Below are 56,897 nucleotides of genomic sequence, written 5' to 3'. Positions count from 1 at the left end.
GCCTGGGCGAAGTCCCGCGACTGGCAATAGGACAAAGCGGCATGGGCGCCGCATTTCTCACCCTTGGCGAGGCACTGGTCGACGCCGTAGCCGTCGGCCTGGTTGGAAACGATGAAAACGCGGCTGTCGGCCGATGCCGCCGAGGCGGCAAGGACGAATACGCAGGCCAAAAGCGCGGAAATGGATCGCATGCTGCACCGGGTAAGAAGGGGGTCGCCGTCATACGGTAAACTCAAAGTGTAAAGAATGATTAACCATCGCGGCGGGCGGCGCGGTTTCGTCGGCCAAATGGGCTTTTCTGAGGCACTTGACGCAATCCCCCAAGCTGCCGCATGGTATTCCGCATGAACGGTTTCCTCGCCATTTGCGGCATTTGCCGCGAAATTATGAGCTAGCGATTCGCTGGCTGAGGCCGTCTTTTCTCACACGAGATCATTGGACGCCCGGCCGCAACGGGTAGGTTGTCCATGGAATTGCGCCTCTACGATACCTTGACCAAGGAAAAGCGCGCCTTTGTGCCGCTCGATCCGGCCAATGTGCGGATGTATGTCTGCGGGCCGACGGTCTATGACTTCGCCCATATCGGCAACGCGCGTCCGGTGATCGTGTTCGACGTGCTGTTCCGGCTGCTGCGGCATGTCTATGGCGAGGGTCACGTTACTTACGTTCGCAACATCACCGACGTCGACGACAAGATCAACGATCGCGCCGCGCGGGATTTTCCCGGCCTGCCGCTGAACGAGGCGATCCGCAAGGTCACCGAGAAGACCGCCAATCAGTTCCATGCCGACGTCGCGGCGCTGGGTTGCCTGCCGCCGACCATCGAGCCGCGCGCGACCGATTTCGTGTTGCCGCGTTCCGACGGCAAGGCCGACATGGTGACGCTGATCAAGCAATTAATCGCGCGCGGTCATGCCTATGAGGCCGGTGGCGAAGTGCTGTTCGATACCCAATCGATGCCGGACTATGGCGCGCTGTCAGGCCGCAAGCTCGATGAGCAGCAGGCTGGTGCGCGCATCGCGGTCGATGCCCACAAAAAGCAACCGACTGACTTCGTGCTCTGGAAACAATCGTCGGACAATGAACCAGGCTGGGAAAGCCCGTGGGGTAGGGGACGTCCGGGCTGGCACATTGAATGCTCCGCGATGAGCGCGGCCTATCTCGGCGACGTCTTCGACATTCACGGCGGCGGCCTCGATCTGATTTTTCCGCACCACGAAAACGAGATCGCACAGTCGCGCTGCGCCCACGGCACGCCGACGATGGCGAATTACTGGATGCATAACGGCTTCCTGCAGATCGAAGGCGAGAAGATGTCGAAGTCGACCGGCAACTTCGTCACGATCAATGAGTTGCTGGCGGATTGGCCGGGCGAAGTGCTGCGCCTCAATATGCTCAAGACGCATTATCGTTCGCCGATCGATTGGACGCTGAAAGGTCTGGAAGAAAGCGCCAAGACGCTCGACGACTGGTACTGGGTCGCTGCCGATATCAAGAGCGGACAGCCTTCCGGCGCGGTCATCGAAGCGCTCTCGGACGACCTGAACACGCCGCAGATGATTGCGTCACTGCACGGCATACGTAACAGTGCGGCTTCGGGAAATGACCAAGATCGTGAGCTGTTTGCTTCCTCGTTGCGGCTCATCGGTTTCCTGTCAGAAACTGCTGCGGCCTGGAACGGCCGAAAGCAGCAGGCCAGCGGCATCGATGCGAAACAGATAGATAGTCTGATTTCGGACCGCACCGCGGCCCGTGCGCGCAAGGACTTTAAGGAATCCGATCGCATCCGTGATGAACTCGCCGCGATGGGCGTGGTCATCAAGGATTCCAAGGAAGGCACCACCTGGGAGATCGCACGCTAATGGGACAGGCGCTGCCTAAACCCGCTCTGCGGCCGTTTCTTGCCGAGGACACGCCTGTGCTGGCCGCAATCTTTGCTGCCAGCATCGAGGAGTTGACCGGCGACGATTACAGTGAAGCCCAGCAGGAAGCCTGGGCCAGCGCCGTTGAGGACGAGGAGAAATTCGGCAAGCGTCTTGCGGCCGAATTGACGCTGGTCGCGACCTTGCAGAATTCGCCGGTTGGTTTTGCCGCGCTGAAAGGCCCTGATCATATCGACATGCTCTATGTGCATCCCGGCGCGGTCGGGCAGGGCGTGGCCGCGATGCTGTGCGATGCGCTGGAAAAGCTCGCCGGCGCGCGTGGCGCCACGAAGCTGACGGTCGATGCCAGCGACAATGCGACGGAGTTCTTTTTAAAGCGCGGCTATGTCGCCATGCAGCGCAACACGGTGACCATCAATGGCGAGTGGCTCGCCAATACCACGATGCAGAAGACGCTCGGCGACAATGCCGCGCCGGGAGCGCCATCATGACTCGCGAGCGGCTCTATCTGTTCGACACCACGCTGCGCGACGGCGCGCAGACCAATGGCGTCGATTTCACGCTGCATGACAAGCAATTGATCGCGCAGATGCTGGACGAACTCGGCATCGACTATGTCGAAGGCGGCTATCCCGGCGCCAATCCCACCGATACCGCGTTCTTCGCCGAAAAGCCGAAGCTCAATCATGCCCGCTTTACCGCGTTCGGCATGACGCGGCGGCCCGGCCGTTCCGCGTCGAACGATCCGGGGTTGGCGGGATTGCTCGAAGCCAAGGCGGATGCAATCTGTTTTGTCGCGAAGTCATCAGCCTATCAGGTCCGCGTCGCGCTCAAGACCACCAACGAGGAAAATCTGGCCTCGATCCGCGACAGCGTGACGGCTGCGAAATCCGCCGGCCGCGAGGTCATGCTCGATTGCGAACATTTCTTCGATGGCTACAAGGAAAATCCGGAATTCGCGCTGGCCTGCGCCAAGGCTGCTTATGATTCCGGCGCGCGCTGGGTGGTGTTGTGCGACACCAATGGCGGCACCATGCCGCATGAGGTCGAAACCATCGTCACCGAGGTGACGAAACACATACCGGGCGACCATGTCGGCATTCACGCCCATAACGACACCGAACAGGCTGTGGCCAATTCCTTTGCCGCGGTGCGCGCGGGCGCCCGGCAAATCCAGGGCACGCTCAACGGTCTTGGCGAGCGCTGCGGCAACGCCAATCTGTGTTCGCTGATTCCGACCCTGCGGCTCAAGCCGGAATTCTCCGATCGCTTTGAAATAGGTGTGTCGCCGGACAAACTGACCACCCTGATGAAGGTGTCGCGAACGCTGGACGACATGCTCAATCGTGCGCCCGATCGCCACGCGCCCTATGTCGGTGAAAGCGCGTTTGTGACCAAGACCGGCATTCACGCCTCCGCCGTGCTGAAGGATCCGCAGACCTACGAGCATGTGACGCCCGAGGCGGTTGGCAATCATCGCAAGGTGCTGGTGTCGGATCAGGCCGGCCGCTCGAACGTGATCGCCGAACTGGATCGCGCCGGGATCGTCTATGACAGGAACGATCCAAAGCTGATTCGTCTGGTCGAGGAACTGAAAGAGCGCGAAGCCGCGGGCTATGCCTATGAGTCCGCCAACGCATCGTTCGACCTGTTGGCGCGGCGCACACTCGGCCGGGTGCCGGAATATTTCCGGGTCGAGCAGTTCGACGTCAATACCGAGCAGCGCTACAACGCCAACGGTCAGCGCGTTACGGTGGCGATGGCGGTGGTGAAGGTCGATGTCGACGGCGAAAAGCTGATCTCGGCGGCGGAAGGCAACGGTCCCGTCAACGCGCTCGACGTCGCGCTGCGCAAGGATCTCGGCAAATTCCAGAAATATATCGAAGGCCTCAAGCTGATCGATTATCGCGTGCGTATCCTCAATGGCGGCACCGAAGCGGTGACGCGGGTGCTGATCGAAAGCGCGGACGAGGAGGGCGAGCGCTGGACCACGATCGGGGTCTCGCCCAATATTATCGATGCGTCGTTTCAGGCGCTGATGGATTCGGTGGTTTATAAGCTGGTGAAATCCGGCGCGCCAGCTTAACGAAATTATTCGTCATTCCGGGGCGATGCGAAGCATCGAACCCGGAATCTCGAGATTCCGGGTCTGGTGCTAACGCACCATCCCGGAATGACGTTGCAATATCGGGGGGCCTTTCACATGCTCGACCATGTCTCCGTCGGCGTCAGCAACCTAGATCGTGCCGCCAACTTTTATGAACGCACACTCGCCCCCCTCGGCCTGTCACGGGTAGTCACCCGGCCGGCGACAATCGGCTTCGGCAAGGCCTATCCGGAGTTCTGGATCAATCTGCGCGCCGAGATGACGCCGGTCGAGCCGGGCAGCGGCGTCCACATCTGTCTTCGGGCGAAATCGACCGACGAGGTCGATGCATTTCATGCGGCGGCGCTGACCGCCGGTGGCAGTTCCGACGGCGCGCCGGGCCTGCGTCCACATGATCGGGTGCGTTATTACGCAGCCTTCGTCAGGGATCCCGACGGCAACCGCATCGAGGCGGTGACGTTCCTGAAAGACGAAGCGAGCGGGGCGGCGCCGTAGAAATTTGGCGCCGTAGAAATTACAGGCGGCGCGCGACTTCGGGGGCTAGCTGCTTGGTCTCTTCGGAGGCCTTGTCCGCCGCGGCTTGCAGCCTCGGCAGGATGTCTTCGACCCGTTCGGCTTTCAGAATCTCGATCGCCAGTGTCGGCCGAATGAATTGGGTGGAACGCATATGCGTCAACAGGCCGAGCAGCGGTTCCCAGAAGTTCGCGATGTTCGCGATCAGGATCGGCTTGGAGTGACGGCCAAGCTGCTGCCAGGTCAATTGCTCGACCAGTTCCTCCAGCGTGCCGATGCCACCGGGCAATGCGACGAAGGCGTCCGAATGCTCGAACATCAGCCGCTTGCGCTCGTGCATATCGGGCGTGACGATCATCTCCTGAACGCGCTTGAGGGCGTTTTCGCGCAGCTTGAGAAAATCGGGGATGATGCCGGTGACGGTGCCGCCATGATCGAGCACCGAGGTCGCTACCGAGCCCATCAGGCCCAGGGAACCGCCGCCATAGACGAGGCGAACGCCGTTTTCGGCGAGAGTCTTCCCCAAGGCGACGGCGGCTTCGGTAAAGCGCGGGTCGGTGCCGGGGCCGGATCCGCAATAGACGCAGACGGTTTTGATCTTGCTCATCATTTCCATGTGGCACTGCAGCGTAAAGTCGTCAAGCCGCCCGATTCGCGGCGGCAGCCAAATCTATCCGCAAATCGCGGGAAATCGTGAAAGAAATACCTCCGTTTGGGGTGCACGGGGCATTCAAACACTCTATATGACCGGGCAGAATGCAAACCGACCAAAAAACACCCGCGATGGCAGACCGGTCGCCGGCCTGTTCCAGGCTTTGATCGATGGCCCATCCTCACTCGTCCGGGGACACCGGAGAGGCGCTGCCCGCCAACAAGTCCATTGAACAGGCGACCCTGATCGGGACGCTGGCGCACCTGTGGCCCTATATCTGGCCGGGCGACCGCGCCGACCTCAAGATGAGCGTGGTCTGGTCGGTCGTATTGCTGCTGGTCGCCAAGGTTGCGACGCTGTCGGTGCCGTTCACCTTCAAATGGGCGATCGACGCGTTGACGGGGGCCGATACCGCGCCCGTGCAAGCTTCGAACTGGACGGCGTGGCTGATCGCCTCGCCGCTGATCATGACGATCAGCTACGGCGGGCTACGCATATTGATGGCGGTTCTGACCCAATGGCGCGACGGCATTTTCGCGCGGGTCGCGATGCATGCGGTGCGCAAGCTCGCTTACCGCACTTTCGTCCACATGCACGAATTGTCGCTGCGCTTTCATCTCGAGCGCAAGACCGGCGGGCTGACGCGGGTTCTGGAGCGCGGCCGTTCCGGCATCGAAGTCATCGTGCGGATGGTGATCCTGCAACTGGTCCCGACCGTCGTCGAGGTGTCGCTGCTGACGGGCGTGCTGTTGTGGCAGTTCGACTGGCGCTACGTGGTGGCGACGCTGATCACCGTCGTGCTGTTCATGTGGTACACGTATATCGCGACCGAATGGCGGATCGAGATCCGCCGCAAGATGAACGAGTCCGACACCGACGCCAACACCAAGGCGATCGACTCGCTGTTGAATTACGAAACCGTCAAATATTTCAGCGCCGAAGAACGCGAGGCCACGCGCTACGACGGCTCAATGGCGCGTTACGAGCGCGCCAGCGTCAAAACCTACACATCGCTGGCGGTGCTCAACACCGGGCAGGCGATCATCTTCACCGCGGGTCTCACGGCGACCATGGTGATGTGCGCGATCGGCGTGCGCAGCGGCAAAAACACAGTGGGCGATTTCGTCATGGTTAACGCCATGATGATCCAGCTCTATCAGCCCTTGAATTTCATGGGCATGGTCTATCGCGAGATCAAGCAGGCGGTGATCGATATCGAGAAGATGTTCGGCGTGTTGTCGCGCAATCCCGAGATCAAGGATATTCCCGGCGCCACGCCGCTGGTCGTGACTTCAGGCAATGTACGTTTCGAAAACGTGCAATTCTCTTACGATCCCGATCGCCCAATCCTCAAAGGCCTGAGCTTCGAGGTTCCCGCCGGCCACACGGTCGCGATTGTCGGTCCGTCCGGCGCGGGCAAATCGACGATCTCGCGACTGCTGTTCCGTCTCTATGATGTGTCGAGCGGCAAGATCCTGATCGATGGCCAGGATATCCGCAATGTCACGCAATCGTCGCTGCGGGCATCGATCGGCATGGTCCCGCAGGATACGGTGCTGTTCAACGACACCATCCGCTACAACATTCGCTACGGTCGCTGGGATGCTGGGGATGCCGAGGTGGAGGCGGCGGCGCGGTTGGCGCAGATTGACGGCTTCATCCGGATGTCGCCGAAGGGTTACGAGACCCAGGTCGGCGAACGCGGCCTGAAATTGTCCGGCGGCGAGAAGCAGCGCGTCGCGATCGCGCGGACTGTTTTGAAGGCGCCGCCGATCCTGGTGCTCGACGAGGCGACCTCGGCGCTCGACAGTCACACCGAGCACGAAATCCAGGAGGCGCTGGAGCGGGTGTCGCGCAACCGCACCTCGCTGGTAATCGCGCATCGGCTGTCCACGATCGTCGGCGCCGACGAAATCATCGTGCTGGACCAGGGCCGCATCGCCGAGCGCGGCACGCATGCGCAGCTTTTGGCAAGCGGCGGACTTTATGCCAGTATGTGGAACAGGCAGCGCGAGGCTCAGGAGGCGCGGGAGAGGTTGGCATTGATTGCCGACGAGAACGAAGCGCCCAACCGCGAACCGCCGCCGGTCAACGATGCGCTGGTAACACCGGCCGCTGCCGAATAATCGAAGTGTGGTCCCATCTCCGCTGGGGGGAGGGGAAAGATGACAGCGAGTTTTGATGTCGATTGCCAATTCCATTCGCGCGCAAATTCCGCCGATTCATCCCGAGGGCTATCCGTTCATCGGTGGCTTTGCGCTGGTAAGCCTGATCCTGTTCTGGCTGTGGACGCCGCTCGGCTGGATCGGCACCGTGCTGACGATCTGGTGCGCGCTGTTCTTTCGCGATCCGGTGCGGGTGACGCCGGTGCGCGAGGGGCTCGTTATCGCGCCGGCCGATGGGCGCGTCTCGATGATCGCCCAGGTGCTGCCGCCGGCTGAACTCGGCCTCGGCGACAAGCCGCTGCCGCGTGTCTCGATCTTCATGAGCGTGTTCAACTGTCATGTGAACCGCAGCCCGGTGGCCGGCCGGATCGACCGGATCGCGTATCGTCCGGGTACCTTCATCAATGCGGAACTCGACAAGGCCAGCGAGGACAATGAACGTAATTCGTTGGTGATCTCGACCCCCAACGGACGTATCGGCGTGGTCCAGATCGCGGGCCTGGTGGCGCGGCGGATCGTGTCTTTCGTGCGGGAAGGGCAGTCGATCGGAGCCGGCGAGCGGTTCGGGTTGATCCGGTTCGGATCGCGCCTCGACGTCTATTTGCCGGAAGGCACGAGGTCGCTGGTGTCGGAAGGGCAGACCGCGGTCGCTGGAGAGACCATTCTGGCCGATTTCAGGCTGGGCGATAATGGCCGAACTTACCGCGCCGATTAACCATCGAAGCGGTCTGGCCGGGCGGCAGAGCGCCGCAATGGCGTAAGGGGGCGACGCTTGCTATATAAGCCTAGCCATGCAGATGCCTGACGATCCCAAGTCTCCTGAAATGCGCCGCCGCCGGTTTCGCCCGATCCCGGTGCGCATGCTGGTGCCCAATTTCATTACACTGCTGGCGATCTGCGCCGGGCTGACCGCGATCCGCCTGTCCACCGAAGGGCGGATGGAATTGGCGGTGGCCGCGATCGTGTTTGCGGCGGTCCTCGATGGCCTCGATGGCCGCGTCGCGCGCATGATCAAGGGCCAGTCTAAATTCGGCGCGGAACTCGACAGCCTCGCCGACTTCGTCAATTTCGGCGTCGCGCCCGGTCTCATCCTGTACTTCTGGCAGTTGCATGAATTGAACAATGGCGGCTGGATCGCCGCGATGGTGTTCGCGATCTCAGGCGGCCTGCGGCTGGCGCGTTTCAACGCGACCATGGACGATCCGAACAAGCCTGCCTTTGCGGCGAACTATTTCACCGGCATTCCGGCGCCCGCCGGCGCGATCACGGTGATGCTCCCGATTTATTTCCAGTTTCTCGGCTTCTCCCAACCGCCGGCGATCCTGACCGCGTTCTATACGCTGCTGATCGGCTTCCTGATGGTTTCGCGGCTGCCGGTCTTTTCCGGCAAGACGGTGAAGATGCGGGTGCCGCCGGAAATGGTGCTGCCGGTTTTCGTCTCGGTGGTGTTCTTCATTGCGCTTCTGATCGGCTATCCCTGGCAGATGCTTTCCATCATGACGGTGATGTATCTCCTGGCCCTGCCGGCCGGATGGAAGTCCTATCGCGATCACAAGCGCAAAGCCGCCGCGGCGCAGACGGTAATGCCGCCCGGCGCTGCCCCGCTAGATCCGGCGGCCCCGTTCGTGCCCAGCGTCACGGAGCCGGATCAGGACGACCGGCCGGCCCGGCTGAACTGAGCCGCCCGTTCGGCCGCCGCATGCGGTTTTTGCCGGATATCTGCCATGAGCGAGAGCCGAGTTGGGTTCGATCCCGATCTCGGCTATAGGGCTGTCATACGGCCTTCAATAACGGCCGGTCCCGCATTCTGGAGAAACGCTGTGACGACGAATTCCACGACCGCGCCGCTGCCCGCTTCACTGCTTGAAGCGCTCCGGCGTTATGACACGCCAACGATCTGCAACGCGATGGAAGTCGTCGCCCCGGAACGGCGTCTGATCGGCTACACCACCAAGCCGCTGGTGTGTCCGTTCCCCGAGCTGCCGCCGATGGTCGGCTATGCGCGCACGGTGACGATCCGTTCGGTGATCAAGTCGGGGCTGTCCGCCGAAGAGCAATCCAAGCGCCGCATCGAATATTACGAATATATGGGCACCGGTATCGGGCCGCGCATCACCGTGATCCAGGACATCGACGGCGCTGACGTCGGCTACGGCGCGTTCTGGGGCGAAGTTCAAAGCAACGTGCACAAGGCGCTGGGTTGCCTCGGCGTAATCACCGACGGCTCGATCCGCGATATCCCGCAATGGGCACCGGGCTTCCAGGCGCTGGCGGGTTCTGTCGGACCGTCTCACGCCTGGGTCCACGCCGAGACTTTCGGTGGCGAAGTCCGCGTGGCCGGCATGACGGTACGCTCGGACGATCTCATCCATGCCGACAGCCACGGCGCGATCGTGATCCCCTACGATATCGCCCCGAAAATTCCGGACGCCGCCGAGCTTTGTGGCCGCCGCGAGACGCCCATTCTCGATATCGCCCGCAGCCCGGACTTTACCCTCGAGAAGCTGAAAGCCGCGCTGAAGAAGTCGGCCGAGATTCACTGACCGCTTCGCACTTTATTTGATTTGCGAAGAAAATAGTTCCCGCCCTCGGATCGAATCCGGGGGCGTATTTTTTGGGAATATTGCGAGGCCGGAAATCATCGTCATTGAACTGTCATCGAATGCGCCAACAGCTAATTATCAACGCATTCGAGGATACCGATGGATTACTTCCGGCGCTTTACCTTCCTGTTCGCAGCCCCCGTCTTCGACACCGACGATCTCGAAGGGCTCCGTTTCAACCAGATCATCACCGAGATCGAACGCTCCGGCTTCGAAGTCGTGCGGGCGCGTAAGCTCGAGGATGCCGAGATCGCGGTGCAAACCGATGCGGCGATCGGCTGCATGGTGGTCGATTGGGGCAAGAAAGGCCTGGAAGGCAAAACCGCCGCGCTGATCAATCTGATGCGCCGCCGCGGCCTCGATTTTCCGATCATCCTCCTGATCCGCCGCAAGCGGTTCGAGGACCTGCCGGTTGAAGTGCTCGATTTCATTGACGGTTATGTCTTCCTATCCGAGGAGACACCGCCCTTCATCGCCAAAAATCTGATCAGCCGGCTCAAGCAATATGCGGAGACGCTGAAGACCCCGTTCTTCGGAGCGTTGGTCGATTATGCCGAGGAGGGCAATCAACTGTGGACCTGCCCGGGCCACAATGGCGGCGTGTTTTACAGCCGCAGCCCGATCGGCCGGGTGTTTGTGGAGCATCTCGGTGAAGCCGTGTTCCGCGACGACCTCGACAATTCGGTGCTCGACCTCGGCGATCTCCTGACGCACGAGGGCCCGGCGCTGAAGGCGCAAAAGGAAGCCGCGAAGATCTTTGGCGCGGAAAAAACTTATTTCGTGCTCAACGGCACCTCGACATCGAACAAGGTGGTGCTGGGCTCGCTGGTCGCCGAGGGCGATCTCGTATTGTTCGACCGCAACAATCACAAGGCTGCCCATCATGGCGCGCTGATGATGGCCGGCGGTATTCCCGTTTACATTCCGGCGGTGCGAAACGCCTGGGGCTTGATCGGCCCGATGCGCTGGGACGCGCTCGACGAAACTGCGCTGCGCGAGCGCATCCGCAACCATCCGCTGGTCAAGGACCCGGAAGCCTGGCGCAAGCCGCGGCCGTTTCGTGTCGCCGTGGTCGAGCAATGCACTTACGATGGCACGATTCACAGTGCCGAGATGATCCTCGAGCGCATCGGCCACCTCTGCGACTACATCCTGTTCGATGAGGCCTGGGCCGGCTTCATGAAGTTTCATCCGCTCTACGCCGGACGTTTCGCGATGGGTCTTTCGGCGCTCGATGCCGACGCGCCGGGCATTATCGCGACCCAGTCGACCCACAAGCAGTTGGCGAGCTTTTCGCAGGCTTCGCAGATCCACATCAAGGATCGCCATATCCGCGGTCAGAAACGCCGGATCGAACACCGGCGTTTCAACGAGAGTTTCATGCAGCACGCATCGACTTCGCCGTTCTATCCGCTGTTTGCGTCGCTCGATGTCGGCGCGCAGATGATGAAGGGGCGTTCCGGCGAAGTGCTGTGGGACGATACGATCCGGCTTGGAATCGAGTTGCGCAAGAAAATCCGCGCGGTGCGGCGCGAATTCGAAGAGAAAGAGACGCGCCCCGAACGGCGCTGGTTCTTCGAACCGTTCGTACCCGACCGCGTCGCGATCCCCGACGCGTCCCGCGAGAACGCCGTGCACAACGTCGCCTGGGAAACGATCAGCACGGATCTGCTCGCCACCAACGCGTCCTATTGGCAGCTCTCGCCGGACGCGGTCTGGCACGGATTTCCCGAACTGACCGCGGGATTTGCGATGACTGATCCCAACAAACTGACGATCCTGACGCCTGGATTCGATCCGGCGACGGGAGCCTATGCCGCGCACGGGATTCCGGCGCCGATCGTGGCGCAATATCTGCGTGAAAACCGCATCGTCGCCGAAAAGAACGACCTCAACTCTCTGCTGTTTTTGCTGACGCCGGGCGTCGAGGCCAGCAAGGCCGGCACCCTGATCAGCGGGCTTGTCGCGTTCAAGAAGCTGCATGACGACAACGCGTTATTGGAAGAGGCGATCCCCGAATTCTATCAGCGCCGCGCGGCGCGCTATGCCAAGGTGCGGTTGCGCGATCTCTGCGCCGACATGCATGGCTTTTTTCGCGACGCCAATGTCAGCGCGCTGCAGGCCAGGCAATTCCTCGGAGAGCACCTGCCTGAGATCGCGATGTCGCCGCGCGATGCGGCGCGCTATCTGGTGCGCAACGACGTCGACTATCTGCCGATCGACGCGATCGCCGGCCGCGTTGCGACCACGCCGTTCGTGGTCTATCCGCCCGGGATCGCCACGATCGTCCCGGGCGAGCGTCTGAGCGAGCGCGCACAGCCGATGATCGACTATCTCAAAATGTTCGAGACCTGCTTCAACAGCTTCCCCGGATTCGATGTCGAGATTCAGGGTGTTTACCGGGAAATCGATGCGTCCGGACGCATCCGGTTGCACACCTATGTGGTTTCCGAATGAACCAGCCGTCTGAGGCGACAAGCCCATCCATGACCAACCAGCAGCCGGTGATGGTTCGCCCCTCGCGGGACGGCGATGTCGAGGCGATGCTCGCGATCTACCGCCGCCATATCCGCCGCGGGATCGAGGAAAGTGTGGATGAGAGCGGCACGCCGGAGCCGGAGGATTGGCGCGACCGGCGCAAGAACCTGCGCAGCAACCGCTTGCCGCATCTGGTGGCGGTCTGTAGCAGCGAAGTCGTGGGCTACGCCTATGTGGTGCTGTTTCGCAAACGCCCCGCCTATCGCTACGCGGTCAAGCATTCGATCTATGTTCATCACGAGCATCTCGGCCGCGGCGTCGGGCGGCTTTTGATGCAGGAACTGATCGACACCTGCGCGGCATCTGGCTTTCGCCAGATGATCGGCTATATCGATGCCGATAACACGGCGTCGTTGGCCATTCACGAGAAGTTCGGCTTTCAGAAGGTCGGGTTGCTGCCGGGCGTAGCCTATCGCTACGGCCGCTGGGCCGACTCCGTCATGGTCCAGCGTTCACTCGCGGCCGGTGCAACCGAGCCGCCGCTGATATCCAGCTTCGGACGGCGAGGGGGGCTTTAGCGCGACAAATCTACCGAGACAACGCGATATCCTGCCCGGCGCCGGTCTTGCCCTCGAAGCGGCTGGGTCCGGCGGGCGCCAGTTGCGCCAGGGTCTGGGCGTTGTGGTCGCGTATCGTCAGGCCGGCCTCGGTATAGGTCCACTTCCGGCTGGTGTAGAAATTGAACGGGCAGCCGCCCGCGGGTGCGATGGTGCCCTCGGTGGCGTTGGCATTGGCGCCGAACGTCACCGCGCAGGAACTGGCTCCTGTGGCCGACAGCGTCCATCGGCCGGCGAGACTGGTCGGCGGGGCCGCGGGGGCGGCGCCAGCAGCCGGCGCCGCGCTACTGGGCGGACTGTTCGAGGAACTGCTGTCCCAAGAAAACCGGTCGCCGCCGCTGCAGGCCGCCAGCAGCATGGTTGAGGCTAGAATGAGAACAGTGGCGATGCGGGTTGTCATGAAGACGGGTTTAAGGACCTGACATGAACGTTGGCTGTGTCTACCAGACTGTTGCCACCGTGTCAGGGCACTTCCCCGCAGGCGATTGGCGCGACTGCGACCGCGCGTAAGGTCCCTGTAATGTCGCGGCCAAGGTTTCCCTAAGACCTGGCCCTGCTCAGGTAAGGCTCGCGCCAGCCATCGCTCCGGCAGGCCAGGTCTTCGTCGTCAATCCCGGCGATCACGCTTGCCACTTCGGCTTTCGCGGCAGGGCTCAATTCGACGATCGGAAGGCGCGTGTTCGGGTGCATGAAGCCGAGCAGGCACAGCGCATATTTCAAGGCCGCCGGGCTTTCCTTGGCGAGCACCGCCGTCAGTGGCGCGAGGCGGCTTTGCAGATATCGCGCGGCTGGCAACCGTCCTTGCTGGCAACTCGAAAAAATCGCCCGGCACAGCAGCGGCGCGATATTCGATACGCTGGAGATACAGCCATCGCCGCCATGAACCAGATAGGACAATGCGGTGGCGTCGTCGCCGGACAACAGGCGAAAGCCGCTCGGCAATAGCGCCCGCAGCCGAAGCGGCCGCGCGATGTCGCCAGAGCCATCGCGCAATCCGATGAATTGCCTGGATTGCGCCAGTTGCACCAGCGTGTCGTCGGCCAATTCGCGGACCGTCCGGGCGGGAATGTCGTGCAGGATGATGGGAAGGTCGGTCGAGCCGGCGATCGCCTGAAAGTGCCTGACCATGCCGGCTTGCATCGGCTTGTTGTAATAAGGCACGACCGAGAGGATGGCGTCGGCGCCGGCGGCGACCGCGCGCCGTGTCAGCTCGATGGCCTGGCTGGTTGAATTCGAACCCGCTCCGGCAATGACGCGAACGCGGCCACGTGCGGTCTCGACGGCGGCGTGAACGATGGTGCAATGCTCGGCCGGCGTTAGCGTCGAGGCCTCGCCGGTGGTTTCGCCGACCACGATCGCGGAGACGCCGGCGGCAATCTGGCATTCGCACAGCTTCGCAAACGCCTTTAAATCGATCTCGCCGTCTTCATCGAAGGGGGTGGGAAGATCGGGTATGTAGCCCGTGAGCCAACTCATGCGGCCAATATCTTCCCGGCGGGATAGGAATTCGAGGATGGCCGGGCCGCGATCTCATATAAGCGCCATAAGACTCCGCTACTTAGGCGCTCGAAAACTGGGTCAATGGCTGACCTGAAACAGGCGGGAACCCGTTCGTTCACATTTTTGGAAGAATCCAAAAATCTTGCAGGGTCTGGAACCTCGTGCTATAAGCACTTGCTTCTTCCTGTTCCGAGAAGGAGCTACCCCCTTGACTGAGCTTCGCGACTGGCTGAACGGCCAACATCCCGGCCTTCGGACCTACAAATCATTCAGAGATAAAGCCCTCGAATTGTGCGCGACCGATGCCGAGCACCGGGCGCTCTATCGTCTTTTGGCGAACCTCGCCGGACATTACATCACGGCCTTCGACGAGGAGCCGTTGCCCACCGACGTCGCCAAGCACGCCTATGACGTGTTCCGCGACCTGGTCGAGGAGGGCGATCGCTCCATCGGCGCACCGGTCGAGCAACAGCTCGCGGCGCTGAACAAGATCGCCGCCGCGGAGCTGTTCTGAGCGCAGGTCAATGAATGCCGGATCGAGCGGCGTGTGCCGTTCGATCCGCGGTTCGATCAAAAACCCTTGCTGGAGCGGACTGGCGCGGTCATCGCCTCCGGGCGGAACAGGCGCTCGATCTGTTCGGGCGTGAGCAGCTTCTCTTCCAGCACGATATCGGCAACGCGGCGCTTTTGCGCCAGCGCCTGCTTGGCGACACGCGAGCAGGTCTCGTATCCGAGCGCCGGGACCAGCGCGGTCACGAGGCCGATGCTGTCCTCGACCAGGGCGCGGCAGCGTTCTTCATCGGCTTCGATGCCGACGACGCATTTACGCGTCAGTGTGTTGATCGCCGCGGTGAGAACGCGCAGCGACGACATCACGCAATAGCCGATGGTCGGCTCGAACGCATTGAGCTGCAACTGGCCACCTTCCGCGCACATCGTGATGGTCAGGTCGTGTCCGATCACGAGATACGCGACCTGATTGACGACTTCGGGGATCACCGGGTTGATTTTGCCGGGCATGATCGAGGAGCCGGCCTGAACCGTCGGCAAACGAATCTCGCCAAGGCCGGCGCGCGGACCGCTGGAGAGCAGCCGCAGATCGTTGCAGATCTTCGACAGTTTCACGGCAATGCGCTTGAGCACGCCCGAAAACAGTACAAAGGCGCCCATGTCGGAGGTTGCCTCGATCAGATTGCCCGCGGGCACCATCGGCTCGTGCGAGAGGTGTGCGAGTTCCTCGATGGCGAGCGCGGCATAGCGGGGATCGGCATTGATGCCGGTCCCGATCGCGGTGGCGCCGAGATTGACCTCGCGGAAAAACGCCGCGGCTTCCTTCAAGCGCGAGATGTCTTCCTTGATGGTGGCGAAGAAGCCGTCGAATTCCTGTCCCAGCGTCATCGGCACGGCGTCCTGCAACTGGGTGCGCCCGATCTTGAGGACGTTGCCGAACTCGACGGCCTTGTATTTGAACGCCAGCGCCAGTTCGTCGAGCGCTTCAACCAGTGGACCCGAGGCGAAAATAATCGCGAGTCGCAGCGCGGTCGGATAGGCATCGTTGGTCGACTGCGCCATGTTGACGTCGTCGTTGGGATGCAGCGTAGCGTATTCGCCCTTCTTGTGGCCCATCAACTCGAGCGCGACGTTGGCGATGACTTCGTTGGTGTTCATGTTGGTCGACGTGCCGGCGCCGCCTTGCACGGCATCGACCACGAACTGATTGTGATAGCGGCCTTCTTTTGCGATCAGGTCGCAGGCGCGGTCGATCGCGTCGGCTTTCGCGGCCGGCAGATGACCGAGACGCCGGTTAGCGCGGGCCGCGGCCTGTTTGACCAGCACCAGCGCGCGCACGAAATCCGGATAATGACCAACGGGCACGCCGGTGATCGGAAAATTCTCGACCGCGCGCAGCGTGTGAATGCCCCAATAGGCGCTCTCCGGCACGTCGGCATTGCCGAGCAAATCATGCTCGCTGCGCGTGGCGACCTTGGTAAGCTCGATGGAGCGGGTGGAGGCGACCTCTACGGTCTGAGGTGCCGCAACTGCGGGAATCCCGTCGTCTGTCATGAGGTCACCTCTCGATCGATTCAGCGCTTGCGGGACTGCAGCGCTGAACGTCCTCCGTGGCGGGTCGACCAAGCCACCGGATCTGCCAGGAAATCCTCGACCTGCTGGCGGTCCTTAGGCTCGAATTGTCCGATGTCGGCGCGCAGCACGTCGGCCCATGTTGCCAGCGGATGCAGCGAAAGGCCAGTCTGGGCCAGCCGGTCGCGCGCGCCGGGAAATGCCGAGTGATAAAAAATCGTCAGAACGTCGGTGACGATAGCACCGGCCTGCCGCAAGCCGCTCGCAAAGGAGACCTTGCTGGTCGCATCTGTAGTAAGGTCGTCGACCAGAAGCACGCGCAAGCCCTCGACCGATCCGCCCTCGACCTGGGCGTTGTGGCCGATGCCGAGCGGGCGTTTACGAACATACCGAAGCGGCATGTCGAGCGCATCCGCCAGCCACGACGCAAAGGGGATGCCGGCCGTTTCCGCGCCGGCCAGCGCGTCGAAGCTGCCGGGCTCGATCATGCCGCGCACGGCCTCCGCGGCCAAACGAACGGCCTCTTTTCGGAATCTTGGCTCACCGATCAATAGCCGGCAATCGACATAAACCGGGCTGGCCCAGCCCGCCGCCAGAACATAGGGGCGCTCGCGGCTGATCTGGATCGCACCCGCCTCGATCAGCAATCGTGCCGTTGCCGCCCCGATGTCCTCTGCGGTCATGGCCTGACCTCACCGATCGACCAGGGAAGCGTTTCGTCGCCGCGGAAGATCACGACTTCGTCGTTCTCCACCGCGACCGCCGCTGGCATCGCCGCGCCACGGCGATGCAACTCGATGGTTCCTGCATTGGGCGTCAATCCGTAGAAGCGGGCGCCATGGAGGGATGCGAACGCTTCCAGCCGGTCCAGCGCGCCTTCCTCGTCGAACACCTGCGTATAGGTCTGCAGCGCCGTTGCGCCGACAAACACGCCAGCGCAGCCGCAACTCGCTTCTTTGGTTCGCGCGGTGTGAGGCGCGGTATCGGTGCCGATGAAGAAACAGCTATCGCCCGACGTCACCGCACGGCGTAGTGCCAGCCGGTGATGCTCGCGCTTGGCGACCGGGAGGCAATAAAGGTGAGGGCGAAGCCCGCCCTGGAACAGCGAGGTCCGGTTGATCATCAGATGATGCGGCGTGATGGTGCCGGCGACGCGCGGCGCATGGGCCCGCACGATTTCGGTGGTCTCCTGCGTCGTGACGTGTTCGATCACGACCTTCAATCCCTGATAATCCTTCAAAAACGGGAGCAGGACCTGCTCCATGAAGACGGTCTCGCGATCGAAAATATCGACCGTAGGATCCGTAGCCTCGCCATGAATCAGGACGGGCATGCCGATGCGTTCCATCCGCTCCAGCACCGGGCGGATCGCCTTGAGGTCACGGACGCCGTGATGGGAATTGGTGGTGGCGCCGGCGGGATAAAGTTTTGCGGCAATCCAGACGCCCTCGGCATGACCCTTCTCGATTTCGTCCGCCGAGGTCTGGTCGGTCAGATAGCAGGTCATCATCGGGCGGAAATCGTTTCCGGCCGGGCGGGCGGCGAGAATGCGCTCGCGATAGGCTGCGGCGGCGGCCACCGTCGTTACCGGGGGCACCAGATTGGGCATGATAATGCCGCGGGCGAATTGCGCTGATGTAAAGGGCAGTACCGCGCGCAGCATCGCGCCGTCGCGCAGATGGATATGCCAGTCGTCGGGGCGGCGGATGGTGATGGAACCGGCCGGTGCGGATTTCGGCTTCGCGGCGGCGTCGAACAGGTGGTCGAGGGTCATAAGGCAGCCTCTGCAAGAACTTTGCGCATCACGGCCACACCCGACATGAAGTCGTCGATCTTCATATCTTCGTGCGGGTTATGCGAACCATTTTCATTGCGGATGAATATCATGGCGCTGGGGATTCCCGCATTGGCAAATACCGCGGCATCATGCCCGGCGCCGCTGGGAATCGGCTCGTCCGGCAGGCCGAGGTCGCGGGCGGCGGCGCGTAATTTGTCGATCCAGGCAGGGTCCATCGTGGCCGGCGCGGATTGCAGCCGGCGGTCCAGCTTGAATTCCACGCCGCGTTCGTCGCCGATGCTGGCGCATTCCGACACGAAGAGGTCGTAGAAGGCTTCGAGCGTTTCCTGGCTCTGGCTGCGGGCCTCGAAGCTGAACTTGACGTTGCCGGGGATGCGCGCGATGGCATGCTCGGCACTATCCGTGCCCATGATCCCCGACGTAATGACGAGATCGCGGCCGCGCTCGAGCAATGTGCGCCAGTGACGGTCGAGATGGGTGATCAGTTCGGCGGTCGCGAACACAGCATCGCGCCGCAGCCAGCGCGGCACCGCGCCGGAATGTCCGGCCTCGCCGATGCATTCCACCGTCCGATGCCGCACGTTGCCGCGAATGCCGGTGACGATGCCGATCGGCAATTCGCGGGCGACCAGCACCGGTCCCTGTTCGATATGCAATTCGACCCAGGCCGCGACGCTCTTGCTGTCCAGCAGCGGTTTTCCTTGCGCGACGCGCTCGACATCGACGCCGGCATCACGCATGCAATCCACAAGTGGCCGGCCGGTCACCGCGTGCGGCGAGGCCAGATCATCGGCTGTGAGGCGGCCGAATAGCGCGCTCGACCCCATATAGGCCTTGCCGAACCAGGCGCTTTCCTCGCCGCGCAATCCCAGCAGCTTGATGGTCCGCCGTGGCCTGAAGCCGCTGCGCTTCAATCCCGCGAGCACGGCGAGACCTGCCACGACTCCGGCGCCGCCATCGTAATTGCCACCCTGCGGAACGGAATCGAGATGCGATCCACAGGCCAGGAAAGGCAGATCGCGCTCGGTGCCTGGAAGCGTCACGACGAGATTGGCGCCCGCATCGCGTTCGCTGGTAAGGCCGCATTCTCGCGCGGCGTTCTCTACGATGTCGAGCGCCAGCGACTCGCTTGCGCCAAAACTTTCACGCGTGATGCCGACGCCATCGCCGGTGGCCTCGCGCAGGGCCGTGAACAGTTTCTCGCAAAACGCCGTATCGCGCTCCACGTCCATCGCAGGTATCGCGGCGTCCATCGCCATCACAGTCATGTCGGCGGCGCCAGCCAGGATAGCTCGGGTTCGTCGGATTCTTCGTTCACGACCGCGCCGATGAGATCGGCGACACGGGTGATATCCTTGCGCTCGCAGAATTTCACCAGGCCGTCGATGATCGTCGTCATCGCCGCCGGCTGAACGAAGGTCGCGGTCCCGACCTGCACCGCCGACGCGCCGGCCAGCATATATTCGACGGCGTCTTCGGTGGTGGAAATGCCGCCGCAGCCGATCACCGGAATCTTCACGGTGCGGGCACATTGATAGACCTGCCGCAGCACGATCGGCTTGATGGCGGGGCCGGAAAGGCCGCCCATGATGTTGCCAAGGCAAGGCTTGAACGTATCGAGATCGATCGCCATCGCCAGAATCGTGTTGGCGACCACCAGCGCGTCGGCGCCCGCGAGTTCGGCCGCGCGCGCCACTTCGGGAAGGTCGCCCGTGTTGGGCGTCAACTTCACCCATAGCGGTAACGAGGTCGCGGCGCGCAGGTGTCGCACCACGGTTTCGGTCGAGGACGCGCGCATCGCGAACGCTTTGCCGTCTTCCTCGATATTGGGGCAGGAGATATTGGCCTCGATCGCGGCAACGCCGGGAAGGGTCATCTCGCTTGCGAGGTGCCCAAAATCTTCCGCCGTCGGCGCCGAGATGCTGACCACCAGCGGCGGCTTGTGCCCGGCATAATAGGGCAGCGTATGCTCGAGAAAATACGGCACGCCTTTTGAGGGAATTCCGATCGAGTTGATCAGGCCGCCGGCACGCTCGACCACGCGCGGCAATGGATTGCCGGCACGCAACTCACGCGTGATGGTCTTGGTCACGAACGCACCGAGCCGATTGAAATCCATCACCTTGTCGAGGCCTTCGGCAAAGGTGCCGGAAGCCGGCATCACGGGATTGGCCAGCGTGAGCCCGCCGACGCGGACGGAAAGATCGATCATGGCAGCGCTTCCATCATGTCGAAGACCGGCCCATCCCAGCAGACCCGCCGGTGCACGATCTCGCCACCGACATTGAAATCCCGCACACAGCAGAAGCACAGGCCGATCCCGCAGGCCATCTGCTGTTCCATCGCGACCTGGCCGGGAATGTTGAATTCGCGGGCGAGGCGCTGTTGCACGCGCAACAGGCGGCTCGATCCGCAGGTGAAGAAGGCTTCGCAACGGCCAGCGGCGATCAAGCCACGCAGCAACCGCTCAATGTTCGAGGGCCCGCTGGTGCTCTCGGAATCGGTCACGGTGATGACTTCGGCGCCATGACCCTTGAAGAGATCGACCGACACCATTAGTTCGGGGCGCCGCGCGCTGAAGATCGCCGTCACCTTGGTGCCGTTGGCCTTGGCGGCTTGCGCGAGCGGGGCGAGTGTCGCAAGTCCCGCACCGCGTCCGATCGCAACGATGTGCCGCAGCTTTGGATCGAGCGTGAAGCCGACCCCCAGCGGCCCCATGATGTCGATGGTGTTGCCAGGGCGCAGCGTCGCGAGGCCACGCGTTCCCGCACCTGCGACCTTGTAGAGAAACTCGACTTCCCGTCGGACGGGATTGACGCCATACAGGCTCATCGGCCGGCGCAGGAACGGCTGAGCGCCTTCGGTGTGCGGGCACAGTAGTTGAAAGAATTGGCCCGGCACGGCGCTGGCCGAGACCGCGCTGCACCGGACCACGAGATGACGATATTCCAGATTGACGCTGTCATTCGACAGCACCAGCGCGTCTTCGCCGACGACGCTGGGCGACCAGGGTTTTGCAATTACCGAATCGGTTTCGACGGCTGGAATGGGAGCCTGACCTTGCATTAAGAGCCTCTTTTGGATCGATCGCGATCAGGTCAGTTCGGCGCCACGGCGATCCGGGATCAGAAACAGGAACGCCAGGATGTCGACGATGTACAGCAACGCCAGCAACGCGATTGCGGTGTCGAAGCCATAGGCAGCCGCGACCGCGCTCACCGCGATCGGACCGAGACCGCCGACGGCGCGTCCGACATTGAACAGCACGTTCTGGGCAGTCGCGCGGGCCGTCGTCGGATAGAGCTCGCTCATCAAGGCGCCGTAGCCGCCGAGCATGCCGTTGACGAACAGGCCCATGACCGCACCGCCGATCAGCAATGCGGTGGGATCGGTGAGCTTTGAATAGACCACGACCATGATCGCCGCGCCGAGCATGTAGGTGATGAAGGCGGGCCGCCGGCCGAGACGATCGGCGAGTTGGCCGAAACAGTAAATTCCGACCGCCATGCCGGCGATGGTCACGGCGGTCCAGGTCGCCGATTGCGCCAGGCCAAATCCGAACCGCGAGGACAGATAGTTGGGCAGCCAGATCATGACGCCGTAATAGCCGAAGTTCTGCACCGAGCAGAGAATGACCATGCCGATGCTGATCTTCGTGGTCTCGGCATCCTTGACCAGCAGGTTGATCGGCAGGCTGGTGGTCGGAGGAGTTGCCGTGCGCTCGACGAACACGTCGGGCTCGTGGAGATTATGCCGAATGAAATAGGCGGCGATCGCCGGCAGGATTCCGATTGCGAACATCCCACGCCAGCCGATGACCGGCAACAGGATGGGCGTGACGATGGCCGCGGCGAGCACGCCAAGCTGCCATCCCAACCCGACATAGGAGGACACGCGCGCGCGCTTCGAAGCGGGCCATGCTTCGGCGACCAGCGCCATGCCGATGCCGAATTCACCGCCGAGCCCGATGCCGGCGATGGTGCGGTAGATCAGGAGATCCCAATAGCCCTGGGCGAGGGCGCACATGCCGGTGAAGATCGCGAACAGCACGATGGTCCAGGTCAGCACCCGGACACGGCCGATGCGATCCGACAGCATGCCAAACACAATACCGCCGATGACGGCGCCGATCAGGGTCGCGGTGACAAGCGAAGCGCCTTGCGCCGGACCAAATCCGAGATCGGAAGAAATAACGCGCAGCATGAATCCGAGAATCAGAAGGTCGAAGCCGTCCATCGCGTAGCCCAGGGCGGATCCCAGCAACGCCTTGCGGGCTTCGCGTTCCTTGGCCGGCGTGAAATTGCTATCCGGTATCGCGGCGCCGTCGGCCGTGCTCTGAAAGTGACTCATGATGATTCCCCCGTTCCCTCGATGATGTCTTGAAGCGGCGAAAATCGAAATTGCCGCCGTCGTCGCCAATCATAGTCTTTGCAATACATTCTTCGAAAGCGCAGCCAGTCATCCGAAAGTCAGGAACTCGCGGATGTCGAACGATGCCCGTCCTGTTGTGCGTTGCCGCATTCGGAACGGTCGGGCGTGATTGCGACGAACCCGGCCGCAATCGAAGGCAACAGTTCATACCCGCCGCGTATAAAAATCAAGATTATTCCATAAACATAGACTGGCTAGATTCTGGGCCGAGGTGGGCCGATAGCGGAAATGGCGCCGTTTTCAGGTGGAACCGGCGCCTGCGAGCCCCGTGAATGCAGCGTCCAATCGCCTGCAACGACGTGGTTTTTCGCGATCATGATGCATGCGCTATGGGGCGGCCGGTTGGGCTGATCGCGACGATAAACGGCGGACGAGAAGGGGTGAGGCCGGGACGGCCGCCTGCCTAGATCTGAGGCTCTTTCAGGCACTTGCGGAGCAATGCGGCGCCGTTCACGCCCTTGGCCGCGCGAGCCCACATCTGGTCGGCGAGCTTCTGATAGAGATCGACGGCCTCCTGCGCCGCGGTCACGCTGGCGACGCCGAGACGCACATTAGGCAATTCGCCGAGACGAAACGGACTGACCGCGACCAGCATGGTGCCGTCGCGCGAGCGGCAAATCTCGAAGGTCTGATTGGGAAGCGTGTCATCGACGATACCGATCTGGATTCCGACCGGCTCGTTTTCCATGATGACCGCGATGCGTTCGACCTCACGGCGCGCTGCCTGCCGGCGGCGTTCGCGCTCGGCTTTCGGCAGATCATAGGTTCCGATCAGGCCGGTTCGCAGCAGGCGCCTTACTTGTGTTGCGCCAATGATGCCGGCGAAGCTTGGGCCGCCGCGCGAGATGGTGGCCCGGCGTTCGGACAGGATCGATACCAGGCTTTCGATCTCGGCCTGCGCTTTCTTCCGGTTCGGAAGTTGCTCCGGCAGCCCTTCGATCAGCATGTCGCGAAGCAGCTTCGGATATTCGTCCGATGTGAGCAGGAAGGTGACGGGTTCGTAGTAGACCAGCACCCGCTCGGAGGCCGCTTCGATCTGACGCAGGCGCTCGAAATAGGCGATGGCGCTTGAGAAATATTCGGTCCCGACGCCGAGGATGGAGGGCAGGGATGTATCGAGAAGCTCGGCGATGCGCTCAAGCGTCTCCAGTTTGACCGGGCCTTCGCCCTTTTCGTAATTGTAGAGGGCCGCGCGGGAAATCTCGAGACGTTCGGCAACTTGCTCGGGCGACATGCCCGATCCCACGCGATGAGCACGCAGGCGCTGCCCGACCTGAACGTAATCGATTGCCATGATCGATTACTATCGGACTTCTTTTTTAAATAAAAGCACGCGGCCGGGCTCGATCTTGGGCGTCGTGTGTCGTGAGACGTCGCGCGGACGGCCGGTCGTGCTGGTTCGAGATCGGGCGGAAGCCCTGCAAACGCAGCCGGATGACCCGCCGTCTAGTCATTTATTAACCAATTGTTATGCCTACCAAATTCAGTAACGCGTCTTTAATGGCGCACGACTAGGGTTGCTCCTGCGCGGTTCAGAATGAGCCGCGTCACCGTCCAGGACGGTCGGTCGTTCGCGCACGCGTTGGAGTTTCCCATGGATATCATGACGAGCGTCGGGCTCGCGTGCGGCTTTGGTGTCATCACCCTCATCATGTTGATGGGTGGTAATCTGGAGATGTTCTGGAGCGAGCACGCGGTCATCATCATCTTCGGCGGTTCGATCGCCGCCACCATGATCCGCTTTCCGCTCGGCGTGATGCTGCACGGTCTTCCGCTGGGTGCGAAGTTCGCCTTTACGATGAGCCGGCTGTCGGCCCGCGACCTGGTTGACGAATTGGCCCGCATCGCGGAAATCGCCCGCAAGCAGGGGCCGGTCGGCCTGGAAAAAGTCGAAACCGACGAACCGTTCCTCGCCAAGGGCATTCGATATGTCGCCGACGGCTACGATCTCGAATTCATCCGCGACAATCTGGAGCGCGATCGCGACAACTTCCTGATGCATCTCGACGAGGGCAGCAAGATCTACCGCGCCATCGGCGACTGCGCCCCGGCGTTCGGCATGATCGGCACCCTGATCGGCATGGTGCAGATGTTCGCCAACATGACCGACCCCTCCAAGCTCGGCCCGTTCATGGCGACGGCGCTGTTGGCGACGCTGTACGGCGCGCTGGTCGCCAACCTGTTTTGTCTGCCGCTTGCCGACAAACTGCACGGCAAGCTGCTCGACGAGGAAACCAATCGCACGCTGATCATCGACGGCATCCTGATGATCCGCGACTCCAAGAGCCCGACACTGGTGCGCGAAATGCTGCTGGCGTACCTGCCGGAAAAACATCGCCATGAGGAAGCCGAGCCGGTCCCGGCGTAACACGTCTGATTCCGGTCCGGAAAACCAAACATGGCCAAGAAAAAACGCGGCGACGCACATGGCGGAGGACACGGCTGGTTCGTGACCTTCGCCGATTTGATGGGCCTGATGATGAGCTTCTTCGTGATGCTCGTCGCGTTTTCCACCATGGACAACAACAAGCTCAAGATCGTCGCCGGCTCGATGCGCGATGCTTTCGGCGTGCAGACCGAGGCGCGCTATTCCGGCATCATCGAATCCGATGGTCTGCCGACGCGACCGAAGCTGAAGAACGCCGCGCATATCTCGCCGGAGGATGCGTCCAATACGCCGACCCCCGATCAGCAGGATCGCAACCGCACCGCCGGTGCCCGCATTAAAGTCGATCGCGAATTCGCGCTGGCCTCCGCATCGCTGCGCCAGGCGCTGCAGGACATGCCGGAACTGACCGAAATTTCCAAGCACATCATGTTTGAAGAGACCAAAGAGGGTCTCAATCTGGAAATCGTCGATCAGGACGGCCGGTCGATGTTTGCCGATGGTTCGAAGGTGCCCTATGAGCGCACCCGCCGGCTGATCGAGAAACTGGCCGGACCGCTCAAGGCGACGCCGCTGCGCATCTCCATCGTCGGTCACACTGCCGCGGGCTTTGTGCCGTCGCAAAGCGATTATGGCGCGTTCGATCTCTCTGCGGATCGGGCCAATGCGGTGCGTCAGATTCTCGAACGGGAAGGGCTGCAGCCCGCCCACATCTTTGCGGTCTCGGGAAAGGCCGACACCCAGCCGCTATTTCCCGACGATCCTTCGCTGTCGGCGAACCGCCGCGTGACCATCACGCTGATGCGCGAAGATCCGCCGCTTCCGCCGGATATGAAGCCGTAATCGGACAAGTATTATTATACCATATTTATCTGGTGGAGTCGCCGTGCTAGGGAGCCCTTGGCATGAAGCGCCATGCTATGGTCGTTCGCTGACAGGCTTTTAAGAAGCGTCGAAGTCCGGCCCGGATCAAATCAACCGATCGAGTGTTTTCTCATCATCATGGCTGTCAGCGTCACATCCACCGAAGCCCGGGACGGGCCGGTCAAAACGCGCTTTTGGGCCCTGACGCTGGGAAGTATCGGTGTCGTCTTCGGCGATATCGGAACGTCACCCTTGTATGCGTTTCGCGAGGCTGTGGCCGGCGCGGCGCAGGGCCAGCCGGTCACGCGGGTCATTGTTCTCGGGGTGCTGTCACTAATCCTGTGGGCGCTCTTTATCGTCGTCACCGCGAAATACGTTCTGCTGCTGCTGCGCGCCGACAATAACGGCGAGGGCGGCACGCTTTCGCTGATGGCGCTCGGTCAACGGGCGCTCGGCCGGAGAAGCTGGCCGCTGCTGGCGATGGGTGTCGTTGGCGCTTCGATGTTCATCGGCGATTCGATGATTACGCCGGCGATTTCGGTGCTATCCGCGGTCGAAGGTCTCAAGCTCGCAGCCCCGGCGCTGGAGCACTACGTCATTCCGTTGACAGTTTTCATCCTGGTTGTGCTGTTCTCGGTTCAGAGCAGCGGCACGGCCCGCGTCGCCTCGGCCTTCGGGCCGGTCATGATCGTCTGGTTTACCGCGCTGGCGGTGATGGGCCTGATCAATATCAACGACGATCCATCGGTGCTGGTGGCCATCAATCCCTGGTACGCCATTCACTTCCTGCTGTCGCACGGGACCGTGGGATTGGTGACATTGGGCGCGGTGTTTCTCGCGGTGACGGGCGGTGAGGCGCTTTATGCCGATTTGGGTCATTTCGGGCGCAAGCCGATCCAGGCCGGCTGGCTCTATTTCGTGCTGCCCTCGCTTCTGATCAATTATTTCGGTCAGGGCGCACTGGTGCTTTCCAATCCGGCGGCGATCGAAAACTCGTTCTACCGGATGGTTCCCGAGATACTGCTGCTGCCGCTGATCGTGCTGGCCACCGCGGCGACGGTGATCGCAAGCCAGGCGGTCATCACCGGGGCGTATTCGCTGACGCGGCAGGCGGTGCAACTCGGTCTGCTGCCGCGCTTCGAGGTCCGTTACACCTCGGAAACGCATGCCGGACAGATTTATCTGCCGCGCGTGAACTCGTTATTGCTGACTGGCGTCTTGCTGCTGGTCTTGCTGTTTCGCAGCTCCAGCGGACTGGCTTCCGCCTATGGCATTGCCGTTTCCACGACCATGGTCGCCGACGGCATTATGGGTTTCGTGGTGATCTGGAAGTTGTGGAATTGGCGCGCGGCCACGGCCGCCGCGTTGATTGTGCCGTTCGTCGTCGTCGACATGACGTTCTTCAGCGCAAACCTTTTGAAGTTGTTCGAGGGAGCCTGGGTGCCGCTGCTGTTCGGCCTGACCATGGCGATCATGATATGGACCTGGCGCCGGGGTACCGTCATCCTGATGGCCAAGACGCGGCGGATCGAAGTTCCGCTGACGGATTTGATCAAAAGCCTCGAAAAACGGCCGCCTCACATCGTCAAGGGCACCGCGGTTTTCCTGACCAGTGACCCCAGCTCCGTACCCACGGCGCTGCTGCATAATCTGAAACACAACAAGGTGCTTCACGAGCACAACGTCATCCTGACCATCGAAACCGCGCAGACGCCGCGGGTCGATTTGTCCGAGCGTGTGCGGATGGAAACGCTCAGCGACAAATTTGCGATCGTCCGGCTGCGTTTCGGTTTCATGGAATCCCCGAACGTGCCCAAGGCGCTGGTGATCGCCCGCAAGCTCGGCTGGCAATTCGATATCATGTCGACGTCGTTTTTCGTCTCACGGCGCTCGCTGAAACCATCCGCCCAGTCCGGGATGCCGAAATGGCAGGATCACTTGTTTATCGCGCTAAGCCGGGCCGCGAACGATGCCACCGACTACTTCCAGATTCCGACAGGGCGGGTGGTCGAAGTCGGGACCCAAGTGACTATTTGAGTGACTATCTCAGCGACCATCCGACCGAGTGACAATCTAACTAAACAAATATGCATTTTTGCATGGCCAAGCTCTAAAAACGAGGTAGGCTATGCCCAGAGCGCAGAGCTATAAGCCTGCTCGCTTTGCTATGGTGCGGTGAAGCATTTGAGGCCTCCACTTCCATGACCAGTGATGTTGTAGTTCCCGCTCCGGAAACGGCGGCGGCCGATGGCCATGGCGATGTCCATTCTACCGCCGGCTTCAAGGCGCTCCTGATCGGCAGCATCGGCGTCGTCTATGGCGATATCGGCACCAGCCCGCTGTACGCGTTGCGCGAGGCGGTGGTGGCGGCCGGTGGCGCTTCGGGCGTGCTCGATATCCAGGCGGTGCTCGGGGTCGTTTCGCTGATCCTGTGGGCGCTGATTATCGTGGTGACCCTCAAATATGTGCTGATCCTTTTGCGCGCCGACAACAACGGCGAGGGCGGCACGCTGGCGCTGATGGCGCTGGCGCAGCGCGCGGTCACCAAGGGCGCCAGCGCCATCGTTCTGCTCGGCATCGTCAGCGGCGCGCTGTTTTATGGTGACGCGGTGATCACGCCCGCGCTGTCGGTGCTGTCGGCGATCGAAGGCATCAAGCTCGTCACCTCGGCCTTCGATCCCTATGTGGTGCCGCTGACGGTGGTCATTCTATTTGTGCTGTTCGCGGCGCAATCGCGCGGCACCGCGCGTGTTGCGGCGTTCTTCGGGCCCGTGATGTGCATCTGGTTCGCCGTCATTGCGATCGCGTCGATTACGCCGATCATGCAGCACCCCGAGATCTTGCGGGCGCTCAATCCGCTGTTTGCCGTTTCGTTCATGCTCCATCACGGCATCATCGGTTTCGTGACGCTGGGCGCGGTGTTTCTCGCCGTTACCGGCGCCGAGGCGCTCTATGCCGATTTGGGCCATTTCGGCAAACGGCCGATCCAGACCGCATGGCTTTTCATCGTGCTGCCGTCGCTGGCGCTGAATTATCTCGGGCAGGGTGCGCTGGTGATCGGCGATCCCAAGGCGATCGAAAACCCCTTCTTCCTGATGTTCCCGGACTGGGCCTTGCTGCCGATGGTCTGTCTCGCGACATTGGCGACCGTGATCGCGAGCCAGGCCGTGATCACCGGCGCCTATTCGTTGACCCGTCAGGCCGTTCAGCTCGGCCTGTTGCCGAGGTTCGAAATCCGCCATACCTCGGAAGCCCATTCCGGCCAGATCTATATTCCGCGCATCAACCGGCTCCTGCTGATCAGCGTGGTGTTGCTGGTATTGATGTTCCGCTCTTCAAGCGCGCTGGCGTCGGCCTACGGCATCTCCGTAACCGGGACCATGGTGGTCACGGGCATGATGGGCTTTGTCGTGATCTGGCGGGTCTGGAAGTGGTCGCCGTTCGCGGCTGCAGCGCTGATTGCGCCGTTTCTGTTCCTCGACCTGACATTCCTCGCTGCCAACCTCTTGAAGGTGCTGGAGGGCGGCTGGGTGCCGCTGGCGCTGGGTGCGGTCGTGATGCTGCTGATGTACACATGGCGGCGCGGCAGCCGGCTGTTGTTCGAGAAATCGCGCAAGCTGGAGTTTCCGCTGGCCGACTTGGTCGCGATGCTGGAAAAGCGTCCGCCGCAGCGCGTCTCCGGCACGGCCGTGTTCCTGACCAGCGATCCCGTCAGCGCCCCGACTGCGCTGATGCATAGTCTGAAGCACTACAAAGTGCTGCATGAGAAGAATGTTATTCTCACCATCGAAATCGCACCGACGCCTCGGGTCGATCTGACCGAGCGGGTACGGCTGGAGGAGATCAGCAAGACCTTCTCCAAGGTGACGCTGCGGTTCGGCTTTATGGAATCGCCCAACGTGCCGAAGGCTCTGGCAATCGCCCGCAAGCTCGGCTGGCAGTTCGATATCATGTCGACCTCGTTCTTCCTGTCGCGGCGCGCGCTGAAGCCGGCCGCGCATTCGGGCATGCCGCGCTGGCAGGATCATCTCTTTATTGCGCTGAGCCGTACCGCCAACGATGCGACCGACTATTTCCAGATTCCGAGCGGACGGGTGGTCGAGGTTGGTACGCAGGTGACCGTCTGATCACGAACGCCTCTGCGGCGCTTGATTTTCATCGCGCGAGAGGCGAGTTTGTCGCAATAGACGACACACGCCACCCATGGCGGCCGTAGGGAGAGTTTGAGTGGCGGATCATCAGGTTCACGATTTGACACCGGAAGAAGTATCGAAGGGCATGACCGAGGGACGCTACCTTCTGGTCGACGTCCGCGAGCCGAACGAAGTTGCCGTGGTTGCCTATCCCGGCGCGGTGGTGGTTCCGCTTTCGACCTTCGATCCCAGGGACATTCCCGACCCCAAGGGCAAAGAAGTGGTTTTCGCCTGCCGGTCCGGAAAACGCTCCGTGACGGCGTCGCTGGCCGCGCAGGCCGGTGGCCTTGCTTATGACAAGCATCTGGCCGGCGGCATGCTGGCGTGGCAAGCGGCGGGATTGCCGACCAGGACCGGCGGCTGATCCTTCCCAGGACTTCTACAAAAATGACTTCTAACAATACGCCTTCCAACAATACGCCGTCCAAGAACACCACTTCCATGAACAAGGTTTTCGCGGATCTGCCCGTCACGATCTTCGAGGCGATGTCGCAGCTCGCGCGCGACAATAACGCGATCAATCTCGGCCAGGGCTTTCCGGACGATCCCGGCCCGGAGGATATTCGCCGCGCCGCTGCAGACGCCGTGATGGACGGCAATAACCAATACCCCTCGATGATGGGTATTCCGGAATTGCGGCAGGCGATCGCGGCCCATTACGGGCGCTGGCACAACCTGACACTCGATCCGATGACGGAGGTGATGGTGACCTCCGGCGGCACGGAAGCGCTGACTTCGGCGATCCTGGCGGTGGTTGAGCCCGGCGACGAAGTGGTTGTTTTCCAGCCCGTGTACGATTCTTATTTGCCGATCATCCGTCAGGCAGGCGGCATCCCGCGTCTGGTGCGTCTCGAGCCGCCGCATTGGCGGTTGACGGAGGAGGCGTTGCAAGGCGTCTTCAACCACAAGACCAAGGCCGTCCTGTTCAACAATCCGCTCAATCCCGCCGCCGTGGTCTATCCGCGCGAGGATTTGGAGTTGCTGGCGCGGTTCTGTCAGAAGTTCGATACGATCGCGATCTGCGACGAGGTCTGGGAGCATGTGATTTTTGATGGCCGAGAGCACATTCCGCTGATCACCATTCCGGGGATGCGCGACCGGACCATCAAGGTTGGTTCGGCCGGCAAGATTTTTTCGCTGACCGGCTGGAAGATCGGCTTTGTCTGCGCCGCACCGCCGCTGCTGCGGGTTGCCGCGAAGGTGCACCAGTTTCTCACATTCACTACGGCACCCAACCTGCAAGTTGCGGTGGCCTATGGGCTCGGCAAGCCAGCGGACTATTTCCTCACCATGCGCAAGGAGCTGGCGCGCAGCCGCGATCGCCTCACGCAAGGATTGCAGCGCATCGGCTTTCCGGTTCTGCCATCGCAGGGTACTTATTTTCTGACGGTCGATCTGTCGCCGCTGGGTCTCAACGAGACCGATGAGGCGTTCTGCCGCCGTATCGTGACCGACTACAAGGTCGCGGCCATTCCGGTGTCGGCGTTCTATGAGCAGGACGCGGTGACATCGGTGGTGCGGTTCTGTTTTGCCAAAAAGGACTCCACCCTCGATACCGCGCTGGAGCGTCTGTCGGACGCGGTGCACCGCCGCTAGGAAATAAGAGAAATGATACGCGGATCGACCGGCGTTCTAGTCCGAAGGGTGGTCGCGATCTTTGCGTTGCTTTCGTCGCCTGCCATGGCGCAGGAACGCACCGTCAATTTCTACAATTGGTCGAACTACGTCGCGCCTGGTGTGCTCGAGGATTTCACCAAGGAAACCGGCATCAAGGTGGTCTACGACACCTTCGACGCCAATGAGACGCTGGAGACCCGGTTGCTCGCGGGAAAGTCGGGCTACGACGTGGTCGTTCCCACCGCCTATTTCCTGCAGCGCCAGATCGCGGCCAATATTTTCCAGAAGCTCGACAAGTCGAAGCTCCCGAACCTCGCCAATGCCTGGCCGGTGGTGACCAAACAACTCGCGATCTATGACCCCGGCAACCAGTTCGCCGCCAATTATATGTGGGGCACAACCGGCATCGGCTACAACGTCAAGATGGTGCAGAAGATCCTCGGCGCCGATGGCAAAATCGACAGTTGGGACATCGTCTTCAAGCCGGAGAACCTCGCGAAATTCAAGGACTGCGGCATCCATATGCTGGATTCCGCCGATGATATTTTCCCCGCGGCATTAAGCTATCTCGGGCTCGATCCGAATTCGACCAAACAGCCGGACCTGGAAAAAGCCGCCGATCTCGTCACCAGGATCAGGCCCTATGTGCGCAAGTTTCATTCCTCGGAATATCTGAGCGCGCTCGCCACCGGCGAGATTTGTCTGGTGGTGGGCTGGTCGGGCGACATCATGCAGGCGCGCGGCCGCGCCGAGGAAGCGAAAAACAATATCGAGATCGGCTACGCCATTCCGAAAGAGGGTGCGCAGATGTTTTTCGACAATCTCGCGATCCCGGCCGATGCAAAGAATCTCAGCGAGGCCTATGCGCTGATCGATTATCTCTACCGGCCTGAAGTGGCCGCAAAGAACACCGATTTTCTGTCCTACGCCAACGGCAATCTGGCGAGCCAGAAACTGGTCGCTCCGAAAATCCTCGGCGACAAGAACATTTATCCGGATGACGCGACGCTGGCAAAGCTGTTCGTGATCACCGCGCGCGATCCCGCGACCCAGCGCGTCATCAACCGGCTCTGGACCAAAGTGAAGACGGGACGGTGACCGAGCGTAGCCCGCATGAGCGCAAGCGACATGCGGGAATACTCAGAGACCGGCCCCGCATATCGCTTCGCTCATGCGGGCTACGAACTCATCCGGGCTACAAAACGTCACCGCCAGCGACGATGCACCCACCACCATTGATCCGGATATTCGCGGATCCAGCCTTCGACCACGGATGTGATCGCCTGCATCGTGCCCTGAACGTCGATCTGGCCTGCGGCGTCGCGCACCGGCGGGATTTCTTCGGAAAGTTCGGCGCGAAAACGATGTCCCGGCAGGCGGATAATGCGCACACCATGGATCGGACATTCGATCTGCCGCAGCAACCGCGCCAGCGTCGGGTTCGCCTTGGTCTTGCGGCCGAAGAAGGTGACATCGACGCCATTGGTAAAATACTGGTCGACCAGGATGGCGACGTGCTGACCCTTTTGCAGCGCGTCCGCCAGCCGGAGCGGGGCATCGCGGCCGGCCGGGATCAGCGTGCCCATCTTCACCGAGCGGATATCCTGGATGATGCGGTCGGCCGAAGCGATGTTGGGGCGGCGAAACAGCACGGCGGCATCGAGGCCGTGTGCGACCGCGGCCAAAGCGGCGAGCTCAAAGCTGCCGAGATGACTCGAAAAGATCAGCGCCGGTTTGCCGTCGAGCCGCAGTTGCGCGAACAATTCGTGGGTGCGTTGCTGGATTTCGATGCGGCTGTTTTCAGGATGCGCGGGATCATGCTCCCAGACATGATCCAGATGGGCGAATTCGGCGCCGTAGCGGCCGAGATTGTCCCAGACACCGGCCAGAATGGTCTCGATCTCTTCGGGTGATTTTTCCGGGAACGCGGCCGTCAGGTTGGCGCGGGCTGTTTTCTGTTCGCGCGTCAGGGGACCGATACGCTGCGCGATGCGGGCGAACAGATCGGCGGTCTTGATCGGATCGAAATAGCGCGTGGTACGCAACAGCCCGATGGTCAGGGCGCCAACAATGGCGGCGCTGATCGGCTTGGCCGCGTCGCGAATACGGGCCTTGGTGCGAAGTAGCAGGGGATGCATCAGAAACCAACGACGATCTGGCCGGATAGTTTTCGGCGTGCCATGCGCTGCCGGTTAAACCGGTTCGCGCGTCAGGATCAGCGAGGCATTCTGGCCGCCGAAGCCGAACGAATTCGACATCACGGCGGTGACGCGGGCGTCGCGGGCCTTGTTGGGAACGACGTCGAAGGGAATAGCGGGATCCGGAATGTCGTAATTGATGGTCGGCGGAATCCGCTGGTGCTCGAGCGTCAGCAGCGAGAACACTGCTTCCACCGCGCCCGCGGCGGAGAGGGTGTGCCCGACCATCGACTTGTTGGAGGACACCGGGATTTGCTTGGCGCGCTCACCGAACACCGAAGAGATACCGAGATATTCCATCTTGTCGTTTTCCGGCGTGCCGGTGCCATGCGCATTGATGTAGTCGATCTGGTCTGAAACGATGCCGGCGTCGGACAACGCGTTGCGCACGCAGCCGATGATCGGCTTGCCGTCGGGACTGGAGCGGGTGCGGTGGAACGAGTCGGCGAGTTCGCCGCAGCCGGCGATAATACCGAGAATCTTCGCACCGCGCGCGGTCGCGGCTTCATAGCTTTCCAGCACCAGGGCGCCGGCGCCTTCCGCCATTACGAAACCATCGCGGTTCTTGGAGAATGGCCGCACCGCCGCCTCGGGCGGATCGTTGTGGGTCGACAGCGCCGACAGCAATGAGAACCGGATCAAGGCTTCGGGGTTGACCGAGCCGTCGGTGGCCACGCAAAGCGCCGCATCCGCTTCGCCGCGGCGAATGGCTTCGACGCCGAGCTGGATCGCGCTGGCGCCGGACGCGCATGCGGTGGACAGCGAAATCGGCGACCCCTTGGTGCCAAACTTCTCGGCGAGATGATCGGCAACCGAGCCGAACAGGAAACGCCGGTGATATTGCGAGAACCTGCCGCCGCCGCTGACCCGCAGCATGGCGTCGTAATCGACTTCCGAACTCGCGCCGATCGCGCGGCCGAGTTCCTGGCGCTGCGGCCACTCGACCTCGACCGGCGCCACCGCGAGAAACAGCGGTCCTGGAAAATCGTTCTTGCTGCCGATGCCGGCCTGGGCAATGGCTTCCTCGGCGGCGACCTCGCCGAGCCGTTCAGACAAGTCCGTCGATGAGAACGGTTCAACCGGGATGAAATCGACCGTTCCGGCCATCGTCGTCTTCAACCCGTCGGTGGGGAAACGCGTGATGGTCCGGATGCCGGATTCGCCGGCGGTGAGTTTTTTCCAATTGTCGGCCTTGCCGGAACCGAGAGAGGTCACGACGCCCATGCCGGTGACGACGACGATCGGTCGGCCGAATTTATCGCGCGTAGTTGTCATGTTTTCCCCGTCGGTTGAGCGTCGCGCTCACTTGATCGCTTCGACCAGAGCCATGCCTTCGCCCCGCCAGTGACCGGCCCCGATCACTACAATCTGGGTCGGCGGCGTGGACATTTCAACCTCCAGCCCGGAGGGATCGTTGGGCGAAAACAGCTTGCCGCGCGAGATCGAAAGTGCGGCGAGCGCGAGACCCAGCGGAAATTGGGTCTCCATGGTGTGCCCAAACGTGGTGCCGGTGGCCCGCACGGCAAAGCCCGGATGCTCGCCCAGAAACGCCTGCTCTTCCGACGTCGCCGGCTCAGCCCCGGTCGCGCCGGTGATGATGGCGCCGTCATTTTCAAGCTTGCCGACCTTGGACCACAGCCGTTCCAGCGTTGCCTTGACCTCGCCGGGCTGCTTGCGGCGGGCCATGTCGGCCACGACGTTGGTCAGGCGCGCATAGGGCTTGGCGCCGCGTGCTTCCGCGTGAGCCCTGGACTCGATGACCAGAAATGCGCCGCCCGATCCCAGCGCAAAGCCGCTGTTCTCAGCGCGCATCCACACCGGCGTGAATTTACCGGTGAGGTTGAAATTGCCGAATTCGTAGAGGACCAGCAGATCCTTGCGCTCGCCGTTTTGCGAGCCACCGATCAGCGCGATGTCGCTCTGGCCGGCGGCGATACGCGCCAGCGCGATCCGTGCGGCATCGACGCCCGCGGCTTCCTCGCCCATGAAGGTTCGCGACGATCCGGTGACGCCGTGCACGATGGCGATGTTGCCGGCCAGGAGGTTCGACAATTGCGCCAGGAACAGCGTCGGGCGCAAATCGTTCATCAGCCGTTCGTTGAGAAACCCGGGCGCGGAATTGCCCTTGGCTTCCGAATTCAGAATGTTGCTGTCCACCGCGAGATCGCGCTCGCCGCCGCCGGCGGCGACGATCATATCCATCCGCGCCAGGATTTCCTTGTTGCCCTTGATGCCGGCCGATTCCAGCGCCAGCCCAGCGGCATAGGTGCCGATCCGCTGCCAGGCTTCCATCTGGCGCTGATCGCCCTTTTTGGGAATCTGGGTGTCGAAATTCACCGGCGCAAAGGGGTGAACGATATAGGGCGCGAAATTCTTTTCATCGACGTTGATGCGCCGCTGATTGAGCGCGTCCCAATGCGCATCGAGGCCCTCGCCAAGCGAAGTGGCCAGACCGATACCGGTGATCCAGACTTCCACGCCGCCCGGGTTTGAAGATTTCGTCTCAGTCATGGGAGATGGCCTGTTGCGGAAAGCCGACACGCTTGGCGACCGTATCCATGTGTCCGCGCAAATCCGGATGAGGGAAGGGGACATGGCTGAAGGTGAGCGTCGCGTTGCACTTCACCTTGCCGCGGATTTTGATCTTCGCTTCGGTCATCGCATAACCCGAGCCTTCGTGCAGGACGCTGGCTTCGATCGTCAGCACCTCTCCGGGAGAGACGAAGCCGCGCATCTTGGCTTCCTTGACCGCGGCCAGAAACGGCATGCGCTCGAATTTCATCAGCCCGAGCAGTAGCCAGCCGGAGGTCTGCGCCATCGATTCGATCAGGAGCACGCCGGGCATGATCGGATAGCCCGGGAAGTGCCCCTCGAATATGGTGCTTTGCTGCGGCACGCGTGCCTCGACCGTGATCGTCTTCTCAGCGATGTTGAGGTCGAGAATCCGGTCGATCAGATGGAAATATTCGAGCTGCATGGCGGGCGGTTACGCGCCCTTGGCCGCGACCAATTCGTCGATGCGGGCGCTCAGGTTTTTCAGGACGAAATACTGCTCGGTCGTCGCCTTGCCGTCGTTGACTTCCTGGGTCCATTTTTCCAGCGGCAGCTTGATTCCGAACGCCTTGTCGATCGCGAACGCGATATCGAGGAAATCGAGGCTGTCGATCCCGAGATCGTCGATGGCGTGGCTCTCCGGCGTGATCGTGTCGCGCGGGATGTCGCAGGTTTCAGCGATAATCGTGGCGACCTGATCGAATGTGGATGACATCACTAAGCCTTTGAAACATTGAGGATAAATTCGGGAGAGGCGGAAGAGGCGGCCACAGCGCCCCGGAATGCCCCATCCACCGCCCAGAGTCGAGTGCCCGTATATCGGAGCGCCGCCCTGAGTTCAATGGAGGCGGCCCCGGCTGGACCGTCCGGCCCGGGGGGACAAAACGGATTCGGGGGGCAAAAATTGCTGGATATTGCTAGGTACGAGGGGAGGAAATGCGCACGCAGTCGCGCAGCCCCATCAGTACGCAGTCCTGGGTCCGGCGCAGGCTCGCGATACTCATGGCGAGCCAGATGCCGATCGAGATCAGGGCCACGGTAAAGGCAAAGGCCGCGATGTTCGCGAGCATGCGGTGGCGATAATCGTCCGGTTCTTCCCGGTCGCGTTCGTAATGCGATAAATCCCTGGCCAGGCCGCCTTGTTCGATCGGGTCGATCAGGTTTCTGATCTGGCCCGGCATAGGGGAGCCTGACGTATGGGAGCCGGGTGTATGGGAGCCCAGAGTATGGGAGCCCGATGTATGGGTTTGCGCGCGCGGCCGGAATTGGAGCACGCGGTGCTCGTCATCCGAAGAGGCCGAAATAATGGGCCGCTGGGTCTTCACTGTTGCCAGCTCCGGGACATCGTGATTTCCAAATTAGCACGCTTGCGACGCGTCTCCCAGAAAATGTTGACATGGCAGAGACGCTAAAATCCATCCATCCAAAGGGTGAGGTCTATCCCTCCAAAGTCTCATGGAACCGGCCATAGTCGATTCGAAGCCGGCCATCTTCCGAGGTGCGGATGATATCCGCGTAGCGGTGCCCGAACCGGATCTCGTAATGTTCGTAGGCCCTGCGGCCGAGAATGGTTTGCGCTGCAACAACATCATAACCGGACACCACGACGGCGAGTGCGGCCTTTAACTTCGCGAGGTCTTCCGCATTGATCTGGTACAGCGGGCTGTTCTCGTCGATCACATGATACAGCGTCCAACTGATCGCCAGACCGGGATTCTGGTTTTGCGTCAATGGCAGTTCGAAAAACCGGCGTAGCTGCTCACCTTCCATGCTCACCATGTTCTTGAACAACCACAATTTGGCTGTGGCATTGCTGATGATGTTGTGACGCTCATTGGCCAGGCGAAGCATCAGGGTCGGTTTGCCTTCGTGGATGGAAATGACCGGGTGTTCGGCGAACAACAGCCGCGCATTGGGCCGCGAGAACCGGGCAAAGATCAGTCCTGTCATCAACGACATCGAAAAGATGCCCGTAAACAGCTCCACCGCGGCGATGAAATGTCCGTAATGGGTCTGCGGATGCATGTCGCCGTAACCGGCGGTCGAAAGCGTCTCGATGCTGAAATAGACATAGTCGATATAATCGCCGGCAGGGACGTTCGAGATCGGCTGATTGCCGAGCCAGTAGAACGAGGCGAAAATCACGTTGAAGACGATGAACACCAGCACGGCGCCGCCGATGAAGGCCGGCCATGAGGCGGTCATGCAGCGATGGCTGATATCTCCCCAGAAGGTGAGATGAAGGCCTTCGGTGACGATCTCGCGGCTGCCAAACCGGACCACCCGCGTTTTCGAATTTCGCCCGTTTTGGCTTTGGACCATCTTGCCTGTTCTCTTGTGTATATCTCCTGCGCGTGAACGGATTAGGAGATCGTGCGCGCCTGATCGTCAAGAGCGTAGCCAGACGCAAAACCGATGCCATTTTGGCTTGTTTTGCTACAAGTAAAGCCATTTGATCGCGCGCGCCATCATGCCATAATCGCGGAGATTGCAGAGGCATTTTTGGCGATCACGTACCGGGGTTTCAAGGCAGAGGTTCAAGTCATGTCGAATACGCGCGAACCATTGATCAAGCCGATTCCAATTCTCTCTTTGCGTCCGACCCAGATGACCGTCGGACTGCGGGAGGTCAAGGAAAAGCGCAAGCGCTGGCGGGAGACCAAATCGGCGAAAAAGCAGGCGAAGACGCTGGGCAAGCACATGATCCCGGTGGTCAAGGGACCGGACGAACGCTATTACGTCGTCGATCATCATCATCTGGCGCGCGCACTGCACGACGAAGGCGTGAAGGACATTTTGGTGACCGTGATCGGCGATCTCACCATGGTCCAGCGCGATGCGTTCTGGGGCGTGATGGACAATAAGCGCTGGGTCTATCCCTATGACGCCAAGGGCGAGCGCCGGCACTTCAAGGATATCCCGAAGTCGGTCACCGATCTCAAGGACGATCCGTTCCGCAGCCTCGCCGGCGAATTGCGCCGCGCCGGCGGCTTCGCCAAGGACACCACGCCGTTCAGCGAATTCCTGTGGGCCGATTTCCTGCGCCGCCGGATGACGGCCAAGAGCGTAAACCAGGATTTTTCAAAAGCCATGGAAAAAGCCCTGGTGCTCGCGAGAAGCAAGGACGCGGTTTACTTGCCCGGCTGGTGCGGACCCGCGTCGGACGATTAAAGCGGGGTGAGGGTTGCTCGAGTCGTTGCTCTTTCTCCTGTGCCTGATGGTTCGAGACGCGCGGCGTTGCCGCGCTCCTCACCATGAGGGTCCCGGGGCTCGGTCCTCATCCTGAGGAGGCGCGCAGCGCCTTCTCGAAGGATGAAGCGATTAAAGTGAAAAACGCGCCAAGCAATCCGCTCTACTTCGGCAACCGCCCCATCAGATAAAATTCGTCGTTCGGACGCATCGCCGTCACGTTGGCCATCCGGTTCGACAGCGCAAAGAACGCCGCGATCGCGGCGATATCCCAGATGTCGTCGTCGCTGAATCCGTGGCTGGCCACGTCAGCAAAATCCTGCTCGGAAACTGTGTGCGCCTGCGCGCTCACCTTCATCGCGAAATCGAGCATCGCTTTCTGGCGGGGCGTGATGTCGGCCTTGCGGTAATTGATCGCGATCTGGTCGGCGATTTGCGGATTCTTCGCCCGGATGCGCAGGATCGCACCATGCGCGATCACGCAATAATGGCACTGGTTGGCGCTCGAGGTCGCCACCACGATCATCTCGCGCTCGGCCTTGGTCAGGCCGCCTTCCTTGTCCATCAGCGCGTCGTGATAGGCAAAGAACGCGCGAAACTCGTCCGGCCGGTACGCCAGCGTCAAAAACACGTTCGGAATGAACCCGGACTTTTCCTGCACCGCGAGCAGCCGGGTGCGGATGTCCTCGGGCAGGGTGTCGAGGGAGGGAACGGGGAAACGTTTTGCAACTGGCTGGGTCATGGGGGATTCCGGGCTGCCGCGTGATGCGGTCACCGGGCGATCCTATCGCGTTTTCGAACGGAGTGGAGGATTATGCCTTTGGCCAATTCGCCATGGGCGGCCTCCGGGAGTGGGGTTACGACGACAGCCGGTTATACCAGCAAGCTCTAACGGCGAAGCCACGACTGGCGCCGTAGTTCCTACGCGCCGTCACCGCAATTTTCGCAATTTTATAAATCTACTTGAACGCTATCCTGTACAACAACTGATCCAGTTGAACGACTGGACAATACAAAATAGACGCGTTCAACTTTCTCACGTTCAAGCTGAATAACTTTTCCAGTAGTGTCCAAGCGCGCGAACACAGCTGAGTCAAAAGGTGACTGATCAGTTTCGAAACAAACAAACGCAAGATCGGTTGGACCTGCAGAGGTGCTTAGAAAACTACTTTCCGAGTAGTCTGCTATTCTGGCATCATATATTGGAAGCCTATATGAAGGTTGCAGTGGCTCAGCGTGTGCAAGCGAGCTCACCACGATCGACTGAAAAAGCGATTGAGCTATCAAGTCCCAATCATCGTAGTTCTTTGGTTCTCGCCATTGCATGCGAGCGCGATCAGCTATCGGAATTAGTGCCAACAGCGCATCTCGAAAAATGAGCGTTAGCTCATTTACTGAGGTCGGCCAAAGATGACTGGACGTCAGATTAGATCCCATCGGAACTCAATTATCCCCCCATCTTACCGAGCAGCCCGTAGGATGGGTTGAGCCCTTGCGAAACCCATCATCTAGCGGACTGGTCATGTCATGATGGGTATCGCTGCGCTCCACCCATCCTACGCGCTGCACCGCGAGCAGGCGGGTGCGGATGTCTTCGGGCAGGGTGTCGATGGGAGGAGCGGGGAAGCGTTTGGCGATCGGCTGGCTCATGGGAGGATTCCGGCTGCCGCGTGATGCGGTTAGCGACGATCCTATCGCGTTTTCGAACGGAGTGGGGCATTATGCCTTTGGCCAATTCGCCGTTGGGCGGCCTCCGGGAGTGGGGTTACGACGACAGCCGGTTATACCAGCAAGCTCTAACGGCGAAGCCACGACGTGATGGGTATCGCAAGCGCTCCACCCATCCTACGCGCTTGAATCAAACTTTGTTGGTATTGGGAACGAATAGCTGTCGCACGGAAGGGTTCTCTTCCATTTGAAAACATAGATGACATGGTTTTTCGTGGTCGTACCAATGATGAAATTGGACTAGAAACGCCTCGATCAAATTAAACAGGTCGTCTGGTCTTTCGCGCAACAGGACGTCTGCGCGATCAACGATAATCACCAGTCCCCCATGACGATAAGCGAGAGTGATTAAATCGTCCAAGAATTCGATCCAGGGAGCTCTGCCATACGGAGTGTGCGTGAGTTCTAGTGCTCTTGCAAGCGGGTCTGCGATAGTGACGGATCCGCTTCCACCGTGCAAATAATTCCAATACACAAATTTCACACCCTCCTTAACGCCTGCATCAACTAGGTGCCATTCGGATCCGTCGATCTCACGGTTTTTTACGAAATGCACACAGCGTGTCATGGGCAAATTTATAGCCGAATAGCCAAACATCTTAGATACTCCGTCAAGGCCCCGTCCCCATGACCGGATACTGGAATTGAACCGAAGTATTGGGTATAGCCGGAGTCGGGTTGTAGCTGAGCCCTTGCGAAACCCATCATCTAGCGGACTTGTCATGTCATGATGGGTATCGCTGCGCTCCACCCATCCTACGCGCTGGGAGGGTATCGATGGAGGGGACGGGGAAACGTTTTGCAATCGGCTGGGTCATGAAGGGATTCCGGCTGCCGCGTGATGCGGTCGCCGAGAGCTTATCGAATTTATCGCGTTTTCGCGCGAGGATTATACCCTCTGCCAAACAAAGCTGCGACGATAGCTGGGCACACCAGCATGCTCCAGCCAAAACGTGACGACACGATGGGTATCGCAAGCGCTCGAGCTATCCTCTGGCTCCGCTCGTATCTCACGAAATACCAAAGAGTCGGCGTTGCGCTGGATTAATGGCGCTGGGATCAACCGTTTCTTCTCGCTTCTCACGGTAAGTTTTTCTGTACCTTTCGAGCTGGTAAAATAAAGTTCCATGAACTCCTTGGACATCCTGTTTTTTTAGCGGGCGCTCCCAAATCCGCTGTAAGGCTGCATTGATCTCCTCTTGCATAGGCAGATCAGGGATATCTTCGGCATATTGAATATCCTGGCGGGGGGCAGGGAAAAGCAACAAAAACTCTTCGTCCGTCGCTTGGAAAAAGCTGAAGGTGCAGTTCAAAGCGCCATCAATAATTTGAATGTTTTTCATATCGTTCCGGGCTCTCGATTGCATTTGCTATTCTGAACCGTATCATTTTGTAGCCCGTAGGATGGGTTGAGCCCTTGCGAAACCCATCATCTAACGGACTTGTCATGTCATGATGGGTATCGCTGCGCTCCACCCATCCTACGCGCTGAGGTCATTGCAAAACAATGCCTGAACGTCATTGCGAGGAGCGAAAGCGACGAAGCAATCCACGCTTTCTTTGTGTTGAGATGGATTGCTTCGCTGGCGCTCGCAATGACGGTCGCTACAAGATGGAAGGCTCCTGGTGCGATCGCTACCGCAGCGGCTTCTTCAGCAGCGAGAAGCGATCGGGATCGAGGCCCAGCGACGGCTGCAGCATCGGCGCTTCGATCGTGCGCGCGGCCGGCCGTTCGTTGATGCTGGGATCGTTGGGCACGTCGCGGTGCGAGGTGGCGCCGCGCCAGCGTTCCAGCACGGCGCTGACGAAATGCGTGTCGTGACCGGCGGCCGACGGTATCGTCGAGGTCGCGGAGTCGCTGCGCGGCAATTGGTGAATCGGCACTTCCTTGAAGCGCAACCGCGTCGGCAATGCCACGCCTTCACCGAAGGCGAGCACTTCGCGGGTGCCGAGCGAGGGGACGAACGACAACAGATTGGCCGCGGCGTCCGAGACCGCCGAGCGCAACAGCGCCTGGTCGCGGTCGTTGGCGAGCCGCATCGCAAACAGCGTGTTGCACTGGGAGATGATGGTGGCGTCGAGTTCGGCGGGGCGCTGCGTGATCAGGCCAAGATAGACGCCGTATTTGCGGCCTTCCTTGGCGATGCGCGAGATCGCCTTGCGGGTCGGGCCGAAACCGATGTTGCGGTCGGCCGATGCATAGCGATGCGCTTCTTCGCAGACGAACAGCAGCGGCGAGGCGCCGTCGCTCCATAGCCCGAAATCGAACGCCATCCGGCACAGCACCGAGACCACGGAATCGACGACTTCGGCGGGGAAGCCGGCCAGTTGCATGATGGTCATCGGCTTGCCGTTGGCCGGCAGCCGGAACAGATAGCTGATGACTTCCGCCATGGTGTCGCCGCCGACATTGGCGTTGTCGAACATGAAGGCGTAGCGCGGATCGTTGCGCACGGTCTCGATGCGCGAGATCAATTTGTGATAGATGATGCGCGAGGAGCGGTTTTCGAGCTTGCCCATGCGCTCGTCGATCAGCGAGATCAGATCGACCAGGCGAAAGGGTACCGGTGTATCGACGGTATAGGCGATGGTCTTGGGATCGATGCGTTTCAATCCAAGCCGGTCGGCATTCTGGTACTGCGTGTAGATTCCCTTCGCCATCGGAATGACTTCGGCGAGAATGTCGAGTTCCTCGGGCACGCCGGGCCGGCCGGCGAACAGCACGTCGACGATTTCCTCGAAATTGAACAACCAGAACGGCAGTTTCAGATTGCGCGGATTGAGAACCAGCGCGCGGTCGCCGAAGCAGCGGCCATATTCGTTATGCACGTCGAGCAGGAAAACCCGGAGGTTCGGCCGGGCTTGCAGGATTTCATTCAGCAGCAGCGAAACGCCGGTCGATTTACCGACGCCGGTCGAGCCGAGAACGGCGAAGTGCTTCGAGAGCATTTCCTCGACATCGACATAGGCCAGCACCGAAGGATCCTGCTGCAGGGTGCCGATATGGATCTGGTCCGATCCGGTCGGGGCGTAAACCGTGCGGAGTTCCTGATTGGTGATCAGGTCCACGGTATCGCCGATGGTCGGGTAGTTGGTGACGCCGCGCTGGAATTTGGTGCGCTCCGGTCCGCCGAAGATTTCGCCGAGCAAATCGACCGAGGCGCTGGCGATGTACTCGTCGGAAGCCGGCAAGTTCTCGCAGGACACTTCGGTGATCATGGCGACAAGGGTGGAATTCGCGCAGCGGATACTGACGAACCGGCCGACGGTGGCCCGCACCGCCGAGAGGCCCATCTGGTTTGCTGCCAGAAGGCCAACGCGTGCAAGGGATCCACGCACCGAAATCACACGTCCGAAAGATGTCACAGTGCCTGAACCCGGTATTTCATGAGTGCTCAAGTGCACACTATGCCGCCGGTCGTTGGAGAAACGGTTAAGCCGGGTGGTTCAAATCGGCGGAATATTGGCCGGGATTTGTGCCGTTGGACCGCCGTCGCCTGCGGCGCCACGGCGATTTCGCCGGAAAACCCTACTTTTTGTCTATTTGTTGCTGGCGCGGTCGCAGCCCGCCTTAAGGTTTGGTTTACCATGGCGAAAGTGCCGTTGCCCGAAATGGAAAAAATGTATGAAGCAGTCTTCCGAAGCCTGCGGAAAACCGGACGCGGGCGAAGCGCGATTCGATTCCGGTTTGCCTGATGCGGCCTTTGCCGAGGGCGCGGATGAGGTCCATATTCGGGGCGCGACAAATCAGCGCTCCACAAATCCTTCGGATTCGTTTGTTGACGCCGATGCGACCCGGTGTCACGTTCATCGACGGTAGTGCCCGCAAGGGCTAACCAAGGGAATACGGTGCGTCTGTCACGACAGACAATGCCGGAGCTGCCCCCGCAACTGTAAGCGGTGAGCCGACGACCATTAATACCACTGGGATCGTTCTTTCGATCTTGGGAAGGTGGTTGAAGGTGACGACCCGCGAGCCAGGAAACCTGCTGCCGGTAATGGTCATGCGCGAACGCGTTGGGCGGGGTGCTCCGATGCGTTGTAAGAGTTACGTTGTCTGCCGCATTGGGGCGAGGGCAGATTGTCGTGATGAACGCGCCTGACGGTTTGGATATTCGCCGTCGAGCAATAACTTGTCGATTCTCAACATCTGCAGATCCCCTGCGTCATTACGCGGGTACTCATCACGGCTGAACTGGCTTTCCGGTTCGGCGCTGCCATTTAGCCTGGCGTTCTCGCTGCTGATCGGCGCCGAAAGGCCCGTATTGGCGCAAGATGCTTCGAATAATGCGCAAGCGCCCAACACGATTGGGCCGGTCGTGGTCTCGCCTGCGAAACCAAAAGGCACTTCGCGAAGTGAGGCCGACACTCAAGGCGGAGCGAGGCGGACAAAACGGGTCGCCGCTCGCAATACCAGGAAGCCGCTACCGCCGGCACCTCCAGCACCGGTCAGCAGCGAAGCCGCGCCGACACCGCTCAACACCAATGTCGTCGCGACCAGCGCGACGCGGCTGGGCCTGACCGTCCTCCAAACGCCTGCGACCGTCGAGGTTGTCGATCAGCAGACCATGCGCGAGCAGGGCTACCGCACCACCACCGAAACCGCGCAAGGCGCGGTCGGCGTGCTCTCCGGCGATGCGGCCGGCGCGCCCGGCGGGTTTTCCATGCGAGGCTTTACTTTTAGCTCCGTCAACGTGCTCTACAATGGAATCTCGATCGGTCCGCAAGGCATCACCTCGCGCGTGATGGATACGTCCAATCTCGACCGGGTCGAATTTCTGAAAGGTCCTTCGTCGCTGATGTCGGGCCTGGATGCGATCGGCGGCTCGGTCAATTATGTGAACCGGCAGCCGACCACGGGTCCGATCAAGAACGAACTGGACGGCTCGATCGATTCGCTTGGAACCTACCGGACCCATTTCGGTTCGGGCGGCAGCACGTTGATCCCGGGCCTGGATTATCGCGTCGACATCGGCCAGTCGAAAATCGCCAGCTTCATCGATGGCGACTATCAGGATCTCACCAACTTCTCGGCCCAATTGAACTATCGCGTGACCGATTCATTCAAGGTGTTCGGCGCCATCGAATACAAGAGAGACGACGGGCACGCTTACTGGGGAACGCCGCTGGTTCCTGTTTCGTTTGCCGGGCCGTTCGCCAGGAACGGTGTCGTCTCGGGTACGGCCATCAGCACGTTCGACGGTTCGGTTCTCGGACCGCTGACGGTGGATTCGCGGACGCTGCACACCAACTACAACGTCGCCGACAATTCCACCGGCGCGCAGGAGCTTTGGCTGCGTGGCGGATTCGAATGGGCGCTCAGCAACGACATTACCCTCAAGAACCAGGCCTACGACTATAATGCCAGGCGGCATTGGATCGACAGCGAGACCTACGGCTTCGATCTGGCTACCTCGACCATCGACCGCGATCGTTTTTTCGTCACGCATAAGCAGCAGGTGGCCGGGGACAACACCGACCTGACCTGGAACAGTTCGTTCCTGGGAATGGAAAACCGTTTCGCCACCCAGCTCCAGGTAAGCCGGAACGACATCACCTTTACTCAGGAAGGCAATGGGGGCTTTCCGGCCGATACGGTTTCGGTGCTCGATCCGGACCCCGGCCTTTACGGTATGATGAGTCCGAACATTCGAAACAGTCGCCTCGACACAATCGCCGGGTCGTTCGAGGATCGATTGAAGCTGACGCCGATGTTCGCCTTGATCGGTGGTGTGCGAGTCGATGATTTCACGCTGTCGCGCAACGGCGTCAATTTCGATGGCACGATACCGGATGGCCAGCCTTTCACCAAAAACTGGCAGCCGGTTTCTTATCGTGCGGCGTATACGTTTGAGCCAATCCGCAATCTCGTATTCTACAGCATGTATGCGACTGCTTATGACCCGGCGGCGGCCGGCATCTTCTCGCTGTCGCCCGGCACGCCGCTCGACTTGACCAGTTCGCGCATCTACGAAACCGGCGTCAAGCAATTGCTGTGGGACGGGAAGGCCGAGTGGACGCTGTCCGTTTACGATCTGGCGCGCCGGAATGTTTACGTTGCAATCAACGACACCACATCGACGCTCGCGGGCGAAATCCGGACCAAGGGCGTGGAATTCGCCGCGGCGGTTCGGCCGGTCGAAAACGTCAAGCTATGGGGCAATGTCGCGTTCACAGCGGCGCATTACTCCAATTTCTTTTTCAACGGCGTGTCGGCGGATGGCAATACGCCTTCGAACGTGGCGCCCGTCATTATCAATGCCGGGGCGTCCTATCGCCTCAACAACTGGCGCTGGCCGGTCGAATTTGGCGGTTCCGTCCGCCATGTCGGCAACCGCTATCTCTACGAGGACGACCTCACGACCATGCAGGCCTATACCACGGCGGACGTCTATGCGTTCGTCGATATACCCGGCCGGGATCTGCCGTGGCAGGGGCTTCAGACCATGCGCGTAACCTTCAGGGTTCGTAACTTGACGAACACGCTGTACGCGGCATGGTCCGATCCGGGTTACCCCGACCAGGTCTTCCTTGGCGCACCGAGGACGTTTGAACTGGCCGCCTCGGCAAAATGGTGAAGAGAGCAGACACCAGCGATGCATCTCCTGATATTGCTGCATCGCTGGTGGGGTGTTGTGTTCTGCCTGCTGTTCGCGATGTGGTTCGCGTCGGGGATCGTGATGCATTTCGTGCCGTTTCCGGCACGCGATAAAGCGGTAACCTCAACGGGCCGTGTCGAAGCCGTCAGCGAGGACGCCGCGCGGGATGTTGCCGCCGGCTATGCGCGCTCGCATAGGCTTGACGCCTCGCGTGTCACAGCGGAGCGCGTGGACTACGACCAGTGGACGGTGTCAGGCGATTACGATTCCGACCGTCCGCTTTTCCGCGTCGCCCTGAACGACACGGCCGGAACTGTGTTGTACGTCTCGTCGACCGGGGGCGATATCGTTCTCGTCACGACCCGACAGATACGGACGTTCAATTACTTCGGCAGTATCGCTCACTGGATTTATCCGGCGGCACTGCGCCATCACACCAAAGTCTGGCTCGCGTTGGTATGGTGGCTGTCGCTGATCGGAACAATTGGCGTGGGCCTCGGCGTCGTCATCGGCATCGCTCGGCTTGGCACTGCGATCGGGAAGAAGACGCCCGCCTATCAAGGCCTGCAACTCTGGCATCACACGCTCGGCCTCGTATTCGCGCCCTTTATCTTCATCTGGATTTTGTCCGGCTTTCTTTCGCTGTCGGAGGACTGGCCGCTGCGCAGCTTTCACACGCTCGACTTCGCGCCGCTGACGTCACGTCCGCTGCTGCGGTCGGTGGTGATCGTGGCGCTCTGTCTCTGTGGCCTAGCCTTCAGCCTCACTGGTGTCGTGCTGGCGTGGCGAAGGGTGCGGACCACCGCGGCCGATACAAGGGGGCGTTAAGGCGCCAATCACAACGCAGCGCAGTTCTCACGGCTCGATTAGCGTTGCCGCAACTGATTTCCAGTCGAGCGCGTCGCTTTTCCGGTATCCGCTGACCCCTGCGCCGGGTGAGCCGCCACGCCCGTTTTGTATCGATTTCGTACAAGATATTTGTTGACTCGACCGGATGATTTGTACATTTGTACAAATCATGGTCCGCCCGTCCGCCAGCGATGAATCCGCCGCGCGCAAGCCCAATATGCGCGAAGCGATCCTGTGCGCCGCGGAAGAGCTGTTTTCGATAAATGGCTTCAACGCGGTGTCGGTTCGGGACATCGCGCAAGCCGCCGGCGCCAATCCCGGCAGCGTGACCTATCATTTCAAGACCAAGGACGGCCTGCTTCTCGAAATCTATCAGCGCCATTGCGAACCGATGAATCGCAGGCGCTCGGAGTTGCTGACCGAGGCGAAGCGCGTGCGGGACGTCCAGGACAGGCTGGAGGCGATCGTGCGCGCGTATGTGCTGCCGGCCTTTTCTTCCGGCAGCGACCTCGCGGGCGGCGGCGCGCGCTTTACCCGGCTGCGTGCGGTCATGTCGGCGGAAGGAAACGAGGTCGCCGGCCGGATCATCGCGCAGACCTTCGACGACACCAGTCACGCCTTTATCGATATGATCCACGAGAGCCTGCCGCACATCCCGCGTGCCGAAATCGTCTGGCGCAGCCACTTTCTTCTGGGCGCGCTCTACTACACGCTGGTCACGCCGGAACGCGTATCCCGTCTGTCGCGCGGCGATGCCGACGGTTTCGATGCGGCGCACGCCATGGAGCAACTGGTGCGCTCGACCGTCGCCTCGCTGCAAGCGGCCGCGCTGGATCAGCCGGACCCGTCACGGCGCCGGGCCGTGGGCCAAATCAAGACCTGAAGCTGCCTCAGGAAGGATCGGCAGGGAGTGCCACCGATAGAGTGGTTAGGGGTACTAAAAGCAGCCCTTCAAACGAGGCTGATTTACAGGGGAGTGAACATTGTCATGAGCACACTAACGTCTCAAAACACGCTGGCTACATCGGAAACCAAAGAGACCGTTTACGCCGGTCTTCTCGGAGGCCTGGTCGGAGGCGTCATTATCTGGATTTACGAAGCAATTGTCTGGGTGGGAATCCAGCATTTGATGCCGATGGCCGGCATTCCGCGCAACGCGACGGGATTGGTCTTCGGCAAGGGCGTCCAGGAATCGCTGGGCGCGATGGCCTACGTCGTCGGTACCGGAATTCACTTCTTCTTTTGCTTCGCCTGGGGCGTGCTGTTCGCATTTATCTGGCCGTACTTCCGCCGTCGCGGCTATGAGGCGACGTTCGTGGCCTTGTTCTTCGCGATCGTGCTGTGGATCGTGATGCATGTTGCGATCGCGATCGCTTCGAACGATCATCCGAACTACCTCGATCCGTTCGTGGTGATTGGCGGGTTCATGTCGCACTTCTTCTATGCGGTGCCGCTCGCCTTGATCGTCAAGCAACGCCTGCGCTGACGCAAAGGCGTAACGCGCCGCCAAGAGAATGTCCGAGATGGCAGCCCACTGAAAAGTGCTGAAGGCAAGTGCCGAAACAGCTTTCTGCGGGATAGCCATCTCGGATAAGATCATGCGGACCCGACAAGACAAAAACAAAAAGGAGACCATTGTCCCATGAAAACCGGCCTTGTTGTCAGCGCACACCCCGGAGATTTCGTCTGGCGCGCGGGCGGCGCCATCGCCCTGCACGCCAAGAAGGGTTACCGCGTCAAGATCGTCTGCCTCGCCTTCGGCGAGCGCGGGGAATCCCAGTTTGCCTGGAAGCAGCCGGGAATGACGCTGGAGAAGGTCAAGGCCGGCCGCAAGGACGAGGCGGAACGCGCCGCGGCCTCGCTCGGCGCCGAGATCGAATTCTTCGATGCCGGCGATTATCCGCTGCGCCTCACCGAGGCGCATATGGAGCGGTTGATCGACATTTACCGCGAGCTCAATCCGAGCTTTGTGCTGACGCATTCGCTGGAAGATCCCTACAACGTCGATCATCCCGCGGCGACCGCCTACGCCCAGGAAGCGCGCATCGTGGCGCAGGCGATGGGCCACAAGCCGCAGGCCGATTACAATTATGCGGCGCCACCGGTGTTTCTGTTCGAGCCGCATCAGCCCGAAATGTGCAATTTCAAGCCGCAGGTCATTCTCAACATCGACGAGGTCTGGGATATCAAGCGCAAGACGTTTGAAATTCTCGCGGCCCAGAAACATCTGTGGGCCTATTACGAGCGGGTGGCGCTGCAGCGGGGCATGCAGGGCGGACGCAATTCCGGCAAGGCCATGACCTACGGCGAGGCCTATCAGCGGCTGTTCCCGATGGCGATGGAGGAGTTGGTATGAAGAGCGTCGTTGTCCGCAACATCAAGCGTGCCGAGGCGGATGTCGTCAAACGTCTGGGTGCGCTCGGCACCTCGACGGTGCATGAAGCCTATGGCCGGAGCGGGTTGATGAAGCCCTATCTGCGCCCGGTATGGGCCGGCGGCGAAGCCGCGGGCACGGCGGTCACCGTGCTGGCGCAGCCCGGTGACAACTGGATGATCCATGTCGGTGTCGAACAGTGCAAACCCGGCGATATCCTGGTGGTCGGCTGCACCACTGACAATACCGACGGGATGTTCGGCGATCTCCTCGCGACCTCGCTGAAGGCGCGCGGTGTCGTGGGTCTGATTATTGACGCCGGTTGCCGCGACGTGAAATCGCTTCGTGAAATGGGCTTTCCGGTGTGGTCGAAGGCGATTTCGGCCAAGGGCACCGTCAAGGCGACGCCGGGCGCGGTCAACGTTCCCGTGGTGTGCGCGGGAGTCAATGTTCAGCCCGGCGATGTTGTGGTCGCCGATGACGATGGCGTGGTGGTGGTGCGCCGAAAGGATGCGGGCGACGTCGCGGCCAAGGGCGAAAAGCGCAGGGCGGACGAGGAGGGCAAGCGTCAGATCCTCGCTTCAGGCGTGCTCGGCCTCGACATGTACAAGATGCGCGAACCGCTCGCCAAAGCGGGCCTCGTCTATATCGACGAACCCGAGTCTGATTGAGATGACGCTACGGCTACGCACATTGCTTGGCGGCCATCCTGGCACCAAGGCGCTGAAGGATGGCTCGATCAAGTCTGATTTGGTCGCGTTCGATTTTGCCGACTATTCGCCGACCAACAAGGGCTTCAAGCCGATGGTCCGGGAAGGGGCCTTCGACGTCTCCGAGATGGCGATCGTCACGTATTTGATGGCCAAAAGCTTCGGCAAGCCGATGGTGCTGCTGCCCAACGTGGTGCTGGCGCGGTTTCAGCACGCCTATGCGCTCTATAATGCCAAATCGGGAACGATGACGCCCTCCGATCTGAACGGCAAGCGCGTCGGCATTCGCTCCTTCACCACCACGACGGGCGCGTGGCTGCGCGGCATTCTCGCTAATGATTACGGCGTCGATCTCAACTCGATCGACTGGGTCACGTTCGAAGACGCGCATGTCGCCGAATTCAAGGACACGACCAAGCGGGCGCCGGCGGGCAAGCAGATCGTTCAGATGCTGGTCGACGGCGAACTCGATGCGGTTCTCGGCGAGAAGGTCGAACATCCCGACTTGAAGCTGCTGTTTCCCGACGTTGAACGCGAAGAGAAATCATGGTTCGCCAAACACGGCGTGACGCCGATCAACCATATGGTTGTCGTCAGTGCGCCGTTGTCGCAGAACCATCCCGATGCGGTGCGCGAAGTCTCAAAATTGTTGCGCGAGAGTGCGGCACTCGCGCCGCCCGGTTCGATACGATTCAACGCCGACGAAATGCGCCGCTCGCTGGAGATGATTATTCGATATAGTGCACAACAGGGGCTGATCCCGCGCGCCTATGCCGTGGATGAGTTGTTTGACGATCTGACGCGGACACTGTGATCGTAGGGTGAGTTAGGCGAAGCCGTAACCCACCGCTGAAGCGATGATCTCTGAAAATGGTGGGTTACGCTACGCTAACCCACCCTACGGTATTGAACGCCGACGCTACGAAGGAAACACGCGATGCAACCAGAGCCGATTTTCGATCTCGCCCATCTCGGCCACATGGAATTGCTGACGCCGAAGCCGGACGAGAGCCTGAAGTTCTTTGTTGACGTGATGGGCATGACCATCAGCGGGCGTCAGGGCGAGTCGGTCTATCTGCGCGGCTGGGACGATTACGAGCGCTATTCGCTCAAGCTCACGGCCTCCAAGACGTCGGGAATGGAGCACATGGCATTGCGGGCGCGCAGTCCGCAGGCGCTGGAGCGGCGGGTCGCCGCGCTGAAGGGATCTGGGTTTGACATCGGCTGGACCGACGGCGATCTCGGCCACGGTCCGGCATTTCGCTGCCACGATCCGGACGGCCATATCGTCGAGCTCTATTACGAGACCGAATGGTACGAGGCGCCGCCCGAACTCAAGCCCGCGCTGAAAAATCAGGCGCAGCGCTTTCCGGCGCGCGGCGTCAATGTCCGCCGTCTCGATCATCTCAATTGCCTCGCGGTCGACATCAAGGCCAACCGGATTTTCTTCGAGAAATATCTGGGCTGCCGGCTGACAGAACAGATCGTGCTCAATGATGGCACTGAAGCTGCGATGTGGATGGCGGTGTCGAACAAGAGCTACGACTTCGCCTATTCACACGATCATTCCAATACGCCCGGCCGTTTCCATCACATCACCTACGCGCTCGATAGCCGCGAGGACGTGTTGCGGGCGGCGGATATCTTCCTGGAGAATGGCGTCTACATCGAAACCGGCCCGCACAAGCACGCGATCCAGCAGACCTTCTTCCTCTATGTCTACGAGCCCGGCGGTAACCGGGTCGAGGTCGCCAATGCCGGCGCGCGGCTCATTCTGGCGCCGGACTGGAAGCCGATCGTGTGGACCGAGGAAGAGCGCAAGAAAGGGCAGGCGTGGGGGCTGAAAACGATCGAGTCGTTTCATACCCACGGCACGCCGCCGGTCGGGGGCTAGTTCTCTAAAGGCCGGCCGTTTCCGCTGAACAACCCGCCCGGGCTTTTATTCCCCGCCATGCCGATGAGACGGGCGCGCATATCGCTGTTTTAACTGTCCTGCGATGGCTTTCGAACGTCCGCGCCGCCTGCTATCGTTGCGCGTTCGACAACCCGGGCGGTCCCTTGTCGGGATGCGCCTCAAAAACAATGTTCGGGAGATATCATCATGAAACGCCGGTCAGTCATCAGCTTTGCTCTGCTTCTCGCGGGATTCGCCGCTTTGTCCCATGCGCCCCAGGCGTCCAGCCAGACCGGGTGGGTGACGCTGTTCGACGGCAAGAACCTCGCGCATTTCGACACCATTGGCGACGCCAATTGGCGGCTGGAGGACGGCTCGGTGGTTGCCGACAAGGGCAACGGCTTCCTGGTCTCCAAGGACACCTATTCCGATTATCAGATCAGGGCTGAATTCTGGGTCGACGCTGCTGCCAACAGCGGCATCTTCATTCGCTGCACCGATCCCACAAAGGTGGGCGCCGACAACGCCTATGAAGTGAATATCTGGGATACCCGTCCCCAGTCAGACTACGGCACCGGCGCCATCGTCAACGTCGCCAAGGTCGATCCGATGCCGCATGCCGGCGGCAAGTGGAACGTCATGGAGATCACGGCCAAGGGCGGCACCTTCACGGTGGTTCTCAATGGACAGAAAACCGTTGATGCCGCGCAAGACCCCAAATTTGCCAGCGGCCGGATTGCCCTGCAACATGGCCTTGGCGTCAAGGACGACAAGGGTGTCGTGAACGACAAGGGCGTGGTGAAGTTCCGCAAGGTGGAAATCAAGGCGCTGTAAGGCAGCCTCGAACCATCGCAGAAGTCTCCGGCAATCCCCGCGCACTGAGAGGTGCGCGGGGATTGTTCGATTCTAACATCCGGCAAGCTTAAGCCGCTGCCCGCGCAGCACTATCAGCCAAGTCTCGCCGGACCCGGGCCGCATATCGAGACGCTATGCGGATGGAATGATCAGCCGCCGCCCATAATTTTCGCAGCCCTGCCTAAATCCTGGCACGGGTTGATCCAACTTTTTGTACGCCCCGGGACAAGCCTGATACCGGCGGGCGACCGTAGGCTCCCTTCGAACTTGGAACATGGCATCGCCATGACAACTTCGAAGGAGAGATCAAATGCATAAGTGGTTTTCCACCGAAACCCGGACGCCGCGGATGTCATCCGTCGCGCGCGCCGGTCTGCGTATCGCCGCGCTGGGTGCGTTCCTCCTGGCCGGCTTCGTGCCGATGTCCGCCAACGCCGCACCCGCCGGTTGCGCCGCGCTGCAGGCAAAATATCCGAGCCTGAAGGGCAAGCAACTCGTCAACGCGATCAACCCGCACACCCCGGGCTATGAAGCGATCGATCCGAAAGACCCGAACAAATATGTCGGCTTCGATATCGATCTCGGCGAGCAGATCGGCGAGTGCCTTGGCTTCACGCTGACCTACAAGGCCGTGACCTTCGCCGCATTGTTGACGACGCTGTCGAGCGGGCAGGCCGATATCGTGATCTCCGACATCTACGCGACCGAAGAACGCGCCAAGGCCGCCGACTTCATCACCTATTCGAAGGTGTTCGACGGCGTTCTCGTCGCCAAGGGCAATCCGAAGAAGATCACCGGCATCAACACCTCGATGTGCGGCGCCGCGGCGGCCGAGAATACCGGCTTTGTCGAAGTCCCGCTGGTGCAGGCGCTGGTGGCGCCGTGCAAGGCCGAAGGCAAGCCGGAGCCGACGCTGCAGCTCTATGACAACAACGCCAACTGCATCCAGGCCATTCTTGCCGGCCGCGCCGACACCTATGTCAACGACGTCAATACCGTCGATCAGGCGGTGAAGGCTAATCCCGACAAACTCGAAAAGGCGATCGCGGTCACCATTCCCTATTCGGTCGGTATCGCCGTTCCCAAGGACAAGCCGGAATTCCGCGACGCGGTGATGGCGGCGCTGATCGAAGTTCAGAAGGCGGGGATTCACAAGGAACTGCTCAAGAAGTGGGACCTCGATCCGAACAACTTCAAAGAGCCCGACATTCTCTCGGTTAAGTAATGCTTTGCGTTAAGTAATGTCGCTCTTCGTCCACTATCTCAGCCTGCCGTACCTGATCGAGGGCATCTGGTTTACCGTGATGGTGACCGCCCTCGGACTGGCCGGCGGGCTGATCCTTGGTGTCGTCCTCGCGGCGATGCAGCTCAGCCGGTTCTGGCTGCTGGCTGCATTCGCCAGGGGCTACACCGTGATCTTCCGCGGCACGCCGCTGATCCTGCAGATGGTGTTTGCCTACGACGCGCTGCCGCAGATCGGCCTCAAGCTCAGCGCGATCGGCGCGGCGGGTCTCGCGCTGGCCGCCAATGAAGCGCCCTTCATCGCCGAAATGCTGCGCGCTGGCGTGCTTGGCGTCGATCGCGGACAAGTTCTCGCAGGCCAGGCGCTCGGGATGACGCCGGCGTTGCTGATGCGGCGCATCATCGCGCCGCAGGCCATTCGCACCATGATCCCGGCGTTCGGCAACGAGACCGTCAGCGCGTTGAAGAATTCGTCGCTGGCCAGCGTCATCTCGGTTCAGGAATTGACGCTGCGCAGCACGCAACTGGCGTCTTCCACGTTCGACTTCTTCTCGATCTTTTTCGCGTCGGGTTTGATTTATCTGGTGCTGACGACATTGGTCAGTGTGATTCAGCTATTTGTGGAGCGCGCGCTCGATCTCGATCGCGCGACGCCGCAGGCGCGTCTGGCGATTTTCCTGCCCTGGCGCCGGGCCGATCTGTCGACCAAGCCCGAACTCGCCGAACAGGCGGCGCCAACCGCGCCGGCAGAAGATCCACCTGATGTCGTCGCACCACCGCGCGCGGCGTCGCGGGCCGACCGCGCCAAGCATGCGGC

The 56,897-nt window shown here is 61.0% G+C and carries 55 protein-coding genes and 1 riboswitch (2 of these 56 cut by a window edge); of the genes, 31 read left to right on the top strand and 24 right to left on the bottom strand.

The features are described 5' to 3' along the window. On the bottom strand, positions 1 to 191 hold the 5' portion of the coding sequence (locus HB676_RS10815; RefSeq protein ID WP_213737773.1) for a hypothetical protein. 115 nt of this gene lie to the left of the window's left edge; the window shows 191 of its 306 coding nt (coding positions 1-191); its start codon is at positions 189 to 191; its stop codon lies beyond the left edge, outside the window. A 276-nt stretch (positions 192 to 467) separates the two neighbouring features. Here HB676_RS10815 and cysS point away from each other — a divergent pair, with 276 nt between their 5' ends. From cysS to HB676_RS10795, 4 genes are all read left to right on the top strand, one after another. Continuing rightward, positions 468 to 1,862 (top strand): cysteine--tRNA ligase, encoded by a 1,395-nt coding sequence (gene cysS, locus HB676_RS10810; RefSeq protein WP_213737772.1) that lies wholly within the window; start codon positions 468 to 470, stop codon positions 1,860 to 1,862. Continuing rightward, a complete protein-coding gene (locus HB676_RS10805) occupies positions 1,862 to 2,374 on the top strand; it encodes a GNAT family N-acetyltransferase (RefSeq protein ID WP_213737771.1) in 513 nt (170 codons plus the stop codon). The genes cysS and HB676_RS10805 overlap by 1 nt, the downstream gene beginning before the upstream one ends. Further along, on the top strand, positions 2,371 to 3,969 hold the full coding sequence (gene cimA, locus HB676_RS10800; RefSeq protein ID WP_213737770.1) for a citramalate synthase: 1,599 nt from the start codon (positions 2,371 to 2,373) through the stop codon (positions 3,967 to 3,969). Before HB676_RS10805 ends, cimA begins: the two co-directional genes overlap by 4 nt. 117 nt (positions 3,970 to 4,086) lie before the next feature. Further along, entirely contained in the window at positions 4,087 to 4,485 is a 399-nt protein-coding gene (locus HB676_RS10795; RefSeq protein ID WP_213737769.1) for a VOC family protein, read from the top strand. A gap of 19 nt (positions 4,486 to 4,504) precedes the next feature. Here the strand turns inward: HB676_RS10795 and HB676_RS10790 are convergent, their stop codons facing one another. Then, positions 4,505 to 5,110 carry a TIGR00730 family Rossman fold protein gene (locus tag HB676_RS10790; protein WP_213737768.1) on the bottom strand — a complete coding sequence of 202 codons (606 nt, stop codon included), beginning with the start codon at positions 5,108 to 5,110 and terminating at the stop codon, positions 4,505 to 4,507. 215 nt (positions 5,111 to 5,325) lie between these two features. On the opposite strand from HB676_RS10790, the gene HB676_RS10785 reads away from it, so the two are divergent. The 6 genes from HB676_RS10785 (at position 5,326) to HB676_RS10760 (ending at position 12,979) form a co-directional block, all read left to right on the top strand. Next, positions 5,326 to 7,281, top strand: coding sequence for an ABC transporter ATP-binding protein/permease (locus tag HB676_RS10785; RefSeq protein WP_213737767.1), 1,956 nt, complete (start codon positions 5,326 to 5,328; stop codon positions 7,279 to 7,281). A gap of 55 nt (positions 7,282 to 7,336) precedes the next feature. Next, complete coding sequence (locus HB676_RS10780) at positions 7,337 to 8,035, top strand: phosphatidylserine decarboxylase (RefSeq protein WP_213737766.1); 699 nt, start codon at positions 7,337 to 7,339, stop codon at positions 8,033 to 8,035. Positions 8,036 to 8,117: 82 nt separating this feature from the next. Further along, positions 8,118 to 8,999: a CDP-diacylglycerol--serine O-phosphatidyltransferase gene (pssA, locus tag HB676_RS10775; RefSeq protein ID WP_249780187.1), complete on the top strand. Its 882-nt coding sequence runs from the start codon at positions 8,118 to 8,120 to the stop codon at positions 8,997 to 8,999. Positions 9,000 to 9,140: 141 nt separating this feature from the next. Then, a complete protein-coding gene (locus HB676_RS10770; RefSeq protein WP_346347312.1) occupies positions 9,141 to 9,863 on the top strand; it encodes an RraA family protein in 723 nt (240 codons plus the stop codon). Positions 9,864 to 10,022: 159 nt separating this feature from the next. Beyond that, complete coding sequence (locus tag HB676_RS10765; protein ID WP_213737764.1) at positions 10,023 to 12,380, top strand: Orn/Lys/Arg decarboxylase N-terminal domain-containing protein; 2,358 nt, start codon at positions 10,023 to 10,025, stop codon at positions 12,378 to 12,380. A 29-nt stretch (positions 12,381 to 12,409) separates the two neighbouring features. After that, a complete protein-coding gene (locus tag HB676_RS10760; protein WP_213737763.1) occupies positions 12,410 to 12,979 on the top strand; it encodes a GNAT family N-acetyltransferase in 570 nt (189 codons plus the stop codon). Between the two features lie 10 nt (positions 12,980 to 12,989). On the opposite strand, the gene HB676_RS10755 is transcribed toward HB676_RS10760, so the two are convergent. Further along, a complete protein-coding gene (locus tag HB676_RS10755) occupies positions 12,990 to 13,418 on the bottom strand; it encodes an AprI/Inh family metalloprotease inhibitor (RefSeq protein WP_213737762.1) in 429 nt (142 codons plus the stop codon). Between the two features lie 140 nt (positions 13,419 to 13,558). After that, complete coding sequence (dapA, locus tag HB676_RS10750) at positions 13,559 to 14,494, bottom strand: 4-hydroxy-tetrahydrodipicolinate synthase (protein WP_213737761.1); 936 nt, start codon at positions 14,492 to 14,494, stop codon at positions 13,559 to 13,561. A gap of 232 nt (positions 14,495 to 14,726) precedes the next feature. Here dapA and HB676_RS10745 point away from each other — a divergent pair, with 232 nt between their 5' ends. After that, positions 14,727 to 15,032, top strand: a complete 306-nt coding sequence (locus HB676_RS10745; protein ID WP_213737760.1) for a hypothetical protein — start codon at positions 14,727 to 14,729, stop codon at positions 15,030 to 15,032. A gap of 56 nt (positions 15,033 to 15,088) precedes the next feature. Here HB676_RS10745 and HB676_RS10740 read toward each other — a convergent pair whose 3' ends face one another. The 8 genes from HB676_RS10740 to HB676_RS10705 all read right to left on the bottom strand — a co-directional run bounded on the left by HB676_RS10740 (position 15,089) and on the right by HB676_RS10705 (position 24,123). Then, positions 15,089 to 16,582, bottom strand: a complete 1,494-nt coding sequence (locus HB676_RS10740) for an aspartate ammonia-lyase (protein ID WP_213737759.1) — start codon at positions 16,580 to 16,582, stop codon at positions 15,089 to 15,091. 20 nt (positions 16,583 to 16,602) lie between these two features. Next, positions 16,603 to 17,283 carry an orotate phosphoribosyltransferase gene (locus HB676_RS10735; protein WP_213737758.1) on the bottom strand — a complete coding sequence of 227 codons (681 nt, stop codon included), beginning with the start codon at positions 17,281 to 17,283 and terminating at the stop codon, positions 16,603 to 16,605. Continuing rightward, the gene (gene pyrC / locus HB676_RS10730; RefSeq protein ID WP_213737757.1) at positions 17,280 to 18,374 is read right to left on the bottom strand and encodes a dihydroorotase; all 1,095 of its coding nucleotides are present in this window, start codon (positions 18,372 to 18,374) and stop codon (positions 17,280 to 17,282) included. Before pyrC ends, HB676_RS10735 begins: the two co-directional genes overlap by 4 nt. Then, positions 18,371 to 19,666 carry a Zn-dependent hydrolase gene (locus HB676_RS10725; RefSeq protein WP_249780167.1) on the bottom strand — a complete coding sequence of 432 codons (1,296 nt, stop codon included), beginning with the start codon at positions 19,664 to 19,666 and terminating at the stop codon, positions 18,371 to 18,373. The genes pyrC and HB676_RS10725 overlap by 4 nt, the downstream gene beginning before the upstream one ends. After that, positions 19,663 to 20,610: a dihydroorotate dehydrogenase gene (locus HB676_RS10720; RefSeq protein ID WP_213737756.1), complete on the bottom strand. Its 948-nt coding sequence runs from the start codon at positions 20,608 to 20,610 to the stop codon at positions 19,663 to 19,665. Before HB676_RS10720 ends, HB676_RS10725 begins: the two co-directional genes overlap by 4 nt. Next, positions 20,607 to 21,464 carry a dihydroorotate dehydrogenase electron transfer subunit gene (locus HB676_RS10715; RefSeq protein ID WP_213737755.1) on the bottom strand — a complete coding sequence of 286 codons (858 nt, stop codon included), beginning with the start codon at positions 21,462 to 21,464 and terminating at the stop codon, positions 20,607 to 20,609. The genes HB676_RS10720 and HB676_RS10715 overlap by 4 nt, the downstream gene beginning before the upstream one ends. Positions 21,465 to 21,491: 27 nt before the next feature. Further along, on the bottom strand, positions 21,492 to 22,748 hold the full coding sequence (locus HB676_RS10710; protein WP_249780166.1) for an MFS transporter: 1,257 nt from the start codon (positions 22,746 to 22,748) through the stop codon (positions 21,492 to 21,494). Positions 22,749 to 23,232: 484 nt separating this feature from the next. Further along, entirely contained in the window at positions 23,233 to 24,123 is an 891-nt protein-coding gene (locus HB676_RS10705; RefSeq protein ID WP_213737754.1) for a helix-turn-helix transcriptional regulator, read from the bottom strand. A gap of 300 nt (positions 24,124 to 24,423) precedes the next feature. On the opposite strand from HB676_RS10705, the gene HB676_RS10700 reads away from it, so the two are divergent. The 7 genes from HB676_RS10700 to HB676_RS10670 all read left to right on the top strand — a co-directional run bounded on the left by HB676_RS10700 (position 24,424) and on the right by HB676_RS10670 (position 32,987). Next, positions 24,424 to 25,197 (top strand): MotA/TolQ/ExbB proton channel family protein, encoded by a 774-nt coding sequence (locus HB676_RS10700; protein ID WP_213737753.1) that lies wholly within the window; start codon positions 24,424 to 24,426, stop codon positions 25,195 to 25,197. A gap of 30 nt (positions 25,198 to 25,227) precedes the next feature. After that, positions 25,228 to 26,058 (top strand): flagellar motor protein MotB, encoded by an 831-nt coding sequence (locus tag HB676_RS10695; RefSeq protein WP_213737752.1) that lies wholly within the window; start codon positions 25,228 to 25,230, stop codon positions 26,056 to 26,058. A 159-nt stretch (positions 26,059 to 26,217) separates the two neighbouring features. After that, on the top strand, positions 26,218 to 28,116 hold the full coding sequence (locus tag HB676_RS10690) for a potassium transporter Kup (protein WP_213737751.1): 1,899 nt from the start codon (positions 26,218 to 26,220) through the stop codon (positions 28,114 to 28,116). Positions 28,117 to 28,280: 164 nt separating this feature from the next. Further along, positions 28,281 to 30,206 carry a potassium transporter Kup gene (locus HB676_RS10685; RefSeq protein WP_213737750.1) on the top strand — a complete coding sequence of 642 codons (1,926 nt, stop codon included), beginning with the start codon at positions 28,281 to 28,283 and terminating at the stop codon, positions 30,204 to 30,206. A gap of 151 nt (positions 30,207 to 30,357) precedes the next feature. Continuing rightward, positions 30,358 to 30,636 (top strand): rhodanese-like domain-containing protein, encoded by a 279-nt coding sequence (locus HB676_RS10680; protein WP_218625703.1) that lies wholly within the window; start codon positions 30,358 to 30,360, stop codon positions 30,634 to 30,636. A 77-nt stretch (positions 30,637 to 30,713) separates the two neighbouring features. After that, a complete protein-coding gene (locus HB676_RS10675) occupies positions 30,714 to 31,868 on the top strand; it encodes an aminotransferase (protein ID WP_213737855.1) in 1,155 nt (384 codons plus the stop codon). Positions 31,869 to 31,880: 12 nt separating this feature from the next. Next, positions 31,881 to 32,987, top strand: coding sequence for a polyamine ABC transporter substrate-binding protein (locus tag HB676_RS10670; protein WP_213737748.1), 1,107 nt, complete (start codon positions 31,881 to 31,883; stop codon positions 32,985 to 32,987). Positions 32,988 to 33,094: 107 nt separating this feature from the next. Here the strand turns inward: HB676_RS10670 and HB676_RS10665 are convergent, their stop codons facing one another. The 7 genes from HB676_RS10665 to HB676_RS10635 form a co-directional block, all read right to left on the bottom strand. Further along, entirely contained in the window at positions 33,095 to 34,027 is a 933-nt protein-coding gene (locus tag HB676_RS10665) for a lipid A biosynthesis lauroyl acyltransferase (protein WP_213737747.1), read from the bottom strand. A 54-nt stretch (positions 34,028 to 34,081) separates the two neighbouring features. Further along, positions 34,082 to 35,362 (bottom strand): beta-ketoacyl-ACP synthase, encoded by a 1,281-nt coding sequence (locus HB676_RS10660; RefSeq protein ID WP_213737746.1) that lies wholly within the window; start codon positions 35,360 to 35,362, stop codon positions 34,082 to 34,084. A 27-nt stretch (positions 35,363 to 35,389) separates the two neighbouring features. Then, the gene (locus HB676_RS10655; RefSeq protein WP_213737745.1) at positions 35,390 to 36,598 is read right to left on the bottom strand and encodes a beta-ketoacyl-ACP synthase; all 1,209 of its coding nucleotides are present in this window, start codon (positions 36,596 to 36,598) and stop codon (positions 35,390 to 35,392) included. Further along, positions 36,591 to 37,064: a 3-hydroxyacyl-ACP dehydratase FabZ family protein gene (locus HB676_RS10650; protein WP_213737744.1), complete on the bottom strand. Its 474-nt coding sequence runs from the start codon at positions 37,062 to 37,064 to the stop codon at positions 36,591 to 36,593. Before HB676_RS10650 ends, HB676_RS10655 begins: the two co-directional genes overlap by 8 nt. A 9-nt stretch (positions 37,065 to 37,073) precedes the next feature. Next, the gene (locus tag HB676_RS10645; protein WP_002711294.1) at positions 37,074 to 37,355 is read right to left on the bottom strand and encodes an acyl carrier protein; all 282 of its coding nucleotides are present in this window, start codon (positions 37,353 to 37,355) and stop codon (positions 37,074 to 37,076) included. A gap of 202 nt (positions 37,356 to 37,557) precedes the next feature. Next, on the bottom strand, positions 37,558 to 37,965 hold the full coding sequence (locus tag HB676_RS10640; RefSeq protein WP_213737743.1) for a hypothetical protein: 408 nt from the start codon (positions 37,963 to 37,965) through the stop codon (positions 37,558 to 37,560). Positions 37,966 to 38,077: 112 nt separating this feature from the next. Further along, positions 38,078 to 38,962, bottom strand: coding sequence for an ion channel (locus tag HB676_RS10635; RefSeq protein ID WP_213737742.1), 885 nt, complete (start codon positions 38,960 to 38,962; stop codon positions 38,078 to 38,080). Positions 38,963 to 39,184: 222 nt separating this feature from the next. Here HB676_RS10635 and HB676_RS10630 point away from each other — a divergent pair, with 222 nt between their 5' ends. Continuing rightward, a complete protein-coding gene (locus tag HB676_RS10630; RefSeq protein ID WP_213737741.1) occupies positions 39,185 to 39,811 on the top strand; it encodes a ParB-like protein in 627 nt (208 codons plus the stop codon). A 181-nt stretch (positions 39,812 to 39,992) separates the two neighbouring features. Here HB676_RS10630 and HB676_RS10625 read toward each other — a convergent pair whose 3' ends face one another. The 5 genes from HB676_RS10625 to HB676_RS10605 form a co-directional block, all read right to left on the bottom strand. Further along, positions 39,993 to 40,571, bottom strand: coding sequence for a peroxidase-related enzyme (locus HB676_RS10625; RefSeq protein WP_213737740.1), 579 nt, complete (start codon positions 40,569 to 40,571; stop codon positions 39,993 to 39,995). Between the two features lie 701 nt (positions 40,572 to 41,272). Beyond that, positions 41,273 to 41,479: a hypothetical protein gene (locus HB676_RS10620; protein ID WP_213737739.1), complete on the bottom strand. Its 207-nt coding sequence runs from the start codon at positions 41,477 to 41,479 to the stop codon at positions 41,273 to 41,275. 208 nt (positions 41,480 to 41,687) lie between these two features. Next, the gene (locus HB676_RS10615; RefSeq protein WP_213737738.1) at positions 41,688 to 42,155 is read right to left on the bottom strand and encodes a hypothetical protein; all 468 of its coding nucleotides are present in this window, start codon (positions 42,153 to 42,155) and stop codon (positions 41,688 to 41,690) included. Positions 42,156 to 42,567: 412 nt separating this feature from the next. Beyond that, positions 42,568 to 42,900 (bottom strand): hypothetical protein, encoded by a 333-nt coding sequence (locus HB676_RS10610; protein WP_213737737.1) that lies wholly within the window; start codon positions 42,898 to 42,900, stop codon positions 42,568 to 42,570. A gap of 292 nt (positions 42,901 to 43,192) precedes the next feature. Then, the gene (locus HB676_RS10605) at positions 43,193 to 44,923 is read right to left on the bottom strand and encodes a DUF87 domain-containing protein (RefSeq protein WP_213737736.1); all 1,731 of its coding nucleotides are present in this window, start codon (positions 44,921 to 44,923) and stop codon (positions 43,193 to 43,195) included. Positions 44,924 to 44,944: 21 nt separating this feature from the next. Between HB676_RS10605 and HB676_RS10600 the strand changes: the two genes are divergently transcribed. The 12 genes from HB676_RS10600 to HB676_RS10545 form a co-directional block, all read left to right on the top strand. Next, entirely contained in the window at positions 44,945 to 45,253 is a 309-nt protein-coding gene (locus HB676_RS10600; RefSeq protein WP_213737735.1) for a hypothetical protein, read from the top strand. A 104-nt stretch (positions 45,254 to 45,357) separates the two neighbouring features. Beyond that, positions 45,358 to 45,566, top strand: a riboswitch (cobalamin riboswitch). 256 nt (positions 45,567 to 45,822) lie between these two features. Beyond that, positions 45,823 to 48,135 carry a TonB-dependent receptor gene (locus HB676_RS10595; RefSeq protein WP_249780165.1) on the top strand — a complete coding sequence of 771 codons (2,313 nt, stop codon included), beginning with the start codon at positions 45,823 to 45,825 and terminating at the stop codon, positions 48,133 to 48,135. An 18-nt stretch (positions 48,136 to 48,153) separates the two neighbouring features. Beyond that, positions 48,154 to 48,984 carry a hypothetical protein gene (locus tag HB676_RS10590; protein WP_213737734.1) on the top strand — a complete coding sequence of 277 codons (831 nt, stop codon included), beginning with the start codon at positions 48,154 to 48,156 and terminating at the stop codon, positions 48,982 to 48,984. Between the two features lie 190 nt (positions 48,985 to 49,174). Then, positions 49,175 to 49,888 (top strand): TetR family transcriptional regulator, encoded by a 714-nt coding sequence (locus HB676_RS10585; RefSeq protein ID WP_213737733.1) that lies wholly within the window; start codon positions 49,175 to 49,177, stop codon positions 49,886 to 49,888. A 105-nt stretch (positions 49,889 to 49,993) separates the two neighbouring features. Beyond that, positions 49,994 to 50,491, top strand: coding sequence for a hypothetical protein (locus HB676_RS10580; RefSeq protein ID WP_213737732.1), 498 nt, complete (start codon positions 49,994 to 49,996; stop codon positions 50,489 to 50,491). 156 nt (positions 50,492 to 50,647) lie between these two features. Then, positions 50,648 to 51,361, top strand: a complete 714-nt coding sequence (locus tag HB676_RS10575; RefSeq protein WP_213737731.1) for a PIG-L deacetylase family protein — start codon at positions 50,648 to 50,650, stop codon at positions 51,359 to 51,361. Next, a complete protein-coding gene (locus HB676_RS10570) occupies positions 51,358 to 52,050 on the top strand; it encodes a 4-carboxy-4-hydroxy-2-oxoadipate aldolase/oxaloacetate decarboxylase (protein WP_213737730.1) in 693 nt (230 codons plus the stop codon). Before HB676_RS10575 ends, HB676_RS10570 begins: the two co-directional genes overlap by 4 nt. A gap of 1 nt (position 52,051) precedes the next feature. After that, a complete protein-coding gene (locus HB676_RS10565) occupies positions 52,052 to 52,903 on the top strand; it encodes an ABC transporter substrate-binding protein (protein ID WP_213737729.1) in 852 nt (283 codons plus the stop codon). Between the two features lie 123 nt (positions 52,904 to 53,026). Continuing rightward, entirely contained in the window at positions 53,027 to 53,983 is a 957-nt protein-coding gene (locus HB676_RS10560; RefSeq protein ID WP_213737728.1) for a catechol 2,3-dioxygenase, read from the top strand. A gap of 207 nt (positions 53,984 to 54,190) precedes the next feature. Continuing rightward, on the top strand, positions 54,191 to 54,817 hold the full coding sequence (locus HB676_RS10555) for a DUF1080 domain-containing protein (protein WP_213737727.1): 627 nt from the start codon (positions 54,191 to 54,193) through the stop codon (positions 54,815 to 54,817). A 370-nt stretch (positions 54,818 to 55,187) separates the two neighbouring features. Then, complete coding sequence (locus HB676_RS10550; protein WP_213737853.1) at positions 55,188 to 56,063, top strand: ABC transporter substrate-binding protein; 876 nt, start codon at positions 55,188 to 55,190, stop codon at positions 56,061 to 56,063. Between the two features lie 16 nt (positions 56,064 to 56,079). Continuing rightward, on the top strand, positions 56,080 to 56,897 hold the 5' portion of the coding sequence (locus HB676_RS10545) for an amino acid ABC transporter permease/ATP-binding protein (protein WP_213737726.1). Its footprint extends 802 nt past the window's final position; only the first 818 of its 1,620 coding nucleotides appear in the window; the start codon lies at positions 56,080 to 56,082; the stop codon falls past the right edge of the window.

The organism is Bradyrhizobium sp. dw_411 (assembly GCF_018449695.1).
Taxonomy (GTDB): domain Bacteria; phylum Pseudomonadota; class Alphaproteobacteria; order Rhizobiales; family Xanthobacteraceae; genus Bradyrhizobium.
This window is presented reverse-complemented; position numbering and strand designations above follow the sequence as displayed.

Bases quoted from the DNA above. Each gene is read 5' to 3' on its own strand.
- cysS (WP_213737772.1), top strand. From the start codon at position 468: ATGGAATTGCGCCTCTACGATACCTTGACCAAGGAAAAGCGCGCCTTT.
- HB676_RS10805 (WP_213737771.1), top strand. From the start codon at position 1,862: ATGGGACAGGCGCTGCCTAAACCCGCTCTGCGGCCGTTTCTTGCCGAG.
- cimA (WP_213737770.1), top strand. From the start codon at position 2,371: ATGACTCGCGAGCGGCTCTATCTGTTCGACACCACGCTGCGCGACGGC.
- HB676_RS10795 (WP_213737769.1), top strand. From the start codon at position 4,087: ATGCTCGACCATGTCTCCGTCGGCGTCAGCAACCTAGATCGTGCCGCC.
- HB676_RS10790 (WP_213737768.1), bottom strand. From the start codon at position 5,110: ATGAGCAAGATCAAAACCGTCTGCGTCTATTGCGGATCCGGCCCCGGC.
- HB676_RS10785 (WP_213737767.1), top strand. From the start codon at position 5,326: ATGGCCCATCCTCACTCGTCCGGGGACACCGGAGAGGCGCTGCCCGCC.
- HB676_RS10780 (WP_213737766.1), top strand. From the start codon at position 7,337: ATGTCGATTGCCAATTCCATTCGCGCGCAAATTCCGCCGATTCATCCC.
- pssA (WP_249780187.1), top strand. From the start codon at position 8,118: ATGCCTGACGATCCCAAGTCTCCTGAAATGCGCCGCCGCCGGTTTCGC.
- HB676_RS10765 (WP_213737764.1), top strand. From the start codon at position 10,023: ATGGATTACTTCCGGCGCTTTACCTTCCTGTTCGCAGCCCCCGTCTTC.
- HB676_RS10760 (WP_213737763.1), top strand. From the start codon at position 12,410: ATGACCAACCAGCAGCCGGTGATGGTTCGCCCCTCGCGGGACGGCGAT.
- HB676_RS10755 (WP_213737762.1), bottom strand. From the start codon at position 13,418: ATGACAACCCGCATCGCCACTGTTCTCATTCTAGCCTCAACCATGCTG.
- dapA (WP_213737761.1), bottom strand. From the start codon at position 14,494: ATGAGTTGGCTCACGGGCTACATACCCGATCTTCCCACCCCCTTCGAT.
- HB676_RS10740 (WP_213737759.1), bottom strand. From the start codon at position 16,582: ATGACAGACGACGGGATTCCCGCAGTTGCGGCACCTCAGACCGTAGAG.
- HB676_RS10735 (WP_213737758.1), bottom strand. From the start codon at position 17,283: ATGACCGCAGAGGACATCGGGGCGGCAACGGCACGATTGCTGATCGAG.
- pyrC (WP_213737757.1), bottom strand. From the start codon at position 18,374: ATGACCCTCGACCACCTGTTCGACGCCGCCGCGAAGCCGAAATCCGCA.
- HB676_RS10725 (WP_249780167.1), bottom strand. From the start codon at position 19,666: ATGACTGTGATGGCGATGGACGCCGCGATACCTGCGATGGACGTGGAG.
- HB676_RS10720 (WP_213737756.1), bottom strand. From the start codon at position 20,610: ATGATCGATCTTTCCGTCCGCGTCGGCGGGCTCACGCTGGCCAATCCC.
- HB676_RS10715 (WP_213737755.1), bottom strand. From the start codon at position 21,464: ATGCAAGGTCAGGCTCCCATTCCAGCCGTCGAAACCGATTCGGTAATT.
- HB676_RS10710 (WP_249780166.1), bottom strand. From the start codon at position 22,748: ATGAGTCACTTTCAGAGCACGGCCGACGGCGCCGCGATACCGGATAGC.
- HB676_RS10705 (WP_213737754.1), bottom strand. From the start codon at position 24,123: ATGGCAATCGATTACGTTCAGGTCGGGCAGCGCCTGCGTGCTCATCGC.
- HB676_RS10700 (WP_213737753.1), top strand. From the start codon at position 24,424: ATGGATATCATGACGAGCGTCGGGCTCGCGTGCGGCTTTGGTGTCATC.
- HB676_RS10695 (WP_213737752.1), top strand. From the start codon at position 25,228: ATGGCCAAGAAAAAACGCGGCGACGCACATGGCGGAGGACACGGCTGG.
- HB676_RS10690 (WP_213737751.1), top strand. From the start codon at position 26,218: ATGGCTGTCAGCGTCACATCCACCGAAGCCCGGGACGGGCCGGTCAAA.
- HB676_RS10685 (WP_213737750.1), top strand. From the start codon at position 28,281: ATGACCAGTGATGTTGTAGTTCCCGCTCCGGAAACGGCGGCGGCCGAT.
- HB676_RS10680 (WP_218625703.1), top strand. From the start codon at position 30,358: ATGACCGAGGGACGCTACCTTCTGGTCGACGTCCGCGAGCCGAACGAA.
- HB676_RS10675 (WP_213737855.1), top strand. From the start codon at position 30,714: ATGAACAAGGTTTTCGCGGATCTGCCCGTCACGATCTTCGAGGCGATG.
- HB676_RS10670 (WP_213737748.1), top strand. From the start codon at position 31,881: ATGATACGCGGATCGACCGGCGTTCTAGTCCGAAGGGTGGTCGCGATC.
- HB676_RS10665 (WP_213737747.1), bottom strand. From the start codon at position 34,027: ATGCATCCCCTGCTACTTCGCACCAAGGCCCGTATTCGCGACGCGGCC.
- HB676_RS10660 (WP_213737746.1), bottom strand. From the start codon at position 35,362: ATGACAACTACGCGCGATAAATTCGGCCGACCGATCGTCGTCGTCACC.
- HB676_RS10655 (WP_213737745.1), bottom strand. From the start codon at position 36,598: ATGACTGAGACGAAATCTTCAAACCCGGGCGGCGTGGAAGTCTGGATC.
- HB676_RS10650 (WP_213737744.1), bottom strand. From the start codon at position 37,064: ATGCAGCTCGAATATTTCCATCTGATCGACCGGATTCTCGACCTCAAC.
- HB676_RS10645 (WP_002711294.1), bottom strand. From the start codon at position 37,355: ATGTCATCCACATTCGATCAGGTCGCCACGATTATCGCTGAAACCTGC.
- HB676_RS10635 (WP_213737742.1), bottom strand. From the start codon at position 38,962: ATGGTCCAAAGCCAAAACGGGCGAAATTCGAAAACGCGGGTGGTCCGG.
- HB676_RS10630 (WP_213737741.1), top strand. From the start codon at position 39,185: ATGTCGAATACGCGCGAACCATTGATCAAGCCGATTCCAATTCTCTCT.
- HB676_RS10625 (WP_213737740.1), bottom strand. From the start codon at position 40,571: ATGACCCAGCCAGTTGCAAAACGTTTCCCCGTTCCCTCCCTCGACACC.
- HB676_RS10620 (WP_213737739.1), bottom strand. From the start codon at position 41,479: ATGAGCCAGCCGATCGCCAAACGCTTCCCCGCTCCTCCCATCGACACC.
- HB676_RS10615 (WP_213737738.1), bottom strand. From the start codon at position 42,155: ATGTTTGGCTATTCGGCTATAAATTTGCCCATGACACGCTGTGTGCAT.
- HB676_RS10610 (WP_213737737.1), bottom strand. From the start codon at position 42,900: ATGAAAAACATTCAAATTATTGATGGCGCTTTGAACTGCACCTTCAGC.
- HB676_RS10600 (WP_213737735.1), top strand. From the start codon at position 44,945: ATGAGTGCTCAAGTGCACACTATGCCGCCGGTCGTTGGAGAAACGGTT.
- HB676_RS10590 (WP_213737734.1), top strand. From the start codon at position 48,154: ATGCATCTCCTGATATTGCTGCATCGCTGGTGGGGTGTTGTGTTCTGC.
- HB676_RS10585 (WP_213737733.1), top strand. From the start codon at position 49,175: ATGGTCCGCCCGTCCGCCAGCGATGAATCCGCCGCGCGCAAGCCCAAT.
- HB676_RS10580 (WP_213737732.1), top strand. From the start codon at position 49,994: ATGAGCACACTAACGTCTCAAAACACGCTGGCTACATCGGAAACCAAA.
- HB676_RS10575 (WP_213737731.1), top strand. From the start codon at position 50,648: ATGAAAACCGGCCTTGTTGTCAGCGCACACCCCGGAGATTTCGTCTGG.
- HB676_RS10570 (WP_213737730.1), top strand. From the start codon at position 51,358: ATGAAGAGCGTCGTTGTCCGCAACATCAAGCGTGCCGAGGCGGATGTC.
- HB676_RS10565 (WP_213737729.1), top strand. From the start codon at position 52,052: ATGACGCTACGGCTACGCACATTGCTTGGCGGCCATCCTGGCACCAAG.
- HB676_RS10560 (WP_213737728.1), top strand. From the start codon at position 53,027: ATGCAACCAGAGCCGATTTTCGATCTCGCCCATCTCGGCCACATGGAA.
- HB676_RS10555 (WP_213737727.1), top strand. From the start codon at position 54,191: ATGAAACGCCGGTCAGTCATCAGCTTTGCTCTGCTTCTCGCGGGATTC.
- HB676_RS10550 (WP_213737853.1), top strand. From the start codon at position 55,188: ATGTCATCCGTCGCGCGCGCCGGTCTGCGTATCGCCGCGCTGGGTGCG.